The following is a 56238-nucleotide window of genomic DNA, read 5'->3' on the forward strand; positions in this document are numbered from 1 at the left end:
GGATTGATCGGTCGCGCATCGCTCATCGGTCGCTTCGCCCGGCCCTTCACGCGAGAGCTGTATGGGCGCAAGCCGTGCTCGGCCGTGATGGAGCCGCGCCCGCTCACGTTCGACAAGGGCGCACGCATGGAGGATCTGAGCCGAATGATTGCCGAAGGCGCCAGCCGGCAAATCGCGGCGGGCTTCATCGTGACGGACCAGGGACGCTATTTCGGCGTGGCGCAGGGGCATGCGCTCATGCGTCATATCACCGATATGCAGCTCGACGCGGCACGGTATGCGAACCCGCTCACGTTGCTGCCGGGCAACGTGCCCATCGACGACTATATGGATCGCATGATCGGCGAGCGGCATTCGTTCCATGCATGCTATATCGATCTCGACAACTTCAAGCCGTTCAACGATGTGTTCGGCTACCGGCGTGGCGACGATCTGATTCAACTGGTCGCCCGCGTGCTGATGGCGGTGCGAAATCCCGAGCGAGACTTCCTGGGCCACATCGGCGGCGACGACTTCCTGATTTTGTTCCGCAGCCCCGATTGGGAGACGCGTTGCCGCGAGGCGCTGACTCGCTTCGGCGAGGCGGTGACGGAGTATTTCCATCCGGACCAGATTGCCGCGGGTGGGTTCGAGGCGGAAGACCGTCGCGGCATGGTGATCTTTCATCCGATCACGAGCCTGTCGATCGGCGTCGTGGCGGTCACACCCGAGAGCTTTCCGTCGCACCTGGAAGTCTCGGCTGCGGCCGCCGAAGCGAAGAAGATGGCCAAGCGGGCCCTGGGCAACAGCTTGTTCATCGAGCGGCGCCGCGCACATCGGTGAGAGCGGAGCAGGGCGGCGCACGCGACGTAAAAAAGCCCGCCGGATTTCGGCGGGCTTCTGCCGGGCGGGTTGCTCGGCACTCGGCACTCGGCGATGGCGCGACCTCGGGCGCTCAGTGTGAGAGCGCGGGCATGCCTTCCATGCTGGCGGCGTCTTCTTCGCGCTCGCCGGCAAGGTACGGCGTACGCCAGCCGGCCTTCACGCCCCAATGAAAGAAGGCGAGCGACATCGCGGCCACGACCAGCATGTCCCAGCCGTAGGGCAGCAGACCCAGACCGCCGAATTCCTTGCTGCCGGCATACGAGCAGAGCGCCATGGCCGGCAGGTAGCCGATCAGCCACCACGATGCCTTGAGGTCTCGGCCGAAGCCTCGCCATTGGTCCTTCGCCTGATAGTAGAAGTAGACGGGCAACGCCACGACCACCAGCACGATGATCTGGCCGGTGAGCGGCCAGCGGGCCCAATACAGAATCAATGACGCGCACACGAAGGCGAACGGTGCGATCAGCGACAGACCGCGCAGACGAAGCGGCCGATGCAGCTCGGGCGCCGAGCGGCGCAGGGCCATGACGCTGATGGGGCCCGTCAGGTACGAGATCACGGTGGCGACCGAGATCACGGCAGCCAGCGAGTCCCAGCCTCGGAAGAAGAACATGAAGACGAACGAGATGGCGAGGTTGAACCACATTGCCGGGCGCGGCACGCCATACAGCGGATGCACGCGGCCGAGGATCGCCGGCAGCGTGCGATTACGCTCCATCGCGTAGATCATGCGGCTCGTGGTGGCCATATAGGTGGTGCCGGTGCCGCTCGGGCTCAGGAACGCATCGAAATAAAGCACGATGGCCAGCCAGTTCAGACCAAGCGCGATCGCCAGTTCGGCGAACGGCGAGCTGAAGCTCACGCCATGCCAGCCGCCGGCCAGTTGTTCGGGCGAGAGCGCGCCGATGTACGCCACTTGCAACAGTAGATAGATGACGGTCGCGAGCAGGATCGAGCCGACAACCGCGAACGGAATGCTGCGGCCGGGGTCGCGCGCTTCGCCCGCGAGGTTCACCGGGCTCTGGAAGCCGTTGAACGCGAATACGATGCCCGACGTGGCGACCGCCGTGAATACGGCCGACATGCCATTCGGCGCGAAACCGCCCTGCGCCGGCAAGTTGAAGTTGCCCGGGTGGAAGCCTGCGATCATCAGGCCCGCAATGGTGAGCGCCGGGATCGCAAACTTGAACAGCGTGATGGCGGTGTTGGCGCGCGCGAACAGTTTCACGCCCCAGTAGTTGAGCATGAAGTAGACGATCACCAGCAGCGCGGAAAGCATGAGGCCGCTCGCGGTGAGCGTGCCATCGACGAACAGGTTGTGCGCCCATGCATACGGCCAGGTGCTCATGTACTGAATCGACGCCTCGGCCTCGATGGGGATGACCGACACGATGGCGATCCAATTCGCCCAGGCGGCAATGAAGCCGACGAGGCTGCCATGCGAATAGCGCGAGTAACGCACCATGCCGCCCGACTCGGGGAACATGGCGCCAAGTTCGGCATAGGTGAGCGCAATGGCCAGAATGACGACGGCGCCGATGAGCCAGGCGAAAAGTGCGGCAGGGCCTGCAATCTTGGCGGCTTTCCAGGCGCCGAACAGCCATCCGGAGCCGATGATCGAGCCGAGACCGGTCAGCATCAGGGCGAACGGCCCGATGTTGCGCATGAGGGGTTGGTTGTTATCCATTTGATGTCTTCTCCACGCCGGGGGGCGCAGGCACCGGTCCCGATGAGGGCGGGGCGGTACGCTGCGCGAGGGCGGACAAACGGCCCGCCGGCCGGTCACCGTCACAAGCGGCATGACGATGCGGGGGCGGCGCTGACGGGCGCGATGTCTGTTGATCGGCTTCGCTGATTTCGACGGGTGTCCGACGTCACGACGCACGCGCGCGCGTGCATCACCATAATTGGGGTCGGAGTCGCCGTTCGAAAAAAAAGCGCGATTTTACCCGAGCCGGTCCGCCTGTGTGGGACTTTGTGGCGCTTTCGCGATGGCATTCGGTGCGGCAGCATTGACGCAACATGCGTGTAAGCCAGACAGCACGCGGGTTTTCGATGCGGGAAAGTGCCTATTACAAAATATTAAAGGGTCAGATGATTTTCGCCTTCCGGCGAGGCGGAATTACTTCATCTCAAGGAACTCGTGCGATGCCGCACGTCGAACCCTCCCGCCGCAGACCTGATGGCTTGACGCCGCCCAGCGGGACCGATGCCCATGTGAAGAAGCGGCCACGCAGCACCTTGCCACCGAGCGTCACACGCCCGCCGGGGTGTGGCAATCGGGCTGCGCGGCGGGTCTTACAGGCCGAGCTCCTTATATAGAGCAGCCATGCGTGCGTCGACGTCGGCGGTCATTTCAATAGGACGCCCCCACTCGCGGGACGTTTCGCCCGGCCATTTGTTGGTGGCGTCGATGCCCATCTTCGAACCCAGTCCTGCCGTGGGCGAGGCGAAATCGAGATAGTCGATGGGGGTACGGTCGACCAGCGTGGTGTCTCGCGTCGGGTCGACGCGCGTGGTAATGGCCCAGATGACTTCCTTCCAGTCGCGGATGTTGACGTCCTCGTCGACCACGACGATGAACTTCGTATACATGAACTGGCGCAGGAAACTCCACACGCCGAACATCACCCGCTTGGCGTGCCCCGGATAGGCCTTCTTCATCTGCACGATGGCCATCCGATAGCTGCAGCCCTCCGGTGGCAGGTAGAAATCGGTGATCTCCGGGAATTGCTTCTGCAACAGCGGCACGAAGACCTCGTTCAACGCCACGCCGAGCACGGCCGGTTCATCGGGCGGTTTGCCGGTGTAGGTGGAGTGGTAGACGGCGTTGCGGCGCATGGTGATGCGCTCGATCGTGAAAACCGGAAACCACTCCTGCTCGTTGTAGTAGCCAGTGTGGTCGCCGTACGGGCCTTCGAGCGCGTGGGCGTATCCCGCCGTCGCGCCGCGCGACGGGGGGGGCGGCGCGCCAACGGGCACCGCTGGCGGCTGCTCGGACGGATAAATGAAGCCCTCGAGCACGATTTCGGCGCGCGCCGGCACGCGCAGTGACGACAGCGCCGGCGTAATGCACTTGGCCAGTTCGGTGCGGCTGCCGCGCAGCAGGCCAGCGAACTGATACTCGGACAGCGTATCGGGCACGGGCGTGACCGCACCGAGCATGGTCGCCGGATCGGCGCCGAGCGCAACCGCGATCGGGAACGGCTTGCCGGGGTTTGCCTGCGCGAACTCGCGGAAGTCGAGCGCGCCGCCCCGGTGGGCGAGCCAGCGCATGATGACCTGGTTGCGCGCGATGACCTGCTGCCGGTAGATGCCGAGATTCTGGCGCTTGCGATGCGGCCCCTTGGTGATGACCAACCCCCACGTGATGAGCGGAGCGGCGTCGCCGGGCCAGCAGGTTTGAATCGGCAGGCGCGCGAGGTCGACATCATCGCCCTCCCAGACGATCTCCTGACACACTGGACTGCCGACCTCCTTGGGCGCCATGTCCCAAATGGCCTTGGCCATGCTGAACAGCTTTCCGGCGTCCTTGAGACCTCGCGGGGGTTCGGGTTCCTTGAGCGTCGAAAGAAGGTGGCCGATGTCGCGCAGCGATCCGAGGGCATTCTCCCCTTGATCGATACCCATCCCAAGCGCCACTCGTTCAGGGGTGCCAAACAAATTGGCGAGCACGGGCATGTCGTAACCGGTCGGCCGCTCGAACCACAGCGCGGGCCCGGCCGCTTTGAGGACACGCTCGGCTAGCGCTGTCATCTCCAGCACCGGCGAGACCGGCACGTCAACGCGACGAAGCTGGCCGGATCGCTCCAGTTGCGCGGTGAAGTCACGAAGATCGAGATATTTCATGAAACAAACCGTTACCAAAAATTTTTTACGAAATTCATACAACCGGTGTAAACGGTCGTTTGAATTTCAGGAAAGTCGCGGTGCCACCCTTGTAAACGCGGGGGTGAAGCAGGGCATTCTACCGGTCAGGACGTTCAAACGTCACGGCAAAACCGCTGTTACAAATTACTTTTAGTAATGATTTTGAGTGTTCATAGTATTGACGGTTTATATATCACTGCTACAATCCGCCCGTTGAATCCAGAAAGGCGGCTTTGAAGACGGGTAGGCCGACCCGCTCAAGCTTAGCGACAACTACAACATCGACGTGGATTTTCAGTGGCTGGTTTTCTCACCGAGGTCGGGAAGCCAGTGTTTTAGGAAGCAGCGCGAGCGATAGCTCGTCAGCGCCGGATACCTGGACAGGTCGGCGCGCTGCGGCGGTAACGGCATCGTCAATGACAAACACGATGCACCGCCTTGTTCCATATGCCGTAAATGAGCACTTCACGGAATGCCTGGCGGGCATCCCGGCTCATTTCCATACGCCCCGGGGCCACCCCGTGGTGACGGCGTAACCGGAGTACGTGGTATGAAGAAGTCTGGTTTATCACCCTGGCTACCGGCCGCAATGCGTGCGCTTCGTACGCGGAGTGCGGCAATGGTAGCCACGGCGCGCCGCGATTGGCGTCGCCTCGCCTGGCACGGCGGTCGTGTCGGACTTTATACGTCGAGTGCAGTCGGTTTGGTTGCCGTAGTCGGTACGCTGGCGCTGTGGGCACGGCCGGCGTGGCGTGCAGATCTCGCGTCACACGTGGGTCCGCTGCTCGAGGCAGCCACGGGTTCGGCCAATGCAGCCGCCCAGGGCCCCGAGGGCGACATGCTCGCACCGAGTTCGCCGTCCGACGCGTCGATGATGGCACAAGCGGCACAGCATGTGCCTTCGGCTGCGGTTCTCGCCGCTTATATTCCGAATCAACGGGTGGCCGCCGACGCGCGTGCGACCAAGGCGTTGGACTCGCGCGAGCAAGTGGCCGTGGCCGACTATCTGGCGCGCCGCTATCGCGTGGCCGGTGACGTGACGGGCAATCTGGTGAGGGCTGCCTACTCGACCGGCAAGGAAGTCGGACTCGATCCGCTGCTGCTCCTCGCGGTGATGGCGATCGAATCGGGCTTCAACCCGTATGCCGAAAGCACGGTCGGCGCGCAAGGCCTCATGCAGGTCATGTCGAAGGTGCACCGGGACAAGCTTGAGTATTTCGGCGGCCCCGAGGCGGCGCTGCACCCGCTGGCCAACATCAAGGTGGGCGCGCTGATCCTGAAGGAATGCATTGCACGCGGAGGCTCGCTCGCGGGCGGTCTGCGTCGATACGTCGGGTCCACCAGCGCAGGCGATGGCGGTTATGGCGCGAAGGTTCTTGCAGAGCGTGATCGTCTGCGGAGTGTCGCCATGGGCCACAAGGTCTCGCCGAATGCGCCGCAAGCGCCGGTGATCGTCAGCTCGGCCAAGCCGGTGGCGAAGCCGGTCGCTGCGGGCAAGTCGGACGAATCGACGGATTCGCTGTCCACGCCGGCCGCGTCGACGTCGGCGGGCAAGGCAGCCGCAGTCGCCAAGCCGCTCGAAGCCGACGACAGCACCGCTGCCTGATCGGCTGACCTTCCCGACGATGCGCCTCGGCCGGCGCATCGCCTTCGGGTCAATCCCCGGCGTGCGATGTTTCCCCTCTCTATATAGAAGGGCGAATGCGCCGCCAACAAAAAACCCATCGAAGCAATTCGATGGGTTTTTTGTTTTCCTACGGGCATTCGCTCGGCCGCCGGGTGACTTAGCCCCCGGCGAACACCTTTTCGATCCGGTCCATCGCCTCGTGCAATTGTTCGAGCGACGTGGCGTACGACAAGCGAATGTATCGACGTGGCTCGGCAAAACCGAAGTCGAGCCCCGGTACGAGCACGACATCTGCCTGCTGCAGGAGAGACTGTGTGAGGCGGTCGCTGTCGGCGGCATCCGGATGGGCGACGCCAGTGCAATCCGCGTAGACGTAAAACGCGCCGTCAGGCATCACCGGTACCCGAAAGCCCAGGCGTTCGAGGGCCGGCACGATGTAGTCGCGGCGTTCGCGAAACGCGTCCTTGCGAGCCTCGAAGATGGCCAGCGTCTCTGGCAGGAAACAGGCCGTCGCCGCATGTTGCGCCACCGCAGACGGGCAGATGAACAAATTCTGCGCGAGCTTCTCGAACGTCGGCACCATCGACGGCGGCACGACCAGCCATCCGAGGCGCCAGCCGGTCATATTGAAGTACTTGGAGAAGCTGCTCACGACCAGAACGTCTTCGCCGAAGGTAAGCGCCGTTGTGGGCTTGCCATCGTAGGAGAGTCCCTGATAGATCTCGTCGACGAGGGTGAAGCCACCCCGCGCACGCACGGTCTTCACGATACGCGCGAGTTCTTCGGTCTCGATGGACGTGCCTGTCGGATTCGACGGCGAGGCGAGCAACACCCCTTTCGTCGCGGGTCCCCAGTGGGACTCGATGCGCTCGGCTGTGAGCTGGAAGCGCTCGGCCGGTCCCGACGGGATCAAAACGGGCTTGCCGTCAAAGGTCGAGACAAAGTGACGATTGCAGGGATAGCACGGATCCGGCATCAGCACTTCGTCGCCGACGCCAACGAGCGCCGCGCAGGCCAGCACGAGTGCTGCCGATGCGCCGGCCGTCACGACAATGCGCGACGGATCGACGTTCACGCCGTAAAAGCTGTGGTAGTAACCGGCGATGGCTTCGCGCAGAGCCGGGATACCCATCGCCCCCGTGTATTGCGTCCGCCCATCGCGCATGGCTTTCACCGCCGCTTCAATCACCGCCTCGGGGGCGGTGAAATCCGGTTCGCCGATGCCCATGTGAATCACGCGATGTCCCGCTTTTTCACGCAGCGCGGCCTGTTTGGCCAGCTCCATCACGTGAAACGGGGCAATGTCATCGACGCGTTGCGCCAGTGTCAGCTTGGCGGGGGTGAGGTCGGGCGTGCGGTCCATGGTGTCGGGGGGGACGGAAAGGAGAAGGGCGGGGAGGGAAAGATGGGCGGGCGGTTGGGCGATTGGGCGGGTTCCGGCGGGTTGCGGGCGAGTTGCGGGCGTTGGGCGGGTTGGGCGGAGCGTGCGAAGTTATGAGGTACGGGGCAGGTGGTGGCCCCGTTCGTTCCTCATTCGGCAGCACCAGGTAGCATCAGGCGGCGAGACCTGCGAGACCTGTGATGCCGTGCGCAGCGTCAGGCGCTTTTGCCGCGGTTGCCATGACGATTCGCCGCGACTTCGTCCGGCCGCACTTCTGCCGCAAACTTGTCGAGAACGCCGTTCACGTAGCGGAAGCCTTCGACGCCGCCAAAGGTCTTGGCAAGTTCGACAGCCTCGTTGATGACCACACGGTACGGAATGTCCATGTGGTGAATCAGTTCGTAGGCGCCGATGACGAGCACCCCGTGCTCGACCGGCGACAGTTCGGCCGCTGGACGGTCCAGGTACGGCTGGAGTTGCTGCGACAAGGCGTCCGCCTCACGGATGCTGCCGTGCAGCAGGGCATCCAGGTGAGCACGGTCGGCCTTGTCGTAGCCGGGGGTGGTGCGCAGGTGTGCATCGATCTCACCCGCGTGGTCGCGCGAGAGCAGCCATTGATACAAACCTTGCAGCGCAAATTCGCGCGCGCGGCGGCGAGCACTCTTCATTACCGATCTTCCTCTTCTTCGTCTTCGTCTTCATCCGATCCGTCGTCGCCGCTGAGCATGTCGATGGCTTCGAGCAGATTGGCCATTTCGACCGCCACACGGGCCGCGTCGCGACCCTTTTCGGCGGCGCGCGCTTCGGCCTGTTCGTCGTTCTCGGTCGTGAGCACCGCATTCGCGATGGGAATACCGAAATCGAGACCGATACGCGTGATGCCGGCTCCGCTCTCGTTCGAGACCAGCTCAAAGTGATAGGTCTCGCCGCGGATCACCGCGCCGAGCGCGATGAGGGCGTCGAACTGGCCGCTCTCGGCCAGCTTTTGCAATGCCAGCGGGATCTCCAGCGCACCGGGCACCGTCACGAGCAACACATCTTCGCCTTCCACGCCGAGGCGGTCGAGTTCGGCCACGGTGGCAGCGCGCAGTGCCGTGCACACGGCGTCGTTGAATCGTGCCTGCACAATGCCCACGCGCAGGCCTTCACCGTCGAGTTCCGGCTGGTATTGTCCGATGTCCATAATGGGCTTCCTCTAAAAAAGTACCGTCCAGGCGGTGCGGCCAACGTTGCGCCGGCACGCCCAAGACAGGCGATGCACGGCAGGGTGATGCCTCGCCGCGACCGGGCGGCAAGGTATCGATATCAGAATACTCAGGCGACGTCCGCGCCAGGCATCGGTTGGAACCCCGTCACTTCAAGGCCATAGCCTGCCATGTTGGGAATCTTTCGCGGGCTCGAGAGCACGCGCATTTTACCGACGCCCAGTTCGCGCAGGATCTGCGCGCCCACGCCGTGCGTGCGGAAGTCTACCGGGCGGCGCTTGGCGCGCGCAGCCTTCTCGGTTTCGTCGAGGGCTTCGAATTGATTGAACAGGTGCTCGGGCGTTTCCACGCAGTTCAGCAGCACGACCACGCCTTTGCCCGCCTCGGCAATCGCCTGAATCGCACCGGCGAGCGTCCAGGAGTGCGTGGACACGCCGGTCTCGAGCAGGTCGAGCACCGAGAGCGGCTCGTGCACGCGCACGAGCGTCTCGTCGGCCGGCGTGGGTACGCCGCGCACGAGCGCCAGGTGCGGACTGCCGCTCGGCTTGTCACGATACAGCGTCGCCTGAAACGGCCCCCAGGCCGTTTGCATTTCGCGTGTCGCGACCGTCTCGATCATCGATTCGGTGCGGCTGCGATAGTGGATGAGATCGACGATCGTGCCGATCTTGATACCGTGCTGCTCAGCGAACGCCAGCAACTGCGGCAGGCGTGCCATCGTGCCGTCGTCGTTCATGATCTCGCAGATGACGGCCGCCGGCGTGAGACCGGCCATCGCCGTCAGGTCGCAACCGGCCTCCGTGTGACCTGCGCGCACCAGCACGCCGCCGGGCTGCGCCATGATCGGGAACACGTGTCCCGGCTGCACGATATCTTCCGGGCGCGCGTCGCGCGAAATGGCCGTCTGAACCGTGTGAGCGCGATCTGCCGCCGAGATGCCCGTGGTGACGCCCTCGGCCGCTTCGATCGACAGCGTAAACGCGGTGCCGTACTGCGTACCGTTGCGATAGGTCATCAGCGGCAGGTTGAGCTGCTTGCAGCGCGCCTGCGTGAGGGTGAGGCAAATCAGGCCGCGGCCATACTTGGCCATGAAGTTGATGGCTTCGGGCGTCGCGAACTCGGCCGCCATGACCAGATCGCCTTCGTTCTCACGATCTTCCTCGTCGACGAGGACAACCATGCGGCCGGCCTTTAGCTCGGCAATGATTTCTTCTGTAGTGGCCAACGGCATAGCGACAACGCGGGACTGAATTTGGAAAGGCTCTATTCTACGCCAAGCCGGTGTGCGGCTGCGCCCGAATCTCACGGCGAACGCGCCGGAAAATTCGCCGGCACGGGCAGTTCAGCCGCTGTCCGATTCGGCACGCGGAAGAATCGCCACGGGGAATGCATGGCCTGAGCGATCGGTTTCGGAAAATCCGCAATACAAAGGTATTGACCTAAGTAATTGGGGCCTCTATAGTCGGTGGCATGACTAACGCATCCACGCCGCTCGATCGGATTTTTCAGGCGCTCTCTGACCCCACGCGTCGCGCGGTCGTCGAGCGTCTGGCGCTCGGTCCCGCGTCCGTGAGCGAACTGGCGCATCCGTTTTCGATGGCATTGCCGTCGTTCGCGCAGCATCTGCGTGTCCTGGAGGGCTGCGGCCTTGTCGTTTCCCGCAAGACGGGGCGTGTGCGGACCTATGCGCTGGAAGCCGAGGCGCTCTCGGGGGCGCAGGATTGGCTCCAGGGGCAGCGCGACCAGTGGACGCGCCGCCTCGACCAACTGGATCACTACCTGTTGCAGATGAAGGAGACGTGAGCATGAGTCGACCCAATCTTTTCTCGATCGATCCGGCACTGGATCTGGTGCTCGAGCGTTACGTCGATGTGCCGTGCGAGCGCGTGTGGGCTGCGTGGACGCAACCGGCGCATCTCAAGAAGTGGTTTACGCCCGCACCGTGGCAGACGGTCGAATGCGAGATCGACCTGCGTCCGGGCGGCTTGTTTCGCACGGTCATGCGTTCACCGGAAGGGCAGCAGTTTCCGAACGTCGGGTGTTACCTTGAAGTGGTTGAAAACGCGCGGCTCGTGTGGACGAATGCCGTTTTGCCGGGGTTCCGTCCGGCGCCTGCACCGGTCGCCGAGCATGGCGGCTTCCTGTTCACGGCAGCCGTATTGATGGAATCGCAAGGCAAAGGCACGCGCTACACCGCGATTGCCATTCACGGCGACGAAGCGACGCGTGCGCAACACGAGGCCATGGGCTTCCATGACGGCTGGGGCAAGGCGCTCGATCAACTGGTCGACCTGATGAAGTGAGCCGAGGCGCAACGATGGACGGCGCTCGGCACGGCGTTGCCGCAGTTTGAAAAAAGGGGATGTGCCGGGCGGCGCTTCCCCTTTTGCGTTTCACGGCGCGCTGGGACGCGTGGCATCGCAGCGCGCGCCATCAGGCGCCGAGATACGCGCGCTTGATGTCGTCGTTGGCGAGCAGATTCGCGGCAGAATCGGCGAGCACGACGCGGCCGGTCTCAAGCACATAACCTCGATCGGCGACATGCAGCGCCTTGTTCGCGTTTTGCTCGACCAGAAACACGGTGACACCTTCTTCCCGAATGGCCCGGATGATGTCGAAGATCTGCGCGATCACGAGCGGCGCCAGACCGAGCGTCGGTTCGTCGAGCAGCAGCAGGCGCGGACGGCTCATCAGTGCCCGCCCAATGGCGAGCATCTGCTGCTCGCCGCCTGACATCGTGCCTGCCCGCTGCCTGCCGCGCTGCGCGAGTCTTGGAAAGAGACCGAAGACGTGGTCGATGCCGGCGTCGATCTCGTCGCTGGACAAAAAGAATCCGCCCATCTTCAGATTCTCGATTACCGTCAGGCTTGGAAACACCCGGCGGCCTTCCGGCGAAATCGCCAGGCCCATGCGCATGATGTCGTGGGTGGGGCAGCCGGTAATATCGCGGCCTTCGAACGTCACACGTCCGCTCGACGCGCGAGGCGTGCCGCACACGGTCATCATCAACGTGGTCTTGCCCGCGCCGTTGCTGCCGATGAGCGCGACGATCTCGCCCTTGTTCACTTCGATCGACACGCCAGAGAGCGCCTCGACGGCCCTGTAGCGGGTATGGATCTGTTCCAGCTTCAGCATTATTCCTCCCCGAGGTAGGCCTTGATGACGCGCGGATCGTTGCGCACCTCGTCGGGCTTGCCGGTCATGATCGGTCTGCCGTGCTCCATCACGAGAATCCGGTCCGAAACCCCCATGACGAGACGCATGTCGTGCTCGATGAGCAGCACCGAGATGCCGAACTCGCGACGAAGATTGTCGACGAGTTGCTGCAACTCGACCTTCTCTTGCGGATTCAGGCCGGCGGCCGGTTCGTCGAGCATGAGAAGACGTGGCTCGGTGATCATGCAGCGCGCGATTTCGAGGCGTCGCTGGTGCCCGTATGAAAGCGTGCCGGCCTCGCGATTCGCGACGGCCGTCAGACCCAGCCGGTCGAGCCAGACCTTGGCGCGCTCAAGCGCGGCGTGTTCGGCGCGACGGAATCCGCCCGTCGAGAAGAGCCCTTGCAGAAAGCCGCTGTGCACGCGCAGATGCTGCGCGACGAGCAGGTTCTCCACGACCGTCAACTGACGGAACAGACGGATGTTCTGGAATGTGCGCACGAGACCGCGTCGCGCCACCCTGTGGCTCGGCAGACCGGTGATGTCGTCGCCGTCGAGCGTGATCGCGCCGCCCGTCGGGCGATAGAAGCCGCCAACGCAATTGAAGACGGTCGTCTTGCCTGCGCTGTTCGGGCCGATGATCGCGAAGACTTCGTGTTTGCGGACGTCGAATTCGACGCCGTCGACGGCGAGCAAGCCGCCGAAGCGCATCTGCAGGCCGGAGAGTTTCAAGAGCGCTTCACTCATTGCGGCAACTCCACGTGCGGGCGGGTCGCGGGTAACAAACCCTGGGGGCGCCACATCATCATCAACACCATCACCAGACCGAAGATCAGCATGCGGTATTCCGCAAAGTCGCGCGCGACTTCCGGCAGGATCGTGAGCAGAATGGCTGCGAGCATCACGCCGATCTGTGAGCCCATGCCGCCGAGCACCACCACGGCGAGGATGAGTGCCGATTCGATGAACGTGAACGATTCGGGCGTGACCAGCCCCTGACGCGCCGCAAAGAACGCGCCGGCGAGACCGGCGAACGAGGCCCCGAGCGTGAATGCAGAGAGCTTGACGCGTGTGGGGTTCAGGCCGAGCGAGCGGCACGCGATCTCGTCTTCGCGCAGGGCTTCCCAGGCGCGGCCGATCGGCATGCGAATCAGGCGGCGCGTGACGAACAGCGTGAAGCCGACCAGCGCAAACGCGAGCAGATAGAGATAGATCACCATGTGCGCGCCGCTGTACGGCAGCCCGATCAGTTCGTGGAACGTTCTCGCGCCTTCGACACTCGACGAGCGCGCCATTTCGAAGCCGAACACGCCGGGCTTCGGAATGCCCGAGACGCCGTCGGGCCCCCCAGTGAGGTCGGTCAGGTTGTTGAGCAGCAGGCGGATGATCTCACCGAAGCCGAGTGTCACGATGGCCAGGTAGTCGCCCCGCAGACGCAGCACCGGGAAGCCGAGCAGGAAGCCGAACGTGGCCGACATGAGCGCGGCAATCGGCAGGCATTCCCAGAACGTCAGTCCGAAGTACTGGTTGAGCAGTGCATAGGTATAGCCGCCCACCGCGTAGAAGCCGACGTAGCCCAGATCGAGCAGGCCGGCGAAGCCCACCACAATGTTCAGGCCGAGGCCGAGCACACAGTAGATGAGCGCGAGCGTCGCCACGTCTACCGCGCCGCGTGAGCCGACGAACGGCCACACGAGCCCGATGGCAAGCAGCATCCACATAGCGCTCATGTGTTGACGCCGCCGCATGACGGGCAGGCCAGGCAGCTTCACGGCATGCTTCGAGCGCAGCAGCAGCGGCTTGGCCATCTGGAAGACGAAGACGACGACGGCGGCGATCCAGACGGGGCGCCAGTGTTGTTCAACCACTACGTGATAGCCGTCGAGCTTCAGTTGCAGGCCGAGAACGGGGGCTGTGAGCACGATCGTCACGAGCGCGGCGATCACCGCGCTCTTGAGCGTTTCGGCGGCGGGGGCGCGGGTGGCGGCACCGGACTTGAGTGTGAGTTGTTGTGGCATGGTCGACCTCAGACTTTCTCGACGTCGGGCTTGCCCAGCAGGCCGGTCGGGCGAAACAGCAGCACCAGCACCAGCAGGCAGAACGCCACGATGTCTTTGTACTCGGAGGGCATGTAGCCCGAGGCGAGCGTCTCTGCGAGCCCCAGCAGCACGCCGCCCAGCATGGCGCCGGGAATGCTGCCGATGCCGCCGAGCACTGCCGCCGTGAAGGCCTTGATGCCGGCGATGAAGCCGATGTACGGGTTGAGCTTGCCAATGGTCAGGCCGATCAGCACGCCACCGACGGCCGCGAGCATGGCGCCGAGCACGAACGTGCACGAGATCACCCGATTTGTGTCGATGCCGAGCAGGTTGGCCATGCGCATGTCCTCGGCGCAGGCGCGGCAGGCGCGGCCGATGCGCGAGTTGGCGATGAACAGCGTGAGCAGGATCATCAGCGCGACCGTCACACCGACGATCAGCATGCGCGCATAGGGAATGGTCACGGTGAAGTCGCCCATCGGAATATCGATGGCGCCGGCGATCAGCAGGGGGACGGACACATCGCGCGCGCCCTGACCGATCTGTACGTAGTTCTGCAGAAAGATGGACATGCCGATCGCAGAGATCAGCGGACCGAGGCGCGGCCCGCCGCGCAGCGGGCGATACGCCACGCGCTCGATCGCGAAGCCGTACAGGCCCGTGATCAGCACCGATGCCAGCAGCGCGGCGCCGAGCACGAGCGGCAAGGGATACCCGGCGGCCGTGCCGATGGACGTGAGTGCGATCAGCCCGACATAAGCGCCGATCATGTAGATCTCGCCGTGGGCGAAGTTGATCATGCCGATGATGCCGTAGACCATGGTGTAGCCGATGGCGATCAACGCGTAGATCGCGCCCAGCGTCAGGCCATTGACCCATTGCTGGACAAGCTGTGGGAAGAATTCGTTCATGCGGGAAGCCTCGCGACGCGCGGGGGCCGAGCGCGAATCTCCCTGCCACCCGCCATGTCATCGGCGGGTGGCAGGGAGATTCGCTGGCCGGAAAAGCGTCAGGGAATCAGTTGGCGGCAGTCTTGGTGGCGTCTTTGTGCCAGGTGTAGACCACGAACTTGAACGACTTCAGATCGCCGGCCTTGTCGTACGCGACCTTGCCGATCGGCGTGTCGAACGTGTTGGCGTGGAGGTAGTTGGCGACCGCTTCCGGGTCGGTGCTCTTCGCGCCGGCAATGCTCTTGGCGATGAGTTGCACGCCCGTGTAGGCGGGCATCTGGAACGGACCGTTCGGATCGCGCTTGGCCGTGGCGAAGGCCTTCATCAGTTTGGCGTTGGCCGGATCGGCCGCGAAGTCGGCGGGCAGCGTGACAAGCATGCCTTCCGATGCGGGGCCGGCGATGGCCGTCACGTCCTTGTTGCCCACGCCTTCCGGCCCCATGAAGGTGGCCTTCACGCCTTGTTCGCGCGCCTGTCGCAGCAGCAGGCCCATTTCCGGGTGATAGCCGCCGAAGTACACGAAATCCACGCCCTGCGCCTTGAGCTTGGTGATGACGGCAGAGTAGTCCGCATCGCCGGCATTGATCCCTTCGAACAGCACGACCGGGATCCTGGCCGCGTCGAGGTCCTTCTTTACCGAAGTGGCGATACCCTGGCCGTACGACTGCTTGTCGTGCAGCACGGCAATTTTCTTCGGTTTGACCCTATTGATGATGTACTGCGCGGCGGCCGGCCCTTGCTGATCGTCGCGGCCGATGGTGCGGAAGATGAAGTGACGCTTCTTGCCTTGCGTCAGTTGCGGTGCTGTCGCCGAAGGCGTAATCATCACAACGCCCTCGTTCTCATAGATGTCCGATGCCGGGATCGTCGAGCCCGAGCACACGTGGCCAATCACATACCCGATCTTCCGGCTGACGATTTTGTTGGCTACGGCGACGGCCTGCTTCGGCTCGCATGCGTCGTCCATCATGACGGCTTCCAGCGTGTTGCCGTTGACACCGCCCGCCGCGTTGATTTCCTCGATGGCGGTCAGCGCACCGGCCTTGACCATGTCGCCATATTGGGCGACCGAGCCGCTGAACGGCGCGGCGATGGCGATCTTGACCGTCTCGGCGTGGACCGCCGTTCCGATGAAGGCGAGCGCAGTGGCAACGAACAGGGATTGATGGCGGAACTCCATTCTGAACATCTCCTTGATTTGTATTTTTGACTACCCGGACGTGTAGCGGTCTCGATCGACCGCTCGATCTCGTCGGCATTGATTCGTTCACGACATGGGCGGCATGAACGAACAAAAATGGTAGCGTAATACGGAGTCCAATTTAAATGGACATCAAGGGTGATCGATGAAGGCAGCGTGGATAAAGGATTCGCTTGGATTGAGGCTTAAAAAATAAGAGTCGTCACAGAAATTGTCCGTAGTGCTACGCAGATTTGAGCGCGCGGAAGTGAGGATTCAATTCGGTAGATCCAGGTCGGATCGATGCGCGGTAACCAATTGCCGATCCGGATAATCCGGATGCAATCCATCGTTCGTTGAAATTCAGTTGCGACGCGTTGCGACACGTTGCGTCCGATCGGGACGACCGTCGGCGATGCTGACGCGCTACATCGTCGGTGCGTTGCGCCGGTTGCGCGAGCGTCGGATCAGTGTGAGAAAGGCCGCGAGAATCGGGGAATTGTCGTCGCGCCGGTACATGCAGTTCAGTTCGATCGAGCGCAGACGCGACGATTTCAGTGGCCGGTACACCACGCCGGGCAGGCGCAGGTTCGCCGCCGACTCGGTCGTCACGCAAACGCCGAAGCGGCTCGCCACGAGCGCGATCGACGTCACCACGTCCTCGACCTCCTGTTCCACGCGCAACGTCAGGCCCTCGGCACGAAATGCGGCGATCACTTCTTCGGCGAGTCCCGGCACCGGCGCGTTCGGGTAGAGGATCATCCGCTCGTTATCGAGATCGGCCAGCGTGAGCGCGGCGCGCTTGCATAGCGGATGTCCTTCGTAGAGCGCCACGAGAAACGGTTCGCGATGAATCCAGTCGACGACGATATCGGGTTCGTCCGGAATCAGGCGATTGAAGCCGATGGCAATGCGTCGCTCGCGCAGCGCCGCAATCTGTTCCGTCTTAGACAGGTTGTGCAGACCGATCTTGACTTCGGGGCGATCGGTATGAAAGCTCGCCAGCAGCCTGGGAATGACGTTGAGAATGCCCGAGCTGAAGATGCCTACATCGAGTCGTCCGATATGGCCTTCGCCCGCGAGTCGCGTTTGTTCTTCGGCACGTCGCGCGAGCGACAGGATATTCGGCACCTCGGCGAGCAGCGTCTGCCCGGCGGCGGTCAGCGTGGCCCCCTTGGGCGTGCGCACGAACAGCGGCGTGCCCAACTGGGCCTCGAGGGTGTGGATGTGACGGGTGAGCGGTGGCTGCGCCATGTTCAGCCGCGCCGCTGCCCGCCCGAAATGACCTTCCTGCGCCACGGCGAGAAAGTACCGCATTTGCTTGATGTCCATGGAAGCCGCCGTCCGGGTGCGATAACGCAATACCGAAATAGTATCGGAAACTGGAAATTCGGTATTGGACGGTATCTCGTGGCGCGCGCATCATTGGCCACGAAGGCATTTGTTCGGCATTCTTTCGGCATTTTCAGGGGACAGCATCATGCCAATCGTACATATCAATTTGGTGGAGGGGCGCGACGACGCCACCGTGAAGGCTTGCGTGAAGGCCGTCGCGCGCACCGTGCACGAGACGCTCGGCGCGCCGCTCGAATCGATCCGCGTGTATGCGACGCAGGTACCGGCCGCGCATTGGGCCGTGGGCGAGCGCACCAAGGATGAGCCGGCTGCGCCGGCGAAGGCGGGGACGTGATGGCCGCAGGCTCACCCCGCGACGCCGCGGCGCAGGCGCGTTTGCAGCAGGCCGCCGACGCGCTGCTCGAAGCCGAGCGCTCACATCGGTTTATCGCCCCGCTGCGCGACACGTTCGCGCCACTGACCATCGACGATGCGTATGCCATTCAGCAGATCAACACCGAGCGGCGTCTCGCCGCCGGGCGCCGCATCGTCGGCTGCAAGATCGGCTTGACGTCGGTCGCCGTGCAGAAGCAGCTTGGCGTCGATCAACCCGATTTCGGCATGCTGTTCGACGACATGGGCTATGGCGACGGCGAACCGATTCCGGCCTCGATCCTGACGCAAGCGAAGATCGAGGCCGAGATCGCCTTTGTCATCGGGCGTGATCTGAATATGGACAATCCGGGCCAGCTCGACGTCGTCAACGCCATCGACTACGCGTTGCCCGCGTTGGAGATCGTGGGCAGCCGCGTGGCCGACTGGAATATCCGCATTACCGACACGATCGCGGATAACGCGTCGTCGTCGGCGTACGTGATCGGCAACACGCCGAAGACGCTTGCCGAATTCGACGTGCGCATGTGCGGCATGGTCATGGAGCGTCGCGGCGAGCCGGTCTCCGTGGGGGCAGGCGCGGCCTGTCTGGGCAGCCCCATCAACGCCGTGGTGTGGCTCGCCCGCACGATGGCCGCCGTGGGCACGCCGCTCAAGGCCGGCGATCTGGTGCTCTCGGGCGCGCTTGGCCCGATGGTCGCAGTAACGCCCGGCGACATCTTCGAGACCCGCATCAACGGCCTGGGCTCGGTCCGCGCCGTGTTCGAACCCGTTAGCGAGGCGGCACGATGAACCCCATTCAAGACTATGCCAAGCGGCTTGACGACGCGGCGCACTTCGCGCACGAGATTGCGCAGTTCGACACCGACAATCGGCTGTCGCTCGACGACGCTTATGCCATTCAGGCCGCATCGCTCGCTCGTCGAGCCGAACGCGGCGAGACGCGCGTCGGCGTGAAGATGGGCTTCACGAGCCGGGCGAAGATGATTCAGATGGGGCTGTCCGACGTGATCTGGGGGCGCCTCACGTCCGGCATGCAGGTCGAAGAGGGCACGACCCTCGACTTCAGCCGGTATGTTCATCCGCGCGTCGAGCCGGAAATCGCGTTCATCCTGAAGCGCCCGCTCGACGGCCATGTCACGGGCCCGCAGGCGCTCGCGGCGGTCGAAGCGATTGCGCCGGCCATCGAGATCATCGATTCGCGCTACAAGGACTTCAAGTTCACGCTGCCGGAAGTGATTGCCGATAATGCGTCGTCGAGTGGCTTCGTGATCGGTGCCTGGCACGATCCGCATATCGACTTCTCGAATCTCGGACTGGCGATGACGATCAACGGCCGCACCGTGCAGGTGGGGTCGAGCGCGGCGCTGCTCGGGCATCCGCTGCGCTCGCTGGTCGCGGCGGCGCGTCTGTCGGCGGCGGCGGGCGAGCCGCTGCAAGCCGGCTGGATCGTAATGGCGGGCGGCGCCACGCCGGCCGAGTACATCCAGCCGGGGCAGTACGTATCGGTGGAGATGGAGTCGCTCGGTCGCGTGGGCTTCCACGTCTGAGCGCGTCGAACGCATTGACGAGGGCGGCGCTGTCCGCCCTTGGAGAAATTTGGAAGAACTTGGAAGAGCTTGGAAGAGCTTGGAAGAGCTTGGAAAAAGCGGGGTGCACCCAAGGGTACGCCCCGCTTTTTTTGCCGCAAGCCTCGCGACCCTGGATCAGTTGCGCCTGAAGCGTGCGCTTATCCGCAGGTCGCCGTCGATCATGCGTACGTCGGTGAAGGTGAGCGCGAGCTTGTCGTCGAGCGACGTGAGCGCGGGCAGATGGAACATGCCTTGCGCGTCGCCGACGATGCACGGCGCGAGATAGGTCAGCAGCTCGTCGACGCAGTGCTCGCGCAGCAGTGAGCCGTTGAGCTTGTAGCCCGCTTCCACGTGAACTTCGTTGAGCTGGCGCTCGCCAAGGGTGCGCAGCAGCGAGGGCAATTCGACCTTGCCGTTCGGATTGGGCAGATCGAGCACCTCGACGCCCAGGTCGCGCAGACGCGCCGTGCGAACCGGATCGCCGTTCGCGCAGACCACGAGCGCGTTGCCGTTTGCGAGCACGCGCGCGGTGGGGGCAATGTCCAGACGCGAATCGACGACGATGCGCAGGGGCTGACGTGTCGTCTCGACCTCGCGCACCGTGAGGGCCGGATCATCCTCGCGCACCGTGCCGATGCCGGTGAGAATGGCGCATGCGCGGGCGCGCCACGCATGGCCGTCGGCGCGTGCGGCCGGGCCGGTGATCCATTGACTCGTGCCATTGTTGAGGGCCGTCTTGCCGTCGAGGCTGGCCGCCACCTTCATGCGCACCCATGGCGTGCCGCGCGTCATGCGGGCGACAAACCCGATGTTCATCTCGCGCGCCTCCTGCTCCAGCAGTCCGCAGCGCACTTCGATACCGGCGCTGCGCAGCATCGTGAAGCCACGCCCGGCCACGAGCGGGTTCGGGTCTTCCATGGCGGCGATCACGCGTTTCACGCCCGCTTCGACGAGTGCCTTCGCGCACGGCGGGGTGCGGCCATAGTGGCTGCACGGCTCGAGTGTGACGTAGGCGGTGGCGCCGCGCATCGACTCGCCACGCGAGCGCGCGTCGTTCATGGCCTGTACTTCGGCGTGATCCTGACCGGCGGGCTGCGTGAAGCCCTCACCGATGACACGGCCGTCCTGCACGATCAGGCAGCCGACGCGTGGATTCGGCGTGGTGGTGAACATCGCGCGCTCGGCGAGCGCCAGCGCGCGGCGCATGTAGGCAAAATCCTGTTCCGAAAACATGAGACGTCACATCATCAGCGGCCGGTCGGTCAAGGCATTGTCCGGCGCTGCGCCGGCGTGGGCCGGCAGGGATTCGCGCGCAATGCCGCGCAGGGTGTCCAGCGCGTCGAGCACGCTCTGGACATAACGTTCGTCACGAAAACCGGCGCTCATCTGCGCCACGACGGTGTCCCATGTGCGGGTAGACACCAGCGCATCGACGCCCTTGTCGGCGATCAGCTCGATATCGTGATCGGCGATGTTGATATACAGGAGTATGCCCGTGCGCTCGCTCGTATGAGCCACGCCGAGATGGCGAAACAGATGAACGGCGCGTTGACGGCAGGTTTGCCCACGCCATACGGCCGCAAGCGGCATGGCGGCTTCGATCACCAAACGGATCTCGCAGCGGTGCTCGGTCTCCGAATCGCGGATCGAGGCTTCGAGCGCGTTCAGCGCTTTCTCCGGGAAAAGCCATCGCGCGTGCGCGCGCCAGGTGCCGAAATGACGCAGCCAGCGCGACACGTCGTGCGGCTTCAGTTGCATCTCGATGTCGTCATGTGTCATCGCCATCACCAGTTCCCCGACGAACCGCCGCCGTCAAATCCGCCACCCCCGCCGCCGCCGAAACCGCCGCCGCCGCCCCCGTCGCCGAAACCCCCGCCGTCGTTACGTCCCCAGCCGCCCAGGCCGCCGCCGAGACCCGCGCCGAAGGCACCGGCCCCGATGCGGCCTCGTTGTCCGGTGAGCACGCGCGAGCGCGGGTCGGCGGCTGCCGCACCCGGCAGCCCCGGGCCGCTGAAGCGTCGGCGGCTCTCCATGACGACCACCATCGCAATAATGAAGACGATGAAGAGCAGTGGCAGAAAATCGGAGAGCTGGGAATGGGGGGCGCGCGTCGACGGCAGGTTCGGGGCGGGCAGCGCCTCATTGTTCATCGCTGCCTGAATTGCCGCGACGCCCGCCGCCAGACCGCCGAAGAAGTCGCCGCTGCGGAAGTACGGCGCCATTACGTCGCGCAGGATTCGCCCGGAGATGGCGTCGGTCAGCGAGCCCTGCACACCGCGTCCGACTTCGATGCGCATCTTGCGCAAATCGTTAGGATTGTTCTTCGCGATGAGGACGATGACGCCGTCGTCCACGCCTTTGCGGCCGGCCTTCCAGGCGTCGGCGACGCGAATGCTGTACTGGTCGATGGTCTCGGGGGCCGTGCTCGGCACCATCAGAATGAAGATCTGACTGCCGCGCTGCTGTTCGTATTGCGCGAGTTGTGTCTCGAGCGCGTTGCGCTGCTCGGGGGTGAGCGTGCCGGTCAGATCGGTCACCCGCGCGCTCAGCGCGGGCACGGCCACTCGCTCCTCGGCCCCGGCCGGCAACGCCAGGCAGCCCACCCAGGCCAGCATCAGTGCACAGAGCGCCCAACGTGCCCAGAGCACCCATGGCGACCATGGCATGCGCGCGGGCCGGCTGCGGGGGGAGACGCGTGCGGCGTTGCCGCTCACGCCGTCCGTCGTCGAAGGGAGCGGCAGCCCCTCGCCGCTTGTCGAGACGGCAGCGTCAGCAGAGATGGCAGCCATGACCCGATCCTCAGAATTTGACGGCCGGCGCGGTCGAAATGGCCTTCTCGTTCTCGACCGTGAAGTTCGGCTTCGGCCCGTAACCGAACATCTTCGCCGTCAGATTGTTCGGGAACTGGCGCACGTACACGTTGTAGTCCTGCACCGACTGAATGAAACGATTGCGCGCCACGGCGATACGGTTTTCGGTGCCTTCGAGCTGCGATTGCAGGTCGCGGAACAGGCCGTCGGCCTTCAGGTTCGGGTAATTCTCCGAGACGGCCATCAGGCGCGAGAGCGCCCCCGAGAGCTCGCCCTGGGCTTGCTGGAAGCGCTTGAATGCTTCGGGGTCGTTGAGCGTCTCCGGCGTGACCGTGATGCTCGTGGCCTTCGCGCGGGCGTTGATGACCTCGGTCAGCGTCGATTGCTCATGCGAGGCATAGCCCTTGACCGTATTGACCAGATTCGGCACCAGATCGGCACGTCGCTGGTATTGGTTGACGACTTCGCTCCAGGCCGCCTTGACCGCTTCGTCCTTGACCTGAATCTGGTTGTATCCGCAGGCGGACAGCATCGACGTGAGCAGCCCGAGCGCCAGCCAGCGCACAAACGATTGACGGAGCTTGGTCGGCAGCAGCATTTGCATGGTGTTTCTCCTTGTTATGTAAGGCCAGACGAGTCGATCCGACTCGCTACTAATGCGAAGTCGTGCCCACGACGGGCACGTGACGTGTGACGGTCATGCGACAGCCCTGAAGGCATCGCGGGCGGCGTCGAGGGTCGCGTCGACGACGGAGTCGTCGTGCGTTGCCGAGACGAAACCGGCTTCGAACGCGCTCGGCGCGAGATAGACGCCGCGATCGAGCATTGCGTGGAAAAAGGCATTGAAGCGCGCGACATCGGACGTGGTGACTTCGGCAAAGCTTTGCGGCACGTTGGCGCGAAAATACAGGCCGAACATGCCGCCGACGCTGTCGCCCGAAAACGGCACACCCGCCGCGTGTGCGGCGTCGATGAGTCCGGCGATGAGTCTGGACGTGCGTTTGGCGAGATCCTCGTAGAAGCCCGGGGCCTGAATCAGCTTGAGCGTGGCGAGACCGGCGGCGACCGCCAGCGGGTTGCCCGAGAGCGTGCCCGCCTGATACACGCCACCCAGTGGCGCCAGATGCGACATGATGTCGCGCCGTCCGCCGAACGCGGCAGCCGGCATGCCGCCGCCGATCACCTTGCCCAGGCAAGTGAGGTCGGCCGCAATGCCGTAGAGCGCTTGTGCGCCACCCAGGCCGACGCGGAACCCGCACATCACCTCGTCGAAGATCAATACGGCGCCGTGCGCCGTGCACAGCTCACGCAGTGTCTGCAGGAAGTGGCGCGAACCGCGCACGAGATTCATGTTGCCGGCCACCGGCTCGACGATCACCGCAGCGATCTCGCCGCCTTGCCCGGCGAACAGTTCGCGAAGCTGATCGACATTGTTGTATTCGAGCACGAGCGTGTCGCGTGTGACTTCGGGCGGCACACCGGCCGACGACGGCGCGTTGCGTGTCGAATCGGCGAACGTGAGCAGGCCCGAGCCGGCTTTGACCAGCAGGCTGTCGGCGTGGCCGTGATAGCAGCCTTCGAACTTGACGATCTTGTTGCGGCCCGTGAAGCCGCGCGCCAGACGTAGCGCGCTCATCGTTGCCTCGGTGCCGGAGGAGACCAGTCGTACTTGTTCGATGGACGGCACGAGACGGCAGATTTCTTCGGCCATCACCACTTCGCCTTCGGTCGGCGCACCGAAGCTGAAGCCTTGCGACATGGCCGCGTGCACGGCAGCGACGACGTCCGGGTGCAGATGGCCGACGATCATCGGCCCCCACGAGCCGATGTAGTCGATATAGCGCGTGCCTTCGGCGTCCCACATATAGGGGCCTTGCGCACGGGAAATGAAGCGTGGCGTGCCGCCGACGGATCGGAAGGCGCGCACGGGCGAGTTCACGCCGCCGGGAATGGTTCGCTGGGCGCGCTCGAAGAGGGCGGCATTCGTAGTGGGTTCGGACATGGTTTCAGCTTTGTGGCGTTTGGGGTCAGAGCAGGCCCCGATGCGTCGATTCTAGCGGATGGCGCCCGAGTCCGGGACTTCTCGCCGCGCGGGGCTTCTGTTAGATTGAAGGTCACTATCCCAACGTCAAGGAAAAACAGGCCCGCCGACATGTCCATCGCCAACTCGCAACGTCCCCCGATCACTGTCTCGACACTCGACCTCGAACGCCTGGAAACGCTCATGGCGCAGGCGCCGCGTGCGGCATTGCCGTATGTGGAGGCACTCGAAACAGAGCTTGCCCGGGCGAGCGTCGTCGAACCGGAGCAAATGCCGGCAGACGTGGCCACGATGAATTCGGTGGTGCGCTTTCGCGACCTCGCCGCGCAGCAGGAGCATCGCGCGACGCTCGTGTACCCGCAGCATCTTGCGGGGGCCGATCGCGGTATATCGGTGCTCGCCCCTGTGGGCAGTGCGCTGCTGGGCTTGCGTGTGGGCCAGTCGATTCACTGGCAAGTGCCGGGCGGCCACCAGATCGAGCTGGAATTGCTGGGCATCGATTACCAGCCCGAAGCCGCTGGCGAATATCACCGCTGAGTTGCCGCCGAGTCACCGCTGAGTCACTGCCGAGTCATCGCTGAGCGTTCTGCGCGCACCTCCATGGGAGATTCGGTTTTCCCGAGTCTCCCGACCTTCCCCGCACGTTCGCAATCGTCCGCAATCGTTCGCAATCGCTTCCAGCCGGCCGCGCGTTTCGCCGGCTTCAGCGTCGCAGCCAGCCGCGCGCGATCGGCCACGCCATCAGGCGGCGATAAACGCCTTCGAGGATGGCCGCGACGATTCGGCTTGTCTCACGCGCGCCCGCCGTGCGCATGACGAGCGCCACGACCATCGACACCGCCAGCGCGCCGAGCATGTCGAGCGGCCAGTGCACGCCAAGATAGATACGGGCCCAGCATACGGGCAGGGCGCAGATCAGCAGGAGCCTGCCGAGCAAACGAGGCGTGCGTGCGGCCGTGCCCATCAAGACGAAGGCCGATGTGAACATGATCGAGGCATGGTTGCTCGGAAATGCGCTCGTCGGTGCGTGCGCGAGCAGTTGGGTGCCAACGCCGACGGCGAACGGCCGTGGTTCGAACCAGGCAAGACCGATCAAGCCGTTGACGAGCAGCACGAGCCCCACGCCCAATAGACTGTGTACGGCGCTTTCCCGGTCGCGCCCGCCTGCGAGCCATAAGGTGACCAACCCCACCGGGAGCAGGAGAATCAGATACTTGGCAAGGAAGACGGCGACCGCCAGTTCACCTTCACTCACGTTGGGCGAGGCATTGATGGCAAGGAAGAGGGCGCGATTGAGCGAATCCATGGCGTTCCGGGAGCGAAAAAGTCCATGCCGGTCGTCCGGCACGCCACCGGGCTACCCACGGTGCCGGTGCCTCGACGGCCGCCGGCAGGCGGTTTGTGACGAAAACATGACAGATTCTGACTGAGCCGCTTTTCGGTGGAAAGTTGCAATCGTCATCATTTTGTAACACGTTGAATTGTTACTTTTCTTTCGACGCACTCGAAGGTAAAATCGCGCCGTTATAGTTCTCAGGAGGTCCTTCCGTGGACAGTAGTTCTAGTGGTAGTTGCCGGTCGACGCAGGTCGACAGCATCGCCGCGAGTTAGTCCCCGGGATCTTCCCTGCCGCTAACTCGCACAGCCGGGTTGGCGCGCACCTCTGATGTCCGTCTCGAATGCCCTGTGCCCTTGGCCACCATGCCGAAGGGGTTTATCGGGCTATATCGATCGCGTCCGTCGTTCGTCGCACGCTCCCTAATTTGTTTTACATCTGCCGTTCGGGCTTTCCCGACACGGGGGCATTCGTGGTTCGGGCCGTTTGCCATGCGCGCCGGTCGTGGAACACGAGTTTGCGGGCGTTCGCACGCCGCGAAGCGCATGCGGGCCGAACCCGTGTGGTGACGTTCCCCGGGAGGTGGGGCGGCGATTCGCCGACGCCCCGGTCCAGCGGCATTTTCTGGATGTATCCGATGCAACAAGCTCTCACACTGAGCGAGCGCCTGATTGCGGTGCTTGGCGCGCGCCTTGGCCTGCGCTTCTTCCGCCGCCGCGACATGCTCGAAACGCTCGATGCACCTGCGCACGGCCATGAGGCACCGCCAGGTCTCGTCGACGCGGCGCGTGACGCCGGGCCTGACCTGCTGGCACGGCTGCGCACGACGCGCGACGGGCTTTCCGACGACGAGGCTGCCGTTGTTCGTGCGCACGTCGGTGCCAACGAAGTCGAGCATGAAAAGCCGTTGCCCGGTTGGCGGCACCTCTTCAACTGCTACCGCAATCCGTTCAACCTGCTGCTCTCGGCACTCGCCGCTGTCTCGTACGCGACCGACGACACCGAGGGAACGGTCATCATCGCGTCGATGGTGATCATTTCCACGGTGTTGCGATTTGTGCAGGAAGCGCGTTCGAACAAGGCCGCCGAGAAGCTCAAGGCCATGGTGAGCACGACGGCCACGGTGCTGCGTCGGGAGGTGCTCGGCGACGGGCCCCTGGAGGTCGATAGCCTGCGTCGGGTGGGGCGCATGGGCCGGGAAATTCCGTTGGCCGAACTGGTGCCGGGCGACGTGGTATTGCTCGCGGCAGGCGACATGATTCCGGCGGACGTGCGCATTCTTGCGGCTAAGGACCTGTTCGTGTCGCAGTCGGCGCTCACGGGCGAGGCGCTGCCCGTCGAGAAATTCGCGCACCCTTGCGAGTCTGGCGGCAGCAACCCGCTCGCCTACGAGAACCTCGCCTTCATGGGCACGAACGTTGTCAGCGGTTCGGCCACGGCGGTCGTGGTGGCGACGGGGGCGCGCACGTTCTTTGGCTCGCTCGCGCAGCGCGTCACGGCGCAGCAGCCGACGGTGACATCGTTCCAGCAGGGTGTGAACCGCGTGTCGTGGGTGCTGATTCGTTTCATGCTGGTCATGACGCCCATCGTGTTGCTGATCAACGGTTTCACGAAGCACGACTGGCTCGAGGCGTCGTTGTTCGCACTGTCGGTGGCGGTCGGTCTGACACCCGAGATGCTGCCGATGATCGTGACCGCCACGCTCGCCAAGGGCGCGGTCGTGCTCTCGGGCAAGAAGGTGATCGTCAAGCGGCTCGACGCGATCCAGAACTTCGGTGCGATGGACGTACTGTGCACCGACAAGACGGGCACGCTTACGCAGGACAGGATCTGCCTGGAGCGTCACACCGATGTCTGGGGCAACGCTTGCGAAGACGTGTTGGCGTATGCCTATCTCAACAGCTTCTATCAGACCGGTCTGAAGAACCTGCTCGATGTGGCGGTGCTCGATCACGCGGAGCTGCATCAGCATCTGGACGTGGTGAATCGATATCGGAAGATCGACGAAATTCCGTTCGACTTTCAGCGCCGTCGCATGTCGGTGGTGGTCAGCGAGAATGGTGATCATCACGAACTGATCTGCAAGGGCGCGGTGGAAGAGGTGATGGCAGTGTGCGATCGCGTTCAGCATGGCGCGGACGTCGAGCCGCTCACACCTGACGTGCTTACCCGCCTGCGTCGCGTGACGGCCGATCTGAATGCCGAGGGACTGCGGGTGGTGGCGGTGGCAACGCGCCACCTGCCGCCGGCGCGTGAGCGTTATGGCATTGCGGATGAGCGCGAACTCGTGCTTGTCGGGTACATCGCGTTTCTCGATCCACCGAAGGAGTCGACGGCTCCGGCGTTGAAGGCGCTTGCGGCGGCGGGGGTCGACGTCAAGGTACTCACGGGCGACAACGATCTGGTGACGGCGAAGGTTTGCCGTGAAGTGGGCCTGGCGGTGAGCGGATGCGTGCTGGGCGACGATATCGAGGCGATGAGCGATGCCGAGTTGGCGCGCGCCGTCGAACATGCGAACGTATTCGCGAAGCTCACGCCGTCGCACAAGGAGCGGCTTGTGCGCATGCTGCGGGCGAATGGTCATGTCGTGGGCTTCATGGGGGACGGCATCAACGACGCACCGGCGTTGCGCGCGGCCGACATTGGCATTTCGGTGGACACGGCGGTGGACATTGCCAAGGAGGCGGCCGATCTGATTTTGCTGGAGAAGAGTCTGATGGTGCTGGAACAGGGCGTGATCGAAGGGCGTCGTACGTTCGCGAACATGCTCAAGTACATCAAGATGACGGCCAGCTCGAACTTCGGGAATGTCTTTTCGGTGCTCATTGCGAGCGCATTTCTGCCGTTCTTGCCGATGCTGCCGTTGCAATTGCTCACGCAGAACCTGCTTTACGATCTGTCGCAGACGACGATTCCGTTCGATCACGTCGATGAGGAGCAACTGACGCGGCCGCAGCGCTGGAATCCGGCGGATCTGTCGCGGTTCATGGTGTTTTTCGGTCCGATCAGCTCGATTTTCGACGTGCTGACGTTCGCGGCGATGTGGCATTGGTTCGGCGCGAACGGGGCTGCGCACCAAACGCTGTTCCAATCGGGTTGGTTCGTCGAGGGGCTGCTGTCGCAGACGCTCATCGTGCACTTGATTCGCACGCGCCGCATTCCGTTTGTGCAGAGCCGCGCCGCGTGGCCGCTGTTGTTGATGACGGGCGCGGTAATGTTGATCGGCATCATGCTGCCGATGTCGCCATTCGCGGGCACGTTCAAGATGCAGGCGTTGCCGCTTGCGTACTTCCCGATGCTCGCGGCGATCTTGCTTGCCTACGCGGTGCTGACGCAGATGATGAAAGGCATGTTCGCGCGGCGGTTTGGGTGGCAGTGAGGGCGGCCTCCGGAACGGGCCGCGCGAACGGGTTTCGGGCGCAAGGGCGCCCGGCCGGCTAGCAGCGCTCAATCATCGACCCATCGCCCCGCCACGCGGTCGAAATGCTGGCTGCGGGGCGCGAAGACGTCGCGCGCATCGTCGAGCTCCAACGTCACGTCGAGCGCACCGTCGTTGTCGAGCTTGGCGCTGCCCAGAGGATCATTGCAGCATAGCCACAATGAGACGTCCGACGGCATGCCCTCCACGCGGAACGACTTGTGCTTGCCAATGAGAAACGGCTGCCCGTTCTCGCCGAACCGCCCGATCAATTGCCCCATCAGCGCATCGGGACCATGGTAGGGATACCCGGCGTCGCCCGAGACATTGTGCAGATACGTCGCGCCCGAGTTCGGCGTGCGACCGTCGGCATCGCGGCGTCCGAACTTGCGGTCGTCCGTGCGCGTACACCACTCCCCCTCAGCGCGCAGGATCACCTTCGGCGCGGCCTGTGCGCCGACCTTGTACCCCGTGTCCTGCCAGCCTTCCGTTGCGTACACCTTCATGCGCTTGTTGATGCGATCGATCGTCATGACACGCTCCATCGTTGACGGGGGGCCAAGAGGGAATTGCCGGATTTCGGCTCGTCGCTACGCGAATTTCGGTTAGTTCGAGTGTAGGCGCATCGCCTCGCCAGCCGAAGCGGGACCGAAGAGCCCCGCCTCCAAACGGCGTTTGCTCGACACGGTGATTCCCAGTTCCGCATACAGCTCGTCAAGCGCTTCACGTGTACCGACGAGCAGCGCCGTCGTTTGCCCTTCGACGTCGGTGATCACGCTCACGAGCGTTTTGCCCTGGCACGTCTCGCGTGCCGCGACGAAACGCGTCGACGTCAGCGCGGCGAGCGTCGCGAAACGTTCGGCCTGCACGAGGCCATTGATCTGGAACACCGGTTGCGCCGCGCCCGTGGCGGGCGGGGCGAGTCGGATGTGCGTGCCGTCGCTGCGCGCGCCCAGTGCCGCGAACAACCGGTCGCGGCCTTGCAGCCCCAACGCGCAGTAATCGCCGTGTACCCAGCGTGAAATCGTATTGCCCGTTATGCCGGTGGCATAGGCCAGTCGGGCCAATGTGGTGCCCGAGAGCTTGATGAGCAGGCGGGCGACAGTGCGGTGACGCTGTTCGATCTCATCCATACGAGGGTTCCGGTGGTGACTGAGCACGGAGCAAGTCTGTCGGCCGCCCAACACGGGCGGCGCTCGGACTCAGAGCGCCATCGTCACTTCAAGCTGGGTGTCGATATCCGTGTGAAGCGCGGCGGTGCACGGCATGAGCGGACGGCGGACCGCTGACGTGCACAGACCCAGCGATGCGAGCGCCGCTTTGATCGCCACGGGATTGGGTTCGGCAAACAGGCGCCGAATGAGCGGCTTCATCCCGTTGAAGAGCGTCGCGGCGCGGGCCATGTCGTCCTCGCGCACATAACGAAGCAACTTCAGATAGAGGTCGGGCCGCACATGCGCCGCCGCCGAAATGCATCCGGCAGCGCCGGCTTGGAGCGCAGTCAGCAACTGCATGTCGTCGCCGCACAACACAGGCATGGCCACCTGCGACGGCAGACGCGTGAGCGGATGCGCGTCGCATTCCTTGATCGCCGCGAACGCCTCGTGCGACGCCAACTCGCGGATCGTCTCCACGTCGAGCGTCACACCGGTGCGCAGCGGCACGTTATAGAGCACGAGCGGCTTGTGCGTGCCGGCCGCCAGCGTGCGGTAGTGCCAGAGAATGCCCTCTTGCGACGGACGCAGGTAGTACGGTGGCGGGACGAGATAGCCGGCGATCGGCAGATCGTCGAGGCGGTGGATCTGACGCGCGGCACTCGCCGTGTCGGCCGCACCCACGCCCGCCACCACCGGCGCATGACCCTGGGCGAGACGGCAAGCTGTCTCGACAAGCCAGCGGCGCTCGTCGTCGTCCAGGAGCGTGCCTTCACCGGTGGTGCCGGCCACGACGAGACCGTTTACTCCGGCAGCAAGGTAGTAGTCGATCAGACGCGCGAATGCTTGGCGATCGATCTGAGCGCCATTGGCACCGGTCATGGGGGTGACGAGTGGAATCCACACACCTTCGAAAGTGACTTTGTTCATAGCACGGTGGAGCGGGTTTGTCGGGGAGACTTGAGAAGCATCGAACCGGTGGCGGGAGACCGAATGCTCAGACAACGGAGCGCAGACGCAGCGCGCCGAACTCGGCTTCCGGCAACGATTGCATGACGACATGCATCGCCCGCGACGCTTCGATACGCGGCAGCGCAATCGACACCACGGCAGCCGTATCGCGCCGAATGGGGCGGATCGTCTCGACGCGCCACGGCAACGGCAGACTCATCGCCAAGGTGATGGCGAGGGTCGAGACGGCTGCGCGGCTCAGCGTGATGTCGAGCGTTGCGTCGAGGCGCACGCGCGGGGTGTGTCGATTGCGTTGCCGTGGTGCCGCGAAAACGTCAGTCGGGAGGAGCGTTGGCGTGCTCGCCGGTGCGGCGGCGATGGCCGGGCCGAGAGCGGTCACTGAAGCGCGCGCCGTTTCCGCGCGCGTTGCACCATGGGCATGGAAGGGGTTGGCCGAGGGGGCGTTTGCACCGGGAGGTTCGAGGCTGGCGCGTTGAGCGAGGGTCGGCATGGCAACGTGTCGATGATCGACAGGAGTGATGACGAAGCCAGTCTAGGGACGCGTGGATAAAAAAGGCGTCAAGATTTCGACGCCGCACGGGCAGCGCGCGAAGGCGCGTCGCCTCAGTCCTGCTTGTCCTGCTTCGGGTACGCCGAATCGCTGAACAGCACGCACGCGCCGTGCGGCGCCGCGCCGACATTGTCGCGAAAAAGCCCAAACATGTTGCGCCACGGATCGAATGCACGTTGCGGCATCGGCGCTGGGGGGCGTGCCGCGAGCGTGGCGTCGTCGACTTCACAGTGCAGCAGATTCCCTTCGCAGTCGATGGTGAGGACGTCGCCGTCCTGCACGCGTGCGAGCATGCCGCCCTGCTCGGCTTCCGGAGACAGATGAATAGCCGCCGGTACCTTGCCCGACGCGCCCGACATCCGCCCGTCGGTCACAAGCGCCACATGGTGGCCTTCGTCCTGCAGGAGGCCGAGCATCGGCATGAGCTTGTGCAACTCCGGCATGCCGTTGGCCCGCGGGCCCTGGAAGCGCACCACGACGATCACGTCGCGTGCCAATTCGCCCGCCTTGAAAGCGGCCTGCGCAGACTCCTGATCGGAGAACACGCGCGCCGGGGCCCGCACGGACTGATGTTCCGGCTTGACGGCAGATGACTTGATGACCGCGCGTCCGAGATTCCCCTTGAGCATGCGCAATCCGCCTTCGCGCGCAAACGGGCGCGATGCCGGACGCACGATGGTCTCGTCGAGACTTGCTTTGGGGGCGTCTTGCCATGACAGCACGTCGTCTCGCAGGAACGCTTCCTGGGTGTAGGCGCGCAGGCCATGGCCCATGACCGTAGTCACGTCGTTGTGCAGAAAGCCGGCGTCGAGCAATTCGCGAATGAGGAAATTCAGGCCGCCCGCCGCATTGAACTGATTCACATCGGCCTTGCCACTCGGGTAGACGTGGGCGAGTAGCGGTGTGACGTCCGACAGATCGGCGAAGTCTTGCCAGTCGAGCAGAATGCCCCCCGCATGCGCCATGGCCACCAGGTGCAGCGTATGGTTGGTCGAGCCGCCCGTGGCCAGCAGGCCGACGACGCCGTTCACGAACGCCCGCTCGTCGAGAATGCGGGACGTGTCGATGCCGGATTTCGCCAGCGCCACGGCGCGAGCCGTCGCCGCCTGCGTAAGCGCGTGACGTAGCGGCGTATGCGGATTGACGAACGACGCGCCCGGCAGATGCAACCCCATGAACTCCATGAGCATCTGGTTGCTGTTGGCCGTGCCGTAGAACGTGCAGGTGCCCTCGGCGTGATACGCGGCGAGTTCGGCGTCGAGCAGCGCCGCGCGCGTGACACGGCCTGCGGCGTATTCCTGCCGGATGCGCGACTTCTCGTCGTTGGGCAATCCCGACGGCATCGGACCCGCCGGAGCGAACACCGCAGGCAGATGACCGAAAGCCTGCGCGGCGATCACGAGTCCCGGCACGATCTTGTCACACACGCCGAGGAACATGGCGGCGTCGAACATCTGATGCGATAGCGCGACGACCGAGGCCATCGCGATCACGTCGCGCGAGAACAGCGAGAGTTCCATGCCGGCGTAACCCTGCGTCACGCCATCGCACATCGCGGGCACGCCGCCGGCCACTTGCGCGCTGGCGCCATGCGCCCGTGCAGCGGACTTGATGATGTCGGGGAACTCGGCGAACGGCGCATGCGCCGAAAGCATATCGTTGTAGGCGGTGACGATGCCGATATTGGGCGTGCGCTCGGAGCGGATCCTGAGGCGGTCGTCGGCGGGGGCTGCGGCCAAGGCGTGCGCGAGATTCGCGCAGCCGAGCGTCTCGCGACCGGGCTGCCCCTGCCGGGCGCGGGACACCCCGTCCAGATAGGCCCGCCGGGACGACCGACTGCGCTCGATGAGGCGCTCGGTCACGCGGGCGACCACCGGATGCAGCGAGACATTGTGCGAAGACTGGGTCATGGTGTTTCCGGGACGTTGTGGGTGGCCCGATGCACAGGGCGCGGGAATGTCCGCGACATCTTTCGCTTGGCGGCTCGGGGCGACGCCTCGTGATGCAGCACCCTGAAGCATCGGCGAAAAAATGTAGTCGAAGAACGCGTTTGTGTTGAATTAAAGTGTAGTTAAACTACAATGCAGTGTCAAAGTTGCGCTTCTTCTGTGACCTGCGGACACCCACCCGGTTCGGCGGTCCATTCGACGCTCGTTACGCGGTGCCGAAGAGGGGGCGTCCGGTCGCACGGAATCCACGCGGTCCATGAACATGCCCTCACCCTATACCTTTGTGTTGTTCGGCGCCACCGGCGACCTGTCGTTGCGCAAGGTGCTGCCTGCCCTGTTCCGAGCGTTCCGCACCGGGCAATCGGGCTCGCATACCGACGCCGATGCCGACGCCGATGCCGACGCCGATACCGATACCGGGCGCATTCTGGCCATCTCCCGAAAGCCGATGGACGCCACGTCGTATCACGCGTGGTGCGAGGAACACGTGCGAGCGCACATCAAACCCGACGTCTGGGACGAGAGTGCCTGGAAGCGTTTTCTTGCCATCATCGACTACATGCCGCTCGATCTCGCGCATGAAGCCGAATTCAGCCTGTTGGCCAAACGCCTGGCGTCTCGCAAGGGCATTCGCATCTTCTATCTCGCGACCGGTCCGTCGCTGTTCATCCCCATCTGTGAAGGGCTGCGCAGCGCAAAACTCAACGACAACAGCCGGATCGTGCTGGAGAAGCCGCTGGGTCACGATCTGGCCTCGTCGGAGGCGATCAACGACGCGGTGGGTGCGAGCTTCCGAGAAGATCAGATCTATCGCATCGATCACTACCTCGGTAAAGAGGCGGTGCAGAACCTGCTGGCGCTTCGCTTCGGCAACGCGATCTTCGAGCCGTTGTGGCGGCGCGAGTTGATTGACAACATTCAAATCTCGATCGCCGAGGAGATCGGCGTCGAAGGGCGCGGCGAGTTCTACGAACAGACCGGTGCGCTGCGCGACATGGTGCAGAACCATCTGCTGCAACTGCTCGCCATCGTTGCGATGGAGCCGCCGTTGTCGATGGATGCGGACGCCGTGCGCGACGAGAAGCTGCGCGTCTTGCGCTCGCTGCGCCGGCTTGACGACGACTCGGTCGCACGCAACGTGGTGCGCGGCCAATACGGCGGCGGTGCAATCGGCAAGTCGGCGGTGCCGGCCTATGTCGATGAGCCGGGCGTACCGGCGACCAGCCAGACCGAGACGTTCGTCGCCCTCAAGGTCGATATCGACAACTGGCGCTGGGCCGGCGTGCCGTTCTTTCTGCGCACGGGCAAGCGGCTCGGCGAGCGTGTCGCGGAGATCGTCGTCAACTATCGCGCGACCCCCTATCCGTTGCTTGGCGAAGCGACGGCGCATGCCGGCGTCAATCGTCTCGTCATCCGCTTGCAGCCGAACGAGTCGATCCGGCTTTACTGCCTGGCGAAGCAGCCGGGCGAAGGCATGAACCTGCAGTCGGTCCACCTCGATCTGGCGTTCGATCAGTTCTTCAAAGGACACCGGATGGATGCTTACGAGCGTTTGCTGCTCGACGTCATCAACGGGCGTCTCGCGCTCTTCGTCCGGCGAGACGAGCAGGAGCAGGCCTGGCGCTGGGTCGCACCGATCCAGGCCTACTGGTCGCGTCAGCACAAAGGCCCGAAGCGCTACGCCGCCGGGACTTGGGGACCGCCCGCGGCCAGCGCGCTGCTTACGCAGTATGGTCGTAGCTGGGTCGAGGAAGAGAACTGAGACGGATGGCCGGCCCCGTCGAGGTCACGTCTGCGGCGCACCGGCCCAACGCCATGGAAAAGGGAGGCGGACACGCATGATTCACTGGCGACTATTTCCCACGCGGCAGGCACAGGCGCAGGCGCTTGCCAACGCCGTTGTCGCGGGGCTCGACGAAGCGCTGACCGTTCGCCCGCGCGCGTTGCTGGCGGTGTCGGGCGGCACGAGTCCGACGGCGTTTCTTTCACAATTGGCTCGGCTACCGGTGGCGTGGCGCAACGTCGATATCACGCTGGTCGATGACCGATGGCTGCCGTCGACGCATGCCGAGAGCAATGCCAGGCTGGTCGCGCAGACGCTGCTGCCCGGCGCGCAAGGCGCGCACTGGCTGCCCCTGGTGGACACCGCGACCGATGCTGCGCTCCAGGTGAAAACGCTCAACGACACGTGGACGCACGGTGTGCCGCAAGTGTGCGTGCTGGGCATGGGGGAGGACGGTCATACCGCGTCGCTCTTCGCCGATGCTGCGCAATGGCGCGAGGCGATCGTCACCCACGACAAGTTCGTTCTGGTTCAGCCGCAGCACGCGCCGCATCTGCGCGTGTCGTGGTCGCTCTCGGCGCTCGCGGCCAGCGAGCGGCTCATGCTTCAGATCCAGGGACCCGCCAAACGCGCCGTGCTCGAAGCCGCGCAAGCAGACGAACAGGACAATGCCATCTCCCGGCTGATCCATCATGAAGGAGTGAACATCGATGTCTTCTGGAGCGAGGAGTAATCCGCCGCACTTGAGCGGTCCGCGACTGCTGGCCGATATCGGCGGCACCAACGCCCGCTTCGCGCTGGAAATGGCGCCCGGCGATCTCGTCGAGATCCGGGACTATGTCTGCGACGATTATTCCGGTGTCCCCGAAGTCATTCGCGCCTATCTCGACGAGGCCGATCACGCCGAACCGGTGCGGCACGCCGCCATCGCCATCGCGAATCCGATCGAGGGCGACGAGGTTCGCATGACCAATCGCGACTGGCACTTCTCGATCGAGGCGACGCGTCGCGCGCTGCGTTTCGAGACGCTGCTCGTCGTCAACGATTTCACTGCGCTTGCGATGGCGTTGCCTTACCTGTCCGACGCGCAGAAGCGACAGGTGGGCGGCGGCGAACCGCAGCCGGGCGGCGTGATGGGTTTGCTCGGTCCGGGCACCGGCGTTGGCGTATCGGGCCTCATTCCAGCGGGCGATCGCTGGATCGCGCTTGGCAGCGAAGGCGGACACACGACCTTCGCGCCGGCGGACGAGCGCGAAATCGAGGTGTTGCGCCATGCGTGGCAGCACTTCCCGCACGTCTCGTTCGAGCGGTTGGTGGCGGGCCCCGGCATGGCACTCGTCTATCAAGCGCTGGCGGGCCGCCATGGCCGCCGTGGTCACCGTGTCCACCAGAGGGCATCGTTGGAGACACCCGCCATCGTGAAGCTCGCGTTCGATGGCGACCGGCTCGCGCGCGAGAGCGTCGATTGCTTCTGCGCAATGCTCGGCACGCTTGCGGGCAATGTCGCGCTGTCGCTGGGCGCGGTGGGCGGCGTGTATCTGGGCGGGGGCGTGATTCCGAAGCTCGGCACGTTGTTCGAAGACTCGCCGTTTCGGCAGCGCTTCGAGGCAAAGGGTCGCTTCGAGGGCTATCTGAAGAAAATCCCGACGTACGTCATCACGGCCGATCATCCCGCGTTTCTTGGCACGTCCGCGATGCTGGCCGAACAACTGGGCACGCATGCGGCGGGCGCGGGCGCACTGATCGACCGCTTGCACCGTCTGCGCGATCGGCTGAGTCCGGCGGAGCAGCGCGTCGCGGAACTCGCGCTCAAACAACCGCGCGCACTGCTCGCAGAGCCGGTCGCGGAAATTGCGCGGCTCGCGCGTGTGAGCCAACCGACGGTGATCCGGTTTTGCCGCAAGCTCGGCTGCCAGGGGTTGTCCGACTTCAAGCTCAAACTTGCGAGTGCACTGACCGGCACGCTTCCGGTTCGGCACGGCCAGGTGCACGTGGGCGACTCGGCGGCGGAATTCAGCGCGAAAGTGCTCGACAACACGGTGTCGTCGATTCTGCAGATGCGCGAGCATCTCGACGCACGCACCGTCGAGGCGGCGGTCACGTTGCTCGATGGGGCGCGCCGCATCGAGTTCTACGGACTGGGGAATTCCGGGGTGATTGCGCAGGACGCGCACTACAAGTTCTTTCGCTTCGGCATGCCGACCATCGCGTACGGCGACCCGTACCTGTTGCAGGCGTCGGCGGGGCTGTTGGGAGAGGGGGACGTCGTGGTTGCGATTTCCGCGTCGGGCCGTTCGGCCGACCTGAACCGTGCCGTCGATATTGCGGTGACGCGCGGCGCGAAGGTGGTGGCGCTTACGGCGCGCAACTCGCCGCTGGCGCGAAAGGCGACGCTTGTTCTGCCCAACGATCACGTCGAGACGATGGGCGCGCACGTGACGATGATCGCGCGAATTCTGCATCTCGCGGCGATCGACGTGCTCGCCGTCGGCGTGGCGATCCGGCGTGCCGGGCCGGGCGCGCAGACGGCGGGCGAGGGCGCGCTCGACTGGCTGGGCCATGGCAGTGGCCAGGATTCGGGCACGGCCGCCGCCGCGTGACTTCGCGTGACTTCGATTCGGTCATGGCACGCAATGTGCCGACTTGCGGCCGCAGCGACACGCGCCTAGCATGGGAAGTCCCAACCCCAGATCCCGGAGACTGTCATGATGAATCACGTGTACAAGCAAGTCGAGCTGACCGGCTCGTCGACCGAGTCCATCGACGATGCAGTCAAATGCGCCATCGCGCGCGCGAGCCAGACCTTGCGCAATCTGAATTGGTTCGAGATCATCGAGACGCGCGGGCACATCGAGGACGGGAAGGTCGCTCACTGGCAGGTCACACTCAAGGTCGGCATGCGCCTGGAAGACTGATCCCGGCAGACCGCTGCGAACGACGGCCGACGTCCTGCGCGCCCTGTGCGCCCTGTGCGACTCGCCACTCCCCGGCGCCATCCGCGCATCAATCGCCGGGAATCTGCATGGCGCGGGGCACCGCAGACGTCATCCGGTCGTGTCACAATAGGCCCATACTCGACATCATGAAAAAGTCAGAAGAGGTTTTCGCATGTCCGAACAAGAACCGGTCCATGCCACCCGATCGATCACAGATCCGGTGGAAGCCGTCAACTACCTGAAGACGATTTACGACGCCAATACGGCCTACCTTCGCACCGCCTTCGAACGCTTTTCTACACAGAAGGATCAGGCGCGGCGTGTGAGCGCACATTACCCGTTCGTGCGCATCACCACCGAAGACATCACGCAGTTGGACAAACGCCTGTCCTATGGCTTTGTCTCGGGGCCCGGCAGCTATCAAACGACGGTCACCCGACCGGATCTGTTCGAGAACTACTACATCGAGCAGCTTCGACGGCTGGCGCACAACCATGGCGTGGCGTTCGAAGTCGGCGTCTCGGATGAGCCGATCCCCGTGCATTTTGCTTACCAGGACGGTGTGTACCTCGAGGGCGATCTCGATCAGACGCACTTGCGCGCCATGCGCACGGTGTTCGACGTGCCCGATCTGGCGGCGATGGACGACAGCATCGTGAACGGCACCCGCGATCCGTTGCCCGGCGAGATCTTGCCGCTTGCGCTGTTTACCGCGCCACGCGTCGATTATTCGCTGCACCGTCTGCGCCATTACACGGCGACCTCGCCCGAGAACTTCCAGAACTACGTGCTCTTCACGAACTACCAGTTCTACATCGACGAGTTTGTCGAACTGGGGCGCGAATTGATGAGCGCGACCGACGATCCCGCATTGCGCGAGTATCGCAGCCAGTACACGGCATTCGTCGAGCCGGGCAACGTCACGCACTGGAACCAGAACATCGACGCGCGCGCAGCGCAGGGCATGCCGCCGTCGCGGCTGCCGCAGATGCCGGCGTACCACCTCGTGCGACCCGACAATACCGGCATCACGATGGTCAATATCGGCGTGGGCCCGTCCAACGCGAAGACCATCACCGATCACATTGCCGTACTGCGCCCGCACGCCTGGGTCATGCTCGGACACTGCGCCGGGTTGCGCAACTCGCAGCGTCTGGGCGACTACTGCCTGGCGCATGGGTACGTGCGTGAGGATCATGTGCTCGACGACGATCTGCCGCGATGGGTGCCGGTGCCGCCGCTGGCCGAGGTGCAAGTCGCGCTCGAGCGCGCCGTGGCGGACGTGACGCAGCTCGACGATCTCGAACTCAAGCGCGTCATGCGCACGGGCACGGTCGTCACCGTGGACAATCGCAACTGGGAATTGCGCGATCACCGCGAGCCGGTGCAGCGCATGAGCCAGAGCCGTGCGATTGCGCTCGACATGGAGAGCGCGACCATTGCGGCGAACGGCTTCCGTTTCCGAGTGCCATACGGCACGTTGCTGTGCGTGAGCGACAAGCCGCTGCACGGTGAGTTGAAATTGCCGGGGATGGCCGACCGCTTTTACCGCGAACGGGTCGACCAGCATCTGAAGATCGGCGTGAAGGCGATGGAGTTGCTGCGCGACAACGGCCTGGATCGCCTGCACAGTCGCAAACTGCGCAGTTTCAACGAGGTTGCGTTCCAGTAACCGTCACAGCAAGTAACTAAGTAACGCGCGTCGGGCGGCAGAGACCGCCGGCGCTCAGGAAAACACGCGGCGCGCGTGAATGCCCAGGCCCAGCGCCACGCTGGCGAGGCGATCGCCGAAGACCGGTGTCGCCTTCGGGAACGCACTGCACATCGCGCTGGACAGGCAGCGCAGGCCCGTTGAGCCGCCGGTGAAATAAAGCGCATCGACGTTGTCGGCGCGCAATCCGGCCAACGCCACGGTATGCACGGCGCCCGCCGTGATGCTCGCGATCTCGTCGCTGACCGCCTCCACCAAGCCCGTTTCCGAGAACGCGACGGCGAGGTCGCGCTCGATCACGGACAGATCAATGCGCGTCTCGCCGCCGGACGACACGTCGATCTTCGCGGCTTCCGCATGCCCGACGAGGGCGTGCCCGAGGCGTTGCTCGACCGTGCGCATGAGACGTCGATGATGGGCGGGGTCGGCGTAGAGATGCGCCGTGAGCGCCAGTTCGCCTACGCGCTTCGGCGTGTAGACGGTGTTGATCAGATGCCACGTCGCCAGATCGAAATAGATCCGGTTGGGAACTTCCTTGCCGTCCGGGCCGAGCGCCTTGTAACCGAGTTCGCGCAGGATCGTGGCGAGCTCGATGCGGCGATCGAAGTCCGTGCCTGCGATATGCACGCCATGGTGCGCGAGCACATCGTCCTTGCGATTCAGGTGGCGCGCACGTTCCGGTCCGACCCGCACGAGCGAGAAGTCCGAAGTGCCGCCGCCGATATCGATGACCAGCACCTGCTGCTCATCGGTGAGGCGCGATTCGTAATCGAACGCGGCCGCGATCGGCTCGAACTGGAACTGAACGTCCTGAAAGCCGACGTCACGCGCGCTTTGCTCGAGCGAGCGTTGGGCGGCGGCGTCGGCACGCGGATCGTCGTCGACGAAGAACACGGGGCGGCCCATCACGACCTGTCGCAGATCGCCGCCGTCGGCTTTCAGGGCGTGAGTGCGCAGATGACGCAGGAACGTGGCGATGATGTCGATGTAGCGCATCGCCGCGCCGTTGCCGAGGTCGGTGGTGGTTTCGATCAGGGAGGAGCCGAGCAGGCTCTTGAGCGAGCGCATCAGGCGTCCGTCGTAGCCATCGACATAGTCGGAGACGGCCTGACGGCCGAACGATACGCGGCCACCTTCGTCGGCATTGAAAAACACGGCGGTCGGCAGCGTGCCGTAGCCGGCTTCAAGTTCGACCAGACGCATGGCGGCACCGTCCTGTACGGCGACGGCAGAATTCGAAGTGCCGAAATCGATGGCGCAGAAACTCATGGTATTTGCGGCCCGGGCGGACGAGCCGTAAAAGGTCGGCAGTGTAGCACGGCCGGGCGGGCGGCCGGATGAACGCCCCTGGACCGCCGGCGCGTCACGATGCGCGCGGGTCATTTGCGCGGCAATTCCGCACTCGGCTGGACGAAGGGCAGCGTGCGCAGGCTGCTGACAACGGACGCGGCCGCAGCGAACGCGGCCGCGACATAGAGCGACACGCGCGTGCCGTAGCCTTGCGGGGCGACGCTGAAGACGAGGGCCACCAGCGCCGCGCCGGTCGTCTGCCCGGTCAGGCGCGCGGTGCCCAGCATGCCGCTTGCGCCGCCGCTGCGATGCGCCGGGGCGGCCATGAGCATGGCGTAGTTGTTCGGCGACTGGAACAGGCCGAAGCCGAAGCCGCACAAGGCCATACGCCAGACGATATCGATCACGTGCGGATGCGCGGGCAGAAGACCGAGCGCGAGCAGGCCGAGTGCGAAGGCGGCCAGACCGATGGCGCCGAGCAGGCCCGGCTTGTAATACTCGAGCAGACGTCCGGCCAGCGGCGCGACGACCACAATGGTGAGCGGCCAGGCCGTCATGAGCAAGCCGGTCTGGACGTGATCGAAGCCGAGTGTGTCCTGAAGGAAGAAGGGCAGCGAGACGAACGCAAGCATCTGTGCGCAGAACGACGCCATCGACGTGCATATCGACAAGCCGAAAATCGGAATGCGCAGCAGGTCGACGGGGAGCAGCGGCACGGGCTGGGTCCGTTGGCGCCGCACGAAAATCGTACCGATGACGATGGCAGCGACGACTTCGACCACGACGAGCCAGCGCTCCTGTCCGTGTCCGAAGGCGTCGATGCCGGAGATGAGCAGCCCGAAGGTGAGCGCGCTCAATGCCGCACCGGTCCAGTCGAACGCATGCGAGGCGCGTTTGCTGTCGGGCAGCGAGCGCACCGCGATGGCAAAGGCGATGCTACCGAGGGGCACATTGATCGCAAAGAGCCACGGCCAGTGCGCGATGGACAGCACGCCGGCGGCAATCGTCGGGCCGGCGGCCGACGAGACGGCGACGATGAGGGAGTTGAGCGCGACGCCGCGTCCGAGTTGGCGCGACGGGTAGATCGCTTTGACCAGCGCCGTGTTCACACTCATGATGCCGGCCGCGCCGAAACCCTGCGCCACCCGCGCGAGGGTGAGCGTGACGAGCGAATCCGAGAGGGCGCAGGCAAGTGAGGCGAGCGTGAAGAGCGCGAGGCCGAAGGTGTAGACCCGGCGGTAGCTCACGATCTCGCCGAGCGCGGCGAGCGGCAGCAACGAGATGGTGATGGCAAGCTGGTAAGCGTTGACGATCCAGATCGACGTGGCAGGACTGGCGTTGAGGTCACGCGCAATGGTGGGCAGCGCGACGTTGGCAATGGCCCCATCGAGCACCGCGAGCGAGATCGCGAGCATGACGGTCGCAATGGCCCAGACGCGGGCAGGCATGGGCATGCCGTCAGTGAGTGTGTCGGACATGAGAGCAGCGAAGGACGAGGCGGTCGCGCACCATGAAACCGTATCGGGCGCGCGAGACAGGAAACCGTCATCCTGCCCCAAATCCCCAAGCGTCGCGGTTGACCGACGCAAAGCCTTATATCTACAGGGTTTTCGATCCGCGTTAGATGTTTTGTCTGGTGGAACTCATGTTCTGTTAAATAAAACACGTACCGCAGAGATGGAAATTTGTCTTATGAGGTCGCGGCGTCTCCTTGAAAACGGGCGATGCGAACGTTGCCGAGCGGGTGATAGGCCGTGCCGTGCGTCACGCACGAGAACTCGACACCGCTGTCGAGAATCGCCTGGACGCCGAGGGCGGCAATCGTACTGGCGGGCGAGCGGCCCGGGCAGGCATGTGCACCGTGCCCAAACGTCCAGGCCACATCGTCCGGCGATGCACCGGCGGGCGTGGCGGCGGGCGTGGCGGCAAGCACAACCAGTATTGCGTCGCCGCGCGCCAGCGTTCGCTCACCGATGACGGCCGGCGCGTGCAGGAAGCGTCGCGTGTTCTGGATGGGCGGATCGTGCCGGATGACTTCATTCACTGCCGAGATGGCGACGGCCAGATTGGCGGGAAGCATTGCGCGGCCGGTGGCGAGGGGCCGGGGCGTCGGTAGCGCGTTTCGCTCGGCTTCCCCATATTGCTCATGTTGCGCATGTTGCTTATGTTGCTCGTGTTGCTCATGTTGCTCGTGTTGTGAGAGCCGACGCAGACTGTTTGCGACGAGTCCCGCACACGCGTCATGCGCCTGCGTGAACAGGCCGACCACATTCGCGGTGAGCACGCTGTAATCGATGGCGTCATCGCGTGCTGCGCTTCGTGCTGTGTCGTGCAACCAGGTGCCCGAGACCGCGTCATTGTCGAGCCAGCGCATGGCGCGCGCGCGCAGGGTGCTGGCGGCGCTGTGTCCGCGTGCGAGCACGTCGGCGCGCGGCGAGGGCTTGGCGGATTCCGCCATCGCCGCGACCAGTTTGCGAACGTCGTCAAAGACGTCTGCCCACTGAGGGGGCGCAACGCCAAGCCATGCCGCGAGCGCGTAAATCGGCTGGCGGAAGACGAAGTCGTCGAGGCGGGCGGTGGGTGAGTCTCCACAGGCGAGATAGGCGTCTGCGCAAGCGGCCTGGCTCGCGTCATGCAGCCTGGCGAGTGTGGCGCCATCGGCATGCAGCGTGGCGAGGCGCGCTTTGATCCACGGCTTCATGGCGGCGTGGGCCGATCCGTCGTTCATGCGCACGAGTGCACCGAACCAGTCGCCGGCGGCACCGTTGGCCAACGCGGCCGGAACCCGCGCGCCGACAGGCCGAACGCCGCAAGCCGGATGCCGCAGCACGGCCGCCAGCGCTTGCGGCCCTGCGGCGACCCACATGCCGAGGGAGACATCGAAGTCGAACGGGCGTTGCGAGGCGAGCGATTGGTAGTACGGATACGGGTTGGGGTGAACGACGGCGGCCAGGGCGTTGGCGGGCGGCAATACGGCAGGGGAGGCGACGTTGGCGGTGGGCATGGCGGGCAGGCGCTCAGTGGTGTTTCGATAACACCGATCATGACGCACCGCACGACCGGCACGGTTCATCATGTGCTGAAGTGTTGAACGCATCGTGGGGCCTATACTGGGCTTCACATTCTTCACCGGAGCCCAGCTGTGGACATCGCCAGAGATCACGCCCCAAATGTCAGCTCGCTCGCGGCGCTGCTTGCCGATGCCGGTCGCATGACGATGCTTTGGGCATTGATGGACGGGTCGGCGCGCCCGGCGGGCGAACTGGCCCTGGTCGCCGGACTTTCCCCCTCCAGCGCCAGCGGACATCTGGCGCGTCTTGTCGACGGCGGCGTCCTTGCGCAGGAAGCGCGTGGACGCCACCGGTACTTCCGCATCGCCACGCCCGAGACGGCCGCCGCCATCGAGGCGCTCGCCAGTGCCGTGCTGGCCACGCGAGAACTGCGTCCGCGCCCGGTGCCCGTCGGCCGTTCCACGCCGGTGCCTCTGCGCCACGCACGCACTTGCTACGACCATCTGGCTGGGGAGATTGCCGTCGATCTCTTCGCGCGGATGCGCGAGCATCGCTGGCTGCGCATCGACGGCAGCGATGTAGCGTTGACCGACGCAGGTGTCGATGGATTGAGCGCCCTCGGTGTCGACCTCACGGCTGCGCGTGCGCGTCGGCGTCGTTTCGCCTGCACTTGTCCTGACTGGAGCGAACGCAAGCCCCACCTCGGCGGCGCGTTGGGCGCGGCGCTGCTTCGCACCTGCCTCGACGCCAAATGGTTGGAGCCGACCCGCGAGCCGCGCGCCTTGCGCGTCACGCCGCTTGGCGAAAATGAACTCTCGGCTATCGCGATCCGCCGGTAACGCTCGACGCTGCCGGGGCAGACGCCGCGACTAACAGGGTTGCAGCCATCGTGCTACCTGGGGCGAGACGGGGCTCATGTCCGTTCGGCAGCCGAAAGAAAGGCGGGCGCATCGGCCAGCAAGACGGCGAGATCGGCGGCGCCCGATTTGACGGCGCGTGCGGTACGCTCGCGCGTCAGCGCATCGGTGCCCACCAACGCGCGCGGTCCCGCAACGCTCAGGGCTGCCAACGGTCGGCCGTGACCGTCGAGCACCGCGGCGGCGCAGGCGTCGATGCCTGCTTCGAAGCCGTCCTGACTCCAGGCGCATCCGGCGTCGCGATCGCGGGTGAGTTGAGCCTCGAGCGCTGCATACGTGCGCGCACTTTGCGCCGTGGCGGCAGCGAGCGGTTCCGGGCCGAGCAGTGCGCGGCGGCGCTCGTTGCTCAGATGCGCGAGCAACGACCGGCCCGGTGCCGTCAGGTGTGCCGTGACGCGACTGCCGGCGCGGATATTGCTCACAAGCGGCAACGCTGGCGTTTCGCACAGCAAATAGCGAACCTGCGCACCGTCGAGCACCGTCAGGTAGCTCGACAGCCCGGTCTCGTTGGTAACGCGCGTGAGCACGCGCCGCGCCGTGGCCAAGTGATCCTCGCCAGCAAGCGCGCTGGTCGCAAGCGTCAGGAAGCGCAATCCGAGCCGATGGCCGCCCTGCGGCAGAGGCTCCAACACCCCCTCGAATTGCAGCGTCTCGATCAAGCGCATGACGGTCACGCGATTCACACCGATGCGGCGGCCGACATCGCTGATATTGGCCGTCGATCCACCGTCCGCCACGAAACGCAGCAGCTTGAGCGCGCGCATGACCGGTGTCACAAGGCCCGTCTGTGCGTTGTCTTGTGCGTTGTCGTGTGCGTCGGCCGTGGCGCCATCCATTGACGGCGCGCCGTTTTGCGAAGCTTGGGTCATGCGTTCGATTCCATTCATCGGGACAGCGCGGCGCAGCGCTTGGGCTGGCGCTGCCATGGTTCGCTCAGGCCGCGAGCGGGACTTGCCACGCGTCGTACTCATAGACCCAATCGGCGTTGCCGCCTTCCTTGAGCCATTGGTTGCCGCGCGAGCCGATCTGCACACGTGCCGTGCGCTCGCGTCGCGACGCCTCATAGCTTGCCAGCGCGGCGGCGAGCGTCGAAGCATCGGCGCTCGGACCCGCAGCGGCCAAGTGGCGAGACAGTACCACAGCGTCTTCGATCGCCATGCCCGCCCCCTGCGCCATGAAAGGCATCATCGGGTGGCAGGCGTCGCCAAGCAACGACACGCGATCGCGCGACCACTGCGGCAGCGGATCGCGCACGTACAAGGCCGACTTCAGCACGCTGTCGCACGCGTCGAGCAAGGCGCGGGCTTCAGGGTGATAGTCGGCATACATGGCGCGCAACTCATGGACATCGCCCGGTGCGGTCCACGATTCCAGCGTCCAGCTCTGCTGCGGTGTTGTAGCGAACACGAAAATGTCGCGGCCGAGATTGAGCGGAAAGGTCACGATCTGGCTCGACGGATTCGGTCCCCACCATTTCGTGAACGCGCCGAGATTCGGTACGCCGCCGAGCTTGTCCGCAGGCACCACGGCACGGTACGCCACCACGCCCGTGAACTCCGGCGACTCCGGCCCGAACAGGCCGGTGCGCACGACCGAGTGGATTCCGTCGGCACCGATGAGTACATCGACATCGTCCTGCGTGCCGTCCGCGAACGTCAACCGAACGCGGCCCGTCTGCGACTCGCCTGGCGCTTCAAACGCCACGAGCTTCCTGCCCAACGCGATCGACTCGGCGGGCACGGCTTGCTCCAGCGCTTGCAGCAGGTCGGCGCGGTGCATCGTGAGCTGCGGCGCACCGTACTTCGTCTGCGCCGTTCGGGCCATCTCCAGACGTGAGGTCTCCTCGCCGGAATTCCACGTGCGGCTGATGCGATGGCTCGGTTGTGCTGCGCTCTTGCGCAATGCGTCGCCGACACCCAGGCCGTCGAGCGCGCGTACCGCATTGGGGGTCAGGTTGATGTCCGCGCCGACCCGGGCGAACTGCGTCGCCTGCTCATACACACGCACGCGAAATCCCGCGCGGAGCAAACCGATGGCGGCAGCCAGACCGCCAATGCCGGCACCGTTAATGCCGATGAGAGGAGCTTGCATGAGGACATCCTTTGACAAAAGTGTCGATAACTCAGAAAAATAAAACGTTCAAATATGAACATGATGTTCAAATATTATTATTTTTGATTCGATTCACCGCAAGCCATCCTCGGGTAAGTCCCGAGGAAACGACAGGGCAAGAATTGGCGAAGACATTGGGCGCCCGGTAACATCCGCGCGAAGCGCTGCACCTCGTGAGTCCCCGGAAGGACGGCGAGTTGGCGCGGCTCGCACGCGCGCTAGCACGCCAATTTTCTCTCATCAATTCGTGCATCTCCGCTGCGGGAGTCGTGCATGACCTGGCCTAAGCTCTGCACAGTTGGTTTCATAAGTAATCCAACGTTTCATAGGTGGAACGTCGAAAATGCAAACGCGCGGCAGGTGTGACCGGCTTGGGTTGCCACGCGCTATCGCCGGCGTCTTCACCGTTCTCGAATCATCGAACGACAGGAGTACACAGATGAAGCGGTTTCCGATGGGGCGGATCCCAGGCATGACGAAGCTGGCCGCGGCAATGCTGCTGGCGGCGGGTGTGCCGTTGGCAGCGCACGCGCAGAGCAACGTCACGATCTACGGCAGTCTCGATGCCGGCATGGCGTTCGTGAACAACCAGGGCGGCAACGCGAACTGGATCGCTCAGCAGGGCGGCACACAGCCGGATCGCTGGGGCCTGCGCGGCGTGGAAGATCTGGGCGGGGGCAACCGCGCCATCTTCATGCTGGAAAACGGCTTCTCGACGCTCACCGGCAACACGATCAAGGCGGGTTCGATGTTCAACCGCCAGTCGTGGGTGGGCTTGCAGTCGGACAGGATGGGCACGCTCACCATTGGTCACATGACCACGTTCAACTTCGACTGGCTGGGCCCAATGAGCACGGCCTATCTGGGGATGAACTGGTACATGTTCCACCCGGGTAACCTCGACGAACTGGCGAACACGTCCGTCGTGCAGGTCGACAACTCGGTGCGCTACGTCACGCCGGATTTCGCCGGTTTCAAGGCGGGCAGCATGATCTCGTTCGGCAACAACACGAACTTCGCCAACGGCCGCAAGTGGAGCGTGGCCGCGAACTACACGAACGGCGGTTTCAAGGCGTCTGCCGTGTACTCGAACGAAAACAACCGCACGCCGAACGTTGCCGTGCTCGGCGGCGCGACCTTCCAGGGGCAGGCGGTCGGCAGCTATGCGGCGGCGAACGTCGAGAACATGGGCGCGGGGCTCTCGTACGGCTTCGGACCGTGGCTGTTGCACGCCTTGTACACGCGCGTGAAACTTCAGTCGCCCGGCTATAGCGATACGTACCAGTCGTTCGACGGCGGTGCCAACTACGCAACCGGCGCTGCTAACACGATCACCTTCGGCGCGGCGACCACCAGCCTGTCGGGCAAGCGCTGGACGCAGGTCAGCCTGGGCGACGTCTATGCCTTCTCCAAGCGCACACAGGTGTACGTGAGCGGGGTGTACCAGCATGCGAGCGGCAATGGCGCGGTGACGGCGATCAACACGATCGGTGCGTCATCGAGCGGCAATCAGCTCGTCATCATGTCGGGCGTGCATCACTCGTTCTGACCCCCTTGCAACGCAAGCGCATTTCTAGCATCACCCAAAGGTGTCACTTCACACGCCGGCCAGCGACTGCTCGCCGGCGTTTTTTTCGTCCCGGTCGTTCTCACATGCCGCGACAAGCCAGTGGGTGCGGGTTTCCCCTAGGCAAAAAACAATTTTGACTACGCGAATCACTCCCTATAATTGATCCATAAGTAAATCAACGTTTCACATATGAAACGCTCTCACCGAGAGAAAGACAGGCTGGCAAGCCGTGCAAGCGAAGTGACGCAGCCGGCTGCCCGAGGCAAGTTGAACATCCAGGAAGACGGTGGTTTCCCATGCTCAGGTCGATTCAGTTGAAGGACGCGAACGTAGCCGAGGTGTATGCCGACGCACGTCAGGCGCAGCCGGTGGCGGCACCCTTGCCGTTCGCCATCGAATACCGCGGCGTCACGCGTCGGTTCAAAAATCGCCAGGGCAAGGGCGAGATGACGGCCGTCTCGAACGTCTCCATCGGCATCAAGGCCGGTGAGTTCGTCTCGCTGATCGGCCCGAGCGGCTGTGGCAAGAGCACGCTGCTGAACATGGGCGCGGGTTTGTACGCGCCCAGCGAGGGGCAGGTAACGCTCGCGGGCAAGCCGGTGCGCGGCCCGTCGCAGCAGGTCGCGTTCATGTTGCAGAAGGATCTGCTCATGCCGTGGCGATCGATTCAGAAGAATGTCGAGCTGGGCATGCAGATTCGCGGGCGCAGCAAGACCGAGCGCGCAGCGGTTGCCAAGGCGTTGCTTGCGCGCTGCCATCTGAAGGGGTTCGAAAATCACTATCCCCACCAGCTCTCGGGCGGTATGCGCCAGCGCGCGGCGCTCGCGCGTACGCTGGCGATCGAGCCGGACGTGCTGCTCATGGACGAGCCGTTCTCGGCGCTCGACGCGCAGACCAAGATGGTGCTTCAGCAGGATCTCGCGCAGATGCTTGCCGCCGAAGGCAAGACCGCGCTGATGATTACCCACGATCTCGCCGAAGCGATTGCGCTGTCGGACCGCGTGTTCGTGATGAGCGAGCGCCCGGGCACGATCATCGAAGAAATCACCATCGATCTGCCGCATCGCGACAACCCGATCGAGCGTCGCAAACAGGCCGGCATGAACGAGTACGTGGCCCATTTGATGGAACTGCTCAAGGTCGGCCGCGACGACCATCTGGGCTGATCCACGCCTACGCCTTCGACTTCGCAAGACACTGGACTCTCCGCTATGAAATCGCTATCCAAAATGCAACTGACCGCTGGCAGCTTGGTATTGCTGCTGATCTTCGCGGCCATCTGGCAATGGGGCCCGACGGCCTTCGGCGTGCCCGAATTCGTGTTGCCCAAACTGTCGTCGACGGTGGTCGAAGGCGTGCGCATGTTCAAAGCCGAGAACCTGTGGCTGCACATCGGCGTGACGGCGCTCGAAGTGATCGCGGGCTTCGTGATCGGCTCGGCGCTGGGCGTGGTGATCGGCGTGATCCTCGGCCTGTCGCCGTCGACCGAAGCCATGCTCTCGCCGTACATCCTTGCGTTGCAGATCGCCCCGAAAGTCGCGTTTGCACCGCTGTTCGTCATGTGGATGGGCTACACGATCTATCCGAAGATCCTCGTGGCGGTGCTGATTGTCTTCTTCCCCGTGATGATCAACGTGCTCGGTGCGGTGCGTGCCGTCGATCCGGACATGGTCAATCTGGTGCGCGCCCTGTGCGGCCGCCGCTGGCAGATCTTCCGCTTCGTTGAATTCCCGTCGGCCATGCAGGCGCTCTTCGCAGGCTTGCGCATTGCGTCGACGTTGGCCGTCATTGGCGTGACCGTGGGTGAGCTGGTGGGCGGCGACCGTGGCCTGGGCTATCTGCTCGTGTATGGCGAAGGCCAGGGCAATACCGCAATGGTGTTCGTCTCCATCGCGGGCCTCACCGTCATTGGCATCGCGGCCTATGCGGCCGTGGTCTGGCTGGAGCGCCGCGCACTGCACTACGTGCCGCGTGCTGCCATGAACATCGCGTGAGCGACAAGGAATTCCAACGTGAACGAACTGCCCATCCTCCCGCTCGACGTCGGCACCCTGGCGCCGCTTGACGGCAAGAAGCTGTTGATTACCGGTGGCGCACGCGGCCTCGGCGAGGGTTTCGTCCGCGCCGCGCTCGCTCGCGGCGCCCAGGTCACGATTGCCGACATCGCGGTGAACGAGGCGCAGGCGCTTGCCACCGAATTGTGCGATGCGGGCTATCGCGTGTCTTTCGTGCGTGTCGATCTGGCCGACCCCGCGTCGGTGGAAGCCGCCGCGAAGACGGCTGCCGAACGCATGGGCGGCATCGACGGGCTGGTCAACAACGGCGCCATTACCAACTCGGGCGGCAAGCTGGCCACCGAGTTGAGCATCGAGACGTGGGACGCGGTCATGAACGTCAACGTGCGCGGCACCTGGCTCATGACGATGGCGGCGCTGCCGTTTCTGCGTGCCTCGGGCCAGGGGCGCGTGGTGAACATCGCCTCGGATACCGCGCTGTGGGGTGCGCCTCGTCTGCTGGCCTACGCCGCCAGCAAGGGTGCGGTGATGTCGATGACGCGCTCGCTCGCCCGTGAGCTCGGCCCCGACGGCATTACCGTCAACGCCGTTGCGCCGGGGCTCGTCGAGGTCGAAGCCACGGCCTACGTGCCCGCCGAGCGCCATCGCCACTATCTGGAGGGACGCGCGCTGCCGCGCGCTCAGGTGCCCGACGACGTGATCGGCCCGGTGCTGTTCCTGCTCTCCGATGCTTCCCGTTTCGTGACCGGGCAGGTGCTGCCGGTCAACGGCGGCTTCGTCATGCCCTGACGAGCCACCCCTCATTCGCAACGCCTTCAAGGAGTGACACCATGGCGCAAGCCGAAGCAAAAAACACCGCGACACCGCAGGCAGTCGAGAGCTGGACACAGGCCGAAGGCCAGGCGTTCGGCGACTGGCTGGAGACGCGCGTGGCGCGTTTCTCGACGCGCAAGTACGACTGGGATGCCCTCAAGTTCCAGGCTGACTACGACCCGAAGTACCGCCGCGCACAAATGCGCTACGTCGGCACGGGCGGCACGGGTGTGGCCAAGGACATCAACACCGTGCCCGCCGGTCACTTCACGTTCTCCACGATGGTAATCCCGGCCGGCAACATCGGCCCGAGCCACATCCACATGGATGTGGAAGAAATCTTCTTCGTGATGCGCGGAAAGATGAAGGTGATCTGCGAGCGCGACGGCGAGACATGGGAAGCCGTTCTTGGCGAGCGTGATCTGATCTCGGTGCCGCCGGGTGTGTACCGCACGGAAATCAATATCGGTGACGAAGACGCGCTCATGTGCGTGATGCTCGGCTCGCAAAAGCCGGTCACGCCGACGTACCCGCCGGATTCGCCGCTCGCGAAGATCAAGCGTGAGTTGAAGTAAGGCCACCAGGCGGGTGACACCCCGCAACGTCCGGTGACGTGTTTGCCTTAGGCAAGCGCAGCACCGGCAGGAATTCACGAAGCAGGACGTTCAGTCGACACCATGCAAGCCGAAGTCTCTCTGTCCGAAGTCCCCGAAGATGCCGCCGTCGCGCCGATGCGCGCGCGCCTTGGCGCCTTCCCGTACCGCACCGTCGCCACCCGCATGGGCATCGTCGGCTATCGCTGCGCCGGGACACGCGTCGACGGTGGCATGCCGGTGGTGATGCTGCATGGCATCGGGTCCGGCGCGGCGTCCTGGCTGGCACAGTTCGAAGCGACGGGATGGGCGGCGGAGCTATATGCATGGGATGCGCCGGGCTACGGGCAGACGTCGAATGTCGCCGATGCCGAACCGCACGCCGACGTCTATGCCGACGCCCTCGAAGCGTGGCTCGATGCGCTGGGGCTTGAAAGCGTCGCGCTCGTGGGGCACTCCCTCGGCGCGATCATGGCGACGAAATTTGCAAGCCGTGCGCCGCAGCGGGTGCGCGGTCTCTTTCTCTGCTCTCCCGCAGCCGGCTACGGCAAGGCCGATCCGGCGGTGCGTTTGTCCAAGCGGGCGAGCCGGCTGGCGATGCTCGACACGCTCGGTCCGGCCGGCATGGCGCGCGAGCGCAGCGACAACCTCGTCGCGGCGAACGCCGCGAACCTGCCGCGCGCCTGGGTGAAATGGAATATGGCACGTGTGTTGCCCGAGGGCTACCGTCAGGCAACGCATCTGCTCGCGAATGGCGATGTCGCCAGCGAATTGGCGCGATACGTGGCGGCGAACGCGGGGCCGGTGGCGGTGGCGGTGGGCGCACAGGATGCCGTTACGCCACCGGCGCTCTGTCAGACGATTGCCGAGGTGGCGGGTGTGCCGCTGCAGATCCTGGACGGCGCGGGGCACGCGTCGTATATCGAAACGCCGGACGTTCTGAACGCGGCACTTGCCGCGTGGCTAGAACGTATCGCGGCAGGAGGGCGTTGATATGGCACCGGCAACCCGCAAACGCGCAGCAGTACCGTCCGACGCGTTGACCGAAGCGGACACGATGAGCCTGCAAGACGTACCAGGCGTGCAGGGCGAGCGCGAGCGCGACGGCGACAGCGATGGCGACGACATCGTCGAAGGCGCAGCCGCCGAGTCGCGCTACCTGGTGCCGGGGCTCGAGCGCGGGCTGCGGATTCTCACGCAATTCTCGCCGCGCGAGCCGGTATTCAGCGCGCCGGAACTTTCGCAGCGGCTGGGCATTCCGCGAACGACGGTGTTCCGCTTGTTGCAGACGCTCGAGGCGATGGGCTTCCTGGAGCGTGCCGGCGGCGAGAAGAATTTCCGTCTGGGCGTGGCCGTGCTGCGTCTGGGCTTCGAGTACCTGAGCTCGCTGGAGCTGACCGATCTGGGCATTCCGATCATCGAACGGCTGCGCGACGCAACCCAGCTCACGTCGCACATCGTGATCCGAGACGGTCGCGACATCGTGTTCGTGGCGAAGGCGCAGAGCGTCGCAGGCGTGTTCAATTCGATCAAGGTCAACGTCGGCACGCGTCTGCCCGCGCATGCGACCGTGCACGGCCATGTGCTGATGGGCGATCTGACGCTGGCCGAACTTCGCGCGCTGTATCCGGAAAAAACGCTCGAAAAATACACGCCGCAGACGCCCGAGACGGTCATCGAGTTGTTCGAACGCGTGCGCGAAGACGCCGAACGCGGCTACGCCGTGTCGGCATCGTCGTTCGAGCGCGGCATTAGTGTGGTGAGCGCGCCGGTGCGCAACGATGCAGGTCGTATCTGCGCGGCCATCACGGTCACGATTCCGCGCGCCAACATCGACGCGTCGATGCTTGATGCGGGCCTGATCGGACAGGTGCGCGAGGCGGCCGACGCCCTTTCGCACCGCCTGAACTACCGGCCGGGCACCGATGGCCGTACCACCCCCTACATGAAGTCACTGGGATTGAAATGATCAAGATCGACCTCACCCAGCGCGCGGCGCTGATCACTGGCGGCTCGTCCGGCATCGGCCTTGCCACGGCCGCGCGGCTGCTCGACGCAGGCGCCGCTGTCGCTATCTGCGGGCGCAACCCCGAGCGTCTTGCACAGGCCGAAGCGCAGTTGCGCGAGCGCCATCCCGAAGCGCGTCTCATCGCGGCGAAGTGCGACGTGCTCGATGCAAGCGACGTCGCGGCGCTGGCCGAACGTATTCGCCGCGAGTTCGGTCGTCTCGACATGCTCGTCAACAACGCGGGTCAGGGCCGTGTGTCGACGTTTGCGGACACGACCGACGACGCCTGGCGCGAGGAGTTGGAGCTGAAGTACTTCAGCGTCATTCGTACCACGCGGGCGTGCCTGCCGATGCTGCGCGAGGCGGCGCGCGAGACGGGCGATGCCGCCATCGTCTGCGTCAACTCGCTGCTGGCGCTCCAACCGGAGCCGCACATGGTGGCGACGTCGTCGGCGCGCGCCGGGGTCCAGAACCTGGTGCGCTCGATGGCGAGCGAGTTCGCGCCCGATGGCGTGCGTGTCAACGCCATCCTGATCGGGCTGGTGGAGTCGGGCCAGTGGCGCCGCCGCTTTGCCGAGCAGGGCGATGGCAAGACCTGGGAGGCATGGACCGGCGAGTTGGCCCGCAAGAAGCAAATCCAGTTGCAACGTCTGGGCAAGCCTGAAGAGGCGGCCGCAGCAATCTTTTTCCTGGCGAGCCCGCAGTCGTCTTACACGACGGGCAGTCACATCGATGTTTCCGGAGGCTTGGCAAGACATGTCTAACAAAACCACCGTCGGCGAAGTCATCGCGGCGTTTCTCGAACAGTGCGGTGTGAAGACCGCGTTCGGCGTGATCTCGATTCACAACATGCCGATTCTCGACGCCATTGCGCGACGCGAGAAGATCCGTTACGTCGGCGCGCGCGGCGAAGCCGGTGCGCTGAACATGGCCGACGGCCTCGCGCGCGTTTCGGGGGGGCTCGGCGTGGCATTCACGAGCACGGGCACCGCTGCGGGCAATGCGGCCGGCGCCATGGTCGAAGCGCTCACGGCCGGCACCCCGGTGCTGCACATTACCGGCCAGATCGAAACGGAATACCTCGACCGCGATCTCGCCTACATTCACGAGGCGCCGGACCAGCTCAGCATGCTGAACGCGATCTCGAAAGCCGCCTACCGCGTGCGTTGCGTCGACACGGCGCTCTCGACCGTGCGCGAGGCCGTGCGCGCTGCGCTCACGGCACCGACCGGCCCGGTGAGCGTGGAGATCCCCATCGACATTCAGGCCGCCGAAATCGAATGGCCCGCCGATCTGACGGCCCCGCACATTGTGGTGCCGACGCATGACGACACCCGCGTCGCCGAGCTGGCCGACAAGCTGGCCGCCGCGCACCGCCCGCTGCTGTGGCTGGGCGGTGGTGCACGCGGCGCTGAAGCCGCCGTCAAGCGCCTGGTCGACCTGGGCTTCGGCGTCGTGACCAGCGTGCAAGGGCGCGGCATCGTGCCGGAAGACCATGCCGCCACGCTCGGCGCGTTCAACCTCCATCCGACGGTCGAGAAGTTCTACAGAACGTGCGACGCCGTGCTTGTCGTGGGCTCGCGCTTGCGCGGAAACGAAACGCTCAAGTACAAACTGGCGCTGCCGCGCCCGCTCTATCGCGTCGACGCCGACGGTCTGGCAGACGGCCGTGGGTATCG

Annotated in this window: 52 protein-coding genes (1 of these 52 only partly in view); 24 read left to right on the forward strand and 28 right to left on the reverse strand. The window is 64.6% G+C overall.

The annotated features are described in order from the left end of the window. Nucleotides 1-822 (forward strand): diguanylate cyclase domain-containing protein (locus ACE3UG_RS11995; protein WP_374624102.1); only part of this gene is annotated, 822 nt, incomplete at its 5' end. A 112-nt stretch (nucleotides 823-934) separates the two neighbouring features. On the opposite strand, the gene ACE3UG_RS12000 is transcribed toward ACE3UG_RS11995, so the two are convergent. Beyond that, on the reverse strand, nucleotides 935-2551 hold the full coding sequence (locus ACE3UG_RS12000) for an APC family permease (RefSeq protein WP_374624105.1): 1617 nt from the start codon (nucleotides 2549-2551) through the stop codon (nucleotides 935-937). 611 nt (nucleotides 2552-3162) lie between these two features. Further along, nucleotides 3163-4713 carry a UbiD family decarboxylase gene (locus ACE3UG_RS12005; RefSeq protein WP_374624108.1) on the reverse strand — a complete coding sequence of 517 codons (1551 nt, stop codon included), beginning with the start codon at nucleotides 4711-4713 and terminating at the stop codon, nucleotides 3163-3165. 640 nt (nucleotides 4714-5353) lie between these two features. On the opposite strand from ACE3UG_RS12005, the gene ACE3UG_RS12010 reads away from it, so the two are divergent. Further along, on the forward strand, nucleotides 5354-6340 hold the full coding sequence (locus ACE3UG_RS12010) for a transglycosylase SLT domain-containing protein (protein WP_374624111.1): 987 nt from the start codon (nucleotides 5354-5356) through the stop codon (nucleotides 6338-6340). 178 nt (nucleotides 6341-6518) lie between these two features. On the opposite strand, the gene ACE3UG_RS12015 is transcribed toward ACE3UG_RS12010, so the two are convergent. The 4 genes from ACE3UG_RS12015 to ribBA all read right to left on the reverse strand — a co-directional run bounded on the left by ACE3UG_RS12015 (nucleotide 6519) and on the right by ribBA (nucleotide 10178). Next, complete coding sequence (locus tag ACE3UG_RS12015) at nucleotides 6519-7724, reverse strand: pyridoxal phosphate-dependent aminotransferase (RefSeq protein ID WP_374624115.1); 1206 nt, start codon at nucleotides 7722-7724, stop codon at nucleotides 6519-6521. A gap of 233 nt (nucleotides 7725-7957) precedes the next feature. Then, nucleotides 7958-8410, reverse strand: coding sequence for a transcription antitermination factor NusB (gene nusB, locus ACE3UG_RS12020; RefSeq protein ID WP_374624118.1), 453 nt, complete (start codon nucleotides 8408-8410; stop codon nucleotides 7958-7960). Then, the gene (gene ribH / locus ACE3UG_RS12025; RefSeq protein ID WP_374624121.1) at nucleotides 8410-8925 is read right to left on the reverse strand and encodes a 6,7-dimethyl-8-ribityllumazine synthase; all 516 of its coding nucleotides are present in this window, start codon (nucleotides 8923-8925) and stop codon (nucleotides 8410-8412) included. The genes nusB and ribH overlap by 1 nt, the downstream gene beginning before the upstream one ends. A gap of 131 nt (nucleotides 8926-9056) precedes the next feature. Beyond that, nucleotides 9057-10178, reverse strand: coding sequence for a bifunctional 3,4-dihydroxy-2-butanone-4-phosphate synthase/GTP cyclohydrolase II (gene ribBA, locus ACE3UG_RS12030; RefSeq protein WP_374624124.1), 1122 nt, complete (start codon nucleotides 10176-10178; stop codon nucleotides 9057-9059). Nucleotides 10179-10417: 239 nt separating this feature from the next. Here ribBA and ACE3UG_RS12035 point away from each other — a divergent pair, with 239 nt between their 5' ends. After that, nucleotides 10418-10750, forward strand: a complete 333-nt coding sequence (locus ACE3UG_RS12035; protein ID WP_374624127.1) for an ArsR/SmtB family transcription factor — start codon at nucleotides 10418-10420, stop codon at nucleotides 10748-10750. Between the two features lie 2 nt (nucleotides 10751-10752). Continuing rightward, nucleotides 10753-11250, forward strand: a complete 498-nt coding sequence (locus ACE3UG_RS12040; RefSeq protein ID WP_374624130.1) for an SRPBCC family protein — start codon at nucleotides 10753-10755, stop codon at nucleotides 11248-11250. Between the two features lie 130 nt (nucleotides 11251-11380). Here ACE3UG_RS12040 and ACE3UG_RS12045 read toward each other — a convergent pair whose 3' ends face one another. The 6 genes from ACE3UG_RS12045 to ACE3UG_RS12070 form a co-directional block, all read right to left on the reverse strand. Continuing rightward, nucleotides 11381-12082, reverse strand: a complete 702-nt coding sequence (locus ACE3UG_RS12045) for an ABC transporter ATP-binding protein (protein WP_374624133.1) — start codon at nucleotides 12080-12082, stop codon at nucleotides 11381-11383. Continuing rightward, a complete protein-coding gene (gene livG, locus ACE3UG_RS12050; RefSeq protein WP_374624136.1) occupies nucleotides 12082-12849 on the reverse strand; it encodes a high-affinity branched-chain amino acid ABC transporter ATP-binding protein LivG in 768 nt (255 codons plus the stop codon). The genes ACE3UG_RS12045 and livG overlap by 1 nt, the downstream gene beginning before the upstream one ends. Next, the gene (locus tag ACE3UG_RS12055; RefSeq protein ID WP_374624139.1) at nucleotides 12846-14120 is read right to left on the reverse strand and encodes a high-affinity branched-chain amino acid ABC transporter permease LivM; all 1275 of its coding nucleotides are present in this window, start codon (nucleotides 14118-14120) and stop codon (nucleotides 12846-12848) included. Before ACE3UG_RS12055 ends, livG begins: the two co-directional genes overlap by 4 nt. A gap of 8 nt (nucleotides 14121-14128) precedes the next feature. Then, nucleotides 14129-15052 carry a high-affinity branched-chain amino acid ABC transporter permease LivH gene (livH, locus tag ACE3UG_RS12060; RefSeq protein WP_374624142.1) on the reverse strand — a complete coding sequence of 308 codons (924 nt, stop codon included), beginning with the start codon at nucleotides 15050-15052 and terminating at the stop codon, nucleotides 14129-14131. Between the two features lie 106 nt (nucleotides 15053-15158). Beyond that, nucleotides 15159-16271 carry a branched-chain amino acid ABC transporter substrate-binding protein gene (locus ACE3UG_RS12065; RefSeq protein WP_374624145.1) on the reverse strand — a complete coding sequence of 371 codons (1113 nt, stop codon included), beginning with the start codon at nucleotides 16269-16271 and terminating at the stop codon, nucleotides 15159-15161. 426 nt (nucleotides 16272-16697) lie between these two features. Further along, nucleotides 16698-17603, reverse strand: coding sequence for a LysR substrate-binding domain-containing protein (locus ACE3UG_RS12070; protein ID WP_374624148.1), 906 nt, complete (start codon nucleotides 17601-17603; stop codon nucleotides 16698-16700). Between the two features lie 148 nt (nucleotides 17604-17751). Between ACE3UG_RS12070 and ACE3UG_RS12075 the strand changes: the two genes are divergently transcribed. Genes ACE3UG_RS12075 through ACE3UG_RS12085 form a run of 3 tightly spaced genes read left to right on the forward strand, consistent with a single transcriptional unit; the run spans nucleotide 17752 to nucleotide 19549 of the window. Then, on the forward strand, nucleotides 17752-17961 hold the full coding sequence (locus ACE3UG_RS12075) for a tautomerase family protein (RefSeq protein ID WP_374624151.1): 210 nt from the start codon (nucleotides 17752-17754) through the stop codon (nucleotides 17959-17961). After that, a complete protein-coding gene (locus ACE3UG_RS12080) occupies nucleotides 17961-18791 on the forward strand; it encodes a 2-keto-4-pentenoate hydratase (RefSeq protein ID WP_374624154.1) in 831 nt (276 codons plus the stop codon). Before ACE3UG_RS12075 ends, ACE3UG_RS12080 begins: the two co-directional genes overlap by 1 nt. Continuing rightward, a complete protein-coding gene (locus ACE3UG_RS12085; protein WP_374624157.1) occupies nucleotides 18788-19549 on the forward strand; it encodes a 2-keto-4-pentenoate hydratase in 762 nt (253 codons plus the stop codon). The genes ACE3UG_RS12080 and ACE3UG_RS12085 overlap by 4 nt, the downstream gene beginning before the upstream one ends. A 156-nt stretch (nucleotides 19550-19705) precedes the next feature. On the opposite strand, the gene ribD is transcribed toward ACE3UG_RS12085, so the two are convergent. The 5 genes from ribD to hemL form a co-directional block, all read right to left on the reverse strand. Further along, the gene (gene ribD, locus ACE3UG_RS12090; protein ID WP_374624160.1) at nucleotides 19706-20803 is read right to left on the reverse strand and encodes a bifunctional diaminohydroxyphosphoribosylaminopyrimidine deaminase/5-amino-6-(5-phosphoribosylamino)uracil reductase RibD; all 1098 of its coding nucleotides are present in this window, start codon (nucleotides 20801-20803) and stop codon (nucleotides 19706-19708) included. A gap of 6 nt (nucleotides 20804-20809) precedes the next feature. Then, nucleotides 20810-21355 carry a TPM domain-containing protein gene (locus ACE3UG_RS12095; RefSeq protein ID WP_374624163.1) on the reverse strand — a complete coding sequence of 182 codons (546 nt, stop codon included), beginning with the start codon at nucleotides 21353-21355 and terminating at the stop codon, nucleotides 20810-20812. Next, a complete protein-coding gene (locus tag ACE3UG_RS12100; protein ID WP_374624395.1) occupies nucleotides 21355-22185 on the reverse strand; it encodes a YgcG family protein in 831 nt (276 codons plus the stop codon). Before ACE3UG_RS12100 ends, ACE3UG_RS12095 begins: the two co-directional genes overlap by 1 nt. Before the next feature lie 184 nt (nucleotides 22186-22369). Further along, nucleotides 22370-22984 carry a LemA family protein gene (locus ACE3UG_RS12105; RefSeq protein ID WP_374624166.1) on the reverse strand — a complete coding sequence of 205 codons (615 nt, stop codon included), beginning with the start codon at nucleotides 22982-22984 and terminating at the stop codon, nucleotides 22370-22372. 93 nt (nucleotides 22985-23077) lie between these two features. Continuing rightward, complete coding sequence (hemL, locus tag ACE3UG_RS12110; protein ID WP_374624169.1) at nucleotides 23078-24382, reverse strand: glutamate-1-semialdehyde 2,1-aminomutase; 1305 nt, start codon at nucleotides 24380-24382, stop codon at nucleotides 23078-23080. A gap of 150 nt (nucleotides 24383-24532) precedes the next feature. Between hemL and rnk the strand changes: the two genes are divergently transcribed. Beyond that, the gene (gene rnk / locus ACE3UG_RS12115; protein ID WP_374624172.1) at nucleotides 24533-24958 is read left to right on the forward strand and encodes a nucleoside diphosphate kinase regulator; all 426 of its coding nucleotides are present in this window, start codon (nucleotides 24533-24535) and stop codon (nucleotides 24956-24958) included. 166 nt (nucleotides 24959-25124) lie between these two features. On the opposite strand, the gene ACE3UG_RS12120 is transcribed toward rnk, so the two are convergent. Further along, nucleotides 25125-25727 carry a phosphatase PAP2 family protein gene (locus ACE3UG_RS12120; RefSeq protein ID WP_374624175.1) on the reverse strand — a complete coding sequence of 201 codons (603 nt, stop codon included), beginning with the start codon at nucleotides 25725-25727 and terminating at the stop codon, nucleotides 25125-25127. A 667-nt stretch (nucleotides 25728-26394) separates the two neighbouring features. On the opposite strand from ACE3UG_RS12120, the gene mgtA reads away from it, so the two are divergent. Beyond that, nucleotides 26395-29136, forward strand: a complete 2742-nt coding sequence (gene mgtA, locus ACE3UG_RS12125) for a magnesium-translocating P-type ATPase (protein WP_374624178.1) — start codon at nucleotides 26395-26397, stop codon at nucleotides 29134-29136. 68 nt (nucleotides 29137-29204) lie between these two features. Here mgtA and ACE3UG_RS12130 read toward each other — a convergent pair whose 3' ends face one another. The 5 genes from ACE3UG_RS12130 to edd form a co-directional block, all read right to left on the reverse strand. Further along, nucleotides 29205-29708 carry a hypothetical protein gene (locus ACE3UG_RS12130; RefSeq protein WP_374624181.1) on the reverse strand — a complete coding sequence of 168 codons (504 nt, stop codon included), beginning with the start codon at nucleotides 29706-29708 and terminating at the stop codon, nucleotides 29205-29207. A gap of 72 nt (nucleotides 29709-29780) precedes the next feature. Then, on the reverse strand, nucleotides 29781-30308 hold the full coding sequence (locus ACE3UG_RS12135; protein WP_374624184.1) for a hypothetical protein: 528 nt from the start codon (nucleotides 30306-30308) through the stop codon (nucleotides 29781-29783). Between the two features lie 69 nt (nucleotides 30309-30377). Next, nucleotides 30378-31259: a 4-hydroxy-tetrahydrodipicolinate synthase gene (gene dapA, locus ACE3UG_RS12140; protein ID WP_374624187.1), complete on the reverse strand. Its 882-nt coding sequence runs from the start codon at nucleotides 31257-31259 to the stop codon at nucleotides 30378-30380. A gap of 67 nt (nucleotides 31260-31326) precedes the next feature. Beyond that, nucleotides 31327-31791 (reverse strand): hypothetical protein, encoded by a 465-nt coding sequence (locus ACE3UG_RS12145; protein WP_374624190.1) that lies wholly within the window; start codon nucleotides 31789-31791, stop codon nucleotides 31327-31329. A 113-nt stretch (nucleotides 31792-31904) separates the two neighbouring features. Next, on the reverse strand, nucleotides 31905-33761 hold the full coding sequence (gene edd / locus ACE3UG_RS12150; RefSeq protein WP_374624193.1) for a phosphogluconate dehydratase: 1857 nt from the start codon (nucleotides 33759-33761) through the stop codon (nucleotides 31905-31907). A gap of 295 nt (nucleotides 33762-34056) precedes the next feature. Here edd and zwf point away from each other — a divergent pair, with 295 nt between their 5' ends. From zwf to ACE3UG_RS12175, 5 genes are all read left to right on the forward strand, one after another. Continuing rightward, a complete protein-coding gene (gene zwf / locus ACE3UG_RS12155; RefSeq protein ID WP_374624196.1) occupies nucleotides 34057-35562 on the forward strand; it encodes a glucose-6-phosphate dehydrogenase in 1506 nt (501 codons plus the stop codon). A gap of 76 nt (nucleotides 35563-35638) precedes the next feature. Then, entirely contained in the window at nucleotides 35639-36316 is a 678-nt protein-coding gene (gene pgl, locus ACE3UG_RS12160) for a 6-phosphogluconolactonase (RefSeq protein ID WP_374624199.1), read from the forward strand. Continuing rightward, nucleotides 36294-38183, forward strand: a complete 1890-nt coding sequence (locus ACE3UG_RS12165; RefSeq protein WP_374624202.1) for a bifunctional transcriptional regulator/glucokinase — start codon at nucleotides 36294-36296, stop codon at nucleotides 38181-38183. The genes pgl and ACE3UG_RS12165 overlap by 23 nt, the downstream gene beginning before the upstream one ends. A gap of 105 nt (nucleotides 38184-38288) precedes the next feature. Further along, nucleotides 38289-38498: a dodecin gene (locus ACE3UG_RS12170; RefSeq protein WP_374624205.1), complete on the forward strand. Its 210-nt coding sequence runs from the start codon at nucleotides 38289-38291 to the stop codon at nucleotides 38496-38498. A gap of 193 nt (nucleotides 38499-38691) precedes the next feature. Further along, nucleotides 38692-40191 (forward strand): AMP nucleosidase, encoded by a 1500-nt coding sequence (locus ACE3UG_RS12175; protein ID WP_374624207.1) that lies wholly within the window; start codon nucleotides 38692-38694, stop codon nucleotides 40189-40191. Between the two features lie 54 nt (nucleotides 40192-40245). Here the strand turns inward: ACE3UG_RS12175 and ACE3UG_RS12180 are convergent, their stop codons facing one another. From ACE3UG_RS12180 to ACE3UG_RS12190, 3 genes are all read right to left on the reverse strand, one after another. Beyond that, nucleotides 40246-41499: an Hsp70 family protein gene (locus ACE3UG_RS12180; RefSeq protein WP_374624209.1), complete on the reverse strand. Its 1254-nt coding sequence runs from the start codon at nucleotides 41497-41499 to the stop codon at nucleotides 40246-40248. Nucleotides 41500-41609: 110 nt separating this feature from the next. Continuing rightward, nucleotides 41610-42998, reverse strand: a complete 1389-nt coding sequence (locus tag ACE3UG_RS12185; protein ID WP_374624211.1) for an MFS transporter — start codon at nucleotides 42996-42998, stop codon at nucleotides 41610-41612. Between the two features lie 212 nt (nucleotides 42999-43210). After that, the gene (locus tag ACE3UG_RS12190; RefSeq protein WP_374624213.1) at nucleotides 43211-44524 is read right to left on the reverse strand and encodes a hypothetical protein; all 1314 of its coding nucleotides are present in this window, start codon (nucleotides 44522-44524) and stop codon (nucleotides 43211-43213) included. Between the two features lie 207 nt (nucleotides 44525-44731). Between ACE3UG_RS12190 and ACE3UG_RS12195 the strand changes: the two genes are divergently transcribed. Next, entirely contained in the window at nucleotides 44732-45370 is a 639-nt protein-coding gene (locus ACE3UG_RS12195) for an ArsR/SmtB family transcription factor (protein ID WP_374624397.1), read from the forward strand. A 74-nt stretch (nucleotides 45371-45444) separates the two neighbouring features. On the opposite strand, the gene ACE3UG_RS12200 is transcribed toward ACE3UG_RS12195, so the two are convergent. Both ACE3UG_RS12200 and ACE3UG_RS12205 read right to left on the reverse strand, forming a co-directional pair. After that, entirely contained in the window at nucleotides 45445-46317 is an 873-nt protein-coding gene (locus ACE3UG_RS12200) for an IclR family transcriptional regulator (protein WP_374624215.1), read from the reverse strand. 64 nt (nucleotides 46318-46381) lie between these two features. Beyond that, complete coding sequence (locus ACE3UG_RS12205; RefSeq protein WP_374624217.1) at nucleotides 46382-47539, reverse strand: FAD-dependent monooxygenase; 1158 nt, start codon at nucleotides 47537-47539, stop codon at nucleotides 46382-46384. Nucleotides 47540-48032: 493 nt separating this feature from the next. Here ACE3UG_RS12205 and ACE3UG_RS12210 point away from each other — a divergent pair, with 493 nt between their 5' ends. From ACE3UG_RS12210 to ACE3UG_RS12250, 9 genes are all read left to right on the forward strand, one after another. Beyond that, nucleotides 48033-49109, forward strand: a complete 1077-nt coding sequence (locus tag ACE3UG_RS12210) for a porin (protein ID WP_374624219.1) — start codon at nucleotides 48033-48035, stop codon at nucleotides 49107-49109. Nucleotides 49110-49426: 317 nt separating this feature from the next. Further along, entirely contained in the window at nucleotides 49427-50296 is an 870-nt protein-coding gene (locus tag ACE3UG_RS12215) for an ABC transporter ATP-binding protein (protein ID WP_374624221.1), read from the forward strand. A gap of 45 nt (nucleotides 50297-50341) precedes the next feature. Then, on the forward strand, nucleotides 50342-51124 hold the full coding sequence (locus ACE3UG_RS12220; protein WP_374624223.1) for an ABC transporter permease: 783 nt from the start codon (nucleotides 50342-50344) through the stop codon (nucleotides 51122-51124). 18 nt (nucleotides 51125-51142) lie between these two features. Continuing rightward, complete coding sequence (locus ACE3UG_RS12225; RefSeq protein ID WP_374624225.1) at nucleotides 51143-51934, forward strand: SDR family oxidoreductase; 792 nt, start codon at nucleotides 51143-51145, stop codon at nucleotides 51932-51934. A 41-nt stretch (nucleotides 51935-51975) separates the two neighbouring features. Then, nucleotides 51976-52533 carry a cupin domain-containing protein gene (locus tag ACE3UG_RS12230; RefSeq protein ID WP_374624227.1) on the forward strand — a complete coding sequence of 186 codons (558 nt, stop codon included), beginning with the start codon at nucleotides 51976-51978 and terminating at the stop codon, nucleotides 52531-52533. 102 nt (nucleotides 52534-52635) lie between these two features. Continuing rightward, complete coding sequence (locus tag ACE3UG_RS12235; protein WP_374624229.1) at nucleotides 52636-53544, forward strand: alpha/beta fold hydrolase; 909 nt, start codon at nucleotides 52636-52638, stop codon at nucleotides 53542-53544. 1 nt (nucleotide 53545) lies between these two features. Then, nucleotides 53546-54520 (forward strand): IclR family transcriptional regulator, encoded by a 975-nt coding sequence (locus ACE3UG_RS12240; RefSeq protein ID WP_374624231.1) that lies wholly within the window; start codon nucleotides 53546-53548, stop codon nucleotides 54518-54520. Further along, the gene (locus ACE3UG_RS12245) at nucleotides 54517-55323 is read left to right on the forward strand and encodes an SDR family oxidoreductase (protein ID WP_374624233.1); all 807 of its coding nucleotides are present in this window, start codon (nucleotides 54517-54519) and stop codon (nucleotides 55321-55323) included. The genes ACE3UG_RS12240 and ACE3UG_RS12245 overlap by 4 nt, the downstream gene beginning before the upstream one ends. After that, nucleotides 55316-56238, forward strand: the 5' portion of a protein-coding gene (locus ACE3UG_RS12250) for a thiamine pyrophosphate-binding protein (RefSeq protein WP_374624235.1). The gene runs 730 nt beyond the window's last position; the window shows 923 of its 1653 coding nt (coding positions 1-923); the start codon lies at nucleotides 55316-55318; its stop codon lies off the right edge, out of view. Before ACE3UG_RS12245 ends, ACE3UG_RS12250 begins: the two co-directional genes overlap by 8 nt.

This window comes from Pandoraea sp., from assembly GCF_041919235.1.
In the GTDB taxonomy this organism is placed as follows: Bacteria; Pseudomonadota; Gammaproteobacteria; order Burkholderiales; family Burkholderiaceae; genus Pandoraea.

Bases quoted from the DNA above. Each gene is read 5' to 3' on its own strand.
- ACE3UG_RS12000 (WP_374624105.1), bottom strand. From the start codon at position 2,551: ATGGATAACAACCAACCCCTCATGCGCAACATCGGGCCGTTCGCCCTG.
- ACE3UG_RS12005 (WP_374624108.1), bottom strand. From the start codon at position 4,713: ATGAAATATCTCGATCTTCGTGACTTCACCGCGCAACTGGAGCGATCC.
- ACE3UG_RS12010 (WP_374624111.1), top strand. From the start codon at position 5,354: ATGGTAGCCACGGCGCGCCGCGATTGGCGTCGCCTCGCCTGGCACGGC.
- ACE3UG_RS12015 (WP_374624115.1), bottom strand. From the start codon at position 7,724: ATGGACCGCACGCCCGACCTCACCCCCGCCAAGCTGACACTGGCGCAA.
- nusB (WP_374624118.1), bottom strand. From the start codon at position 8,410: ATGAAGAGTGCTCGCCGCCGCGCGCGCGAATTTGCGCTGCAAGGTTTG.
- ribH (WP_374624121.1), bottom strand. From the start codon at position 8,925: ATGGACATCGGACAATACCAGCCGGAACTCGACGGTGAAGGCCTGCGC.
- ribBA (WP_374624124.1), bottom strand. From the start codon at position 10,178: ATGCCGTTGGCCACTACAGAAGAAATCATTGCCGAGCTAAAGGCCGGC.
- ACE3UG_RS12035 (WP_374624127.1), top strand. From the start codon at position 10,418: ATGACTAACGCATCCACGCCGCTCGATCGGATTTTTCAGGCGCTCTCT.
- ACE3UG_RS12040 (WP_374624130.1), top strand. From the start codon at position 10,753: ATGAGTCGACCCAATCTTTTCTCGATCGATCCGGCACTGGATCTGGTG.
- ACE3UG_RS12045 (WP_374624133.1), bottom strand. From the start codon at position 12,082: ATGCTGAAGCTGGAACAGATCCATACCCGCTACAGGGCCGTCGAGGCG.
- livG (WP_374624136.1), bottom strand. From the start codon at position 12,849: ATGAGTGAAGCGCTCTTGAAACTCTCCGGCCTGCAGATGCGCTTCGGC.
- ACE3UG_RS12055 (WP_374624139.1), bottom strand. From the start codon at position 14,120: ATGCCACAACAACTCACACTCAAGTCCGGTGCCGCCACCCGCGCCCCC.
- livH (WP_374624142.1), bottom strand. From the start codon at position 15,052: ATGAACGAATTCTTCCCACAGCTTGTCCAGCAATGGGTCAATGGCCTG.
- ACE3UG_RS12065 (WP_374624145.1), bottom strand. From the start codon at position 16,271: ATGGAGTTCCGCCATCAATCCCTGTTCGTTGCCACTGCGCTCGCCTTC.
- ACE3UG_RS12070 (WP_374624148.1), bottom strand. From the start codon at position 17,603: ATGGACATCAAGCAAATGCGGTACTTTCTCGCCGTGGCGCAGGAAGGT.
- ACE3UG_RS12075 (WP_374624151.1), top strand. From the start codon at position 17,752: ATGCCAATCGTACATATCAATTTGGTGGAGGGGCGCGACGACGCCACC.
- ACE3UG_RS12080 (WP_374624154.1), top strand. From the start codon at position 17,961: ATGGCCGCAGGCTCACCCCGCGACGCCGCGGCGCAGGCGCGTTTGCAG.
- ACE3UG_RS12085 (WP_374624157.1), top strand. From the start codon at position 18,788: ATGAACCCCATTCAAGACTATGCCAAGCGGCTTGACGACGCGGCGCAC.
- ribD (WP_374624160.1), bottom strand. From the start codon at position 20,803: ATGTTTTCGGAACAGGATTTTGCCTACATGCGCCGCGCGCTGGCGCTC.
- ACE3UG_RS12095 (WP_374624163.1), bottom strand. From the start codon at position 21,355: ATGGCGATGACACATGACGACATCGAGATGCAACTGAAGCCGCACGAC.
- ACE3UG_RS12100 (WP_374624395.1), bottom strand. From the start codon at position 22,185: ATGCTGGCCTGGGTGGGCTGCCTGGCGTTGCCGGCCGGGGCCGAGGAG.
- ACE3UG_RS12105 (WP_374624166.1), bottom strand. From the start codon at position 22,984: ATGCAAATGCTGCTGCCGACCAAGCTCCGTCAATCGTTTGTGCGCTGG.
- hemL (WP_374624169.1), bottom strand. From the start codon at position 24,382: ATGTCCGAACCCACTACGAATGCCGCCCTCTTCGAGCGCGCCCAGCGA.
- rnk (WP_374624172.1), top strand. From the start codon at position 24,533: ATGTCCATCGCCAACTCGCAACGTCCCCCGATCACTGTCTCGACACTC.
- ACE3UG_RS12120 (WP_374624175.1), bottom strand. From the start codon at position 25,727: ATGGATTCGCTCAATCGCGCCCTCTTCCTTGCCATCAATGCCTCGCCC.
- mgtA (WP_374624178.1), top strand. From the start codon at position 26,395: ATGCAACAAGCTCTCACACTGAGCGAGCGCCTGATTGCGGTGCTTGGC.
- ACE3UG_RS12130 (WP_374624181.1), bottom strand. From the start codon at position 29,708: ATGACGATCGATCGCATCAACAAGCGCATGAAGGTGTACGCAACGGAA.
- ACE3UG_RS12135 (WP_374624184.1), bottom strand. From the start codon at position 30,308: ATGGATGAGATCGAACAGCGTCACCGCACTGTCGCCCGCCTGCTCATC.
- dapA (WP_374624187.1), bottom strand. From the start codon at position 31,259: ATGAACAAAGTCACTTTCGAAGGTGTGTGGATTCCACTCGTCACCCCC.
- ACE3UG_RS12145 (WP_374624190.1), bottom strand. From the start codon at position 31,791: ATGCCGACCCTCGCTCAACGCGCCAGCCTCGAACCTCCCGGTGCAAAC.
- edd (WP_374624193.1), bottom strand. From the start codon at position 33,761: ATGACCCAGTCTTCGCACAATGTCTCGCTGCATCCGGTGGTCGCCCGC.
- zwf (WP_374624196.1), top strand. From the start codon at position 34,057: ATGAACATGCCCTCACCCTATACCTTTGTGTTGTTCGGCGCCACCGGC.
- pgl (WP_374624199.1), top strand. From the start codon at position 35,639: ATGATTCACTGGCGACTATTTCCCACGCGGCAGGCACAGGCGCAGGCG.
- ACE3UG_RS12165 (WP_374624202.1), top strand. From the start codon at position 36,294: ATGTCTTCTGGAGCGAGGAGTAATCCGCCGCACTTGAGCGGTCCGCGA.
- ACE3UG_RS12170 (WP_374624205.1), top strand. From the start codon at position 38,289: ATGATGAATCACGTGTACAAGCAAGTCGAGCTGACCGGCTCGTCGACC.
- ACE3UG_RS12175 (WP_374624207.1), top strand. From the start codon at position 38,692: ATGTCCGAACAAGAACCGGTCCATGCCACCCGATCGATCACAGATCCG.
- ACE3UG_RS12180 (WP_374624209.1), bottom strand. From the start codon at position 41,499: ATGAGTTTCTGCGCCATCGATTTCGGCACTTCGAATTCTGCCGTCGCC.
- ACE3UG_RS12185 (WP_374624211.1), bottom strand. From the start codon at position 42,998: ATGTCCGACACACTCACTGACGGCATGCCCATGCCTGCCCGCGTCTGG.
- ACE3UG_RS12190 (WP_374624213.1), bottom strand. From the start codon at position 44,524: ATGCCCACCGCCAACGTCGCCTCCCCTGCCGTATTGCCGCCCGCCAAC.
- ACE3UG_RS12195 (WP_374624397.1), top strand. From the start codon at position 44,732: ATGACGATGCTTTGGGCATTGATGGACGGGTCGGCGCGCCCGGCGGGC.
- ACE3UG_RS12200 (WP_374624215.1), bottom strand. From the start codon at position 46,317: ATGACCCAAGCTTCGCAAAACGGCGCGCCGTCAATGGATGGCGCCACG.
- ACE3UG_RS12205 (WP_374624217.1), bottom strand. From the start codon at position 47,539: ATGCAAGCTCCTCTCATCGGCATTAACGGTGCCGGCATTGGCGGTCTG.
- ACE3UG_RS12210 (WP_374624219.1), top strand. From the start codon at position 48,033: ATGACGAAGCTGGCCGCGGCAATGCTGCTGGCGGCGGGTGTGCCGTTG.
- ACE3UG_RS12215 (WP_374624221.1), top strand. From the start codon at position 49,427: ATGCTCAGGTCGATTCAGTTGAAGGACGCGAACGTAGCCGAGGTGTAT.
- ACE3UG_RS12220 (WP_374624223.1), top strand. From the start codon at position 50,342: ATGAAATCGCTATCCAAAATGCAACTGACCGCTGGCAGCTTGGTATTG.
- ACE3UG_RS12230 (WP_374624227.1), top strand. From the start codon at position 51,976: ATGGCGCAAGCCGAAGCAAAAAACACCGCGACACCGCAGGCAGTCGAG.
- ACE3UG_RS12235 (WP_374624229.1), top strand. From the start codon at position 52,636: ATGCAAGCCGAAGTCTCTCTGTCCGAAGTCCCCGAAGATGCCGCCGTC.
- ACE3UG_RS12240 (WP_374624231.1), top strand. From the start codon at position 53,546: ATGGCACCGGCAACCCGCAAACGCGCAGCAGTACCGTCCGACGCGTTG.
- ACE3UG_RS12245 (WP_374624233.1), top strand. From the start codon at position 54,517: ATGATCAAGATCGACCTCACCCAGCGCGCGGCGCTGATCACTGGCGGC.